Origin of the sequence: Alcaligenes sp. SMD-FA (genome assembly GCF_025960365.1) — a bacterium.
Classification (GTDB): domain Bacteria; phylum Pseudomonadota; class Gammaproteobacteria; order Burkholderiales; family Burkholderiaceae_B; genus Alcaligenes; species Alcaligenes aquatilis.
In genome coordinates, this window is sequence record NZ_CP110108.1 from 3545825 (window position 1) to 3603049 (window position 57225).

General features: G+C 56.2%; 56 protein-coding genes and 1 riboswitch (1 of these 57 running past the window's edge). Of the genes, 33 read left to right on the forward strand and 23 right to left on the reverse strand.

All coding sequences use genetic code 11. The features are described 5' to 3' along the window. The first annotated feature begins 40 nt into the window (after nt 1–40). Both OKX01_RS16355 and OKX01_RS16360 read left to right on the forward strand, forming a co-directional pair. On the forward strand, nt 41–2842 hold the full coding sequence (locus OKX01_RS16355; protein WP_264672076.1) for an autotransporter domain-containing protein: 2802 nt from the start codon (nt 41–43) through the stop codon (nt 2840–2842). Nucleotides 2843–3088: 246 nt separating this feature from the next. Further along, a complete protein-coding gene (locus OKX01_RS16360) occupies nt 3089–5899 on the forward strand; it encodes an autotransporter domain-containing protein (RefSeq protein WP_264672077.1) in 2811 nt (936 codons plus the stop codon). Nucleotides 5900–6043: 144 nt separating this feature from the next. Here the strand turns inward: OKX01_RS16360 and OKX01_RS16365 are convergent, their stop codons facing one another. The 7 genes from OKX01_RS16365 to OKX01_RS16395 all read right to left on the reverse strand — a co-directional run bounded on the left by OKX01_RS16365 (nt 6044) and on the right by OKX01_RS16395 (nt 13622). Then, a complete protein-coding gene (locus OKX01_RS16365) occupies nt 6044–6595 on the reverse strand; it encodes an adenine phosphoribosyltransferase (RefSeq protein WP_094197849.1) in 552 nt (183 codons plus the stop codon). A gap of 170 nt (nt 6596–6765) precedes the next feature. Then, a complete protein-coding gene (cydC, locus tag OKX01_RS16370) occupies nt 6766–8460 on the reverse strand; it encodes a thiol reductant ABC exporter subunit CydC (protein ID WP_264672078.1) in 1695 nt (564 codons plus the stop codon). Then, the gene (cydD, locus tag OKX01_RS16375; protein ID WP_264672079.1) at nt 8457–10157 is read right to left on the reverse strand and encodes a thiol reductant ABC exporter subunit CydD; all 1701 of its coding nucleotides are present in this window, start codon (nt 10155–10157) and stop codon (nt 8457–8459) included. Before cydD ends, cydC begins: the two co-directional genes overlap by 4 nt. Next, nucleotides 10158–10298, reverse strand: coding sequence for a cytochrome bd-I oxidase subunit CydX (cydX, locus tag OKX01_RS16380; protein WP_094197851.1), 141 nt, complete (start codon nt 10296–10298; stop codon nt 10158–10160). A gap of 14 nt (nt 10299–10312) precedes the next feature. Next, complete coding sequence (gene cydB, locus OKX01_RS16385; RefSeq protein WP_094197852.1) at nt 10313–11464, reverse strand: cytochrome d ubiquinol oxidase subunit II; 1152 nt, start codon at nt 11462–11464, stop codon at nt 10313–10315. Nucleotides 11465–11479: 15 nt separating this feature from the next. Next, entirely contained in the window at nt 11480–13063 is a 1584-nt protein-coding gene (locus OKX01_RS16390) for a cytochrome ubiquinol oxidase subunit I (protein ID WP_094197853.1), read from the reverse strand. Continuing rightward, nucleotides 13056–13622: a GbsR/MarR family transcriptional regulator gene (locus OKX01_RS16395; protein WP_108728490.1), complete on the reverse strand. Its 567-nt coding sequence runs from the start codon at nt 13620–13622 to the stop codon at nt 13056–13058. Before OKX01_RS16395 ends, OKX01_RS16390 begins: the two co-directional genes overlap by 8 nt. Before the next feature lie 157 nt (nt 13623–13779). Between OKX01_RS16395 and OKX01_RS16400 the strand changes: the two genes are divergently transcribed. From OKX01_RS16400 to OKX01_RS16445, 10 genes are all read left to right on the forward strand, one after another. After that, nucleotides 13780–14769: a KpsF/GutQ family sugar-phosphate isomerase gene (locus OKX01_RS16400; protein ID WP_108728489.1), complete on the forward strand. Its 990-nt coding sequence runs from the start codon at nt 13780–13782 to the stop codon at nt 14767–14769. Between the two features lie 2 nt (nt 14770–14771). After that, complete coding sequence (locus tag OKX01_RS16405) at nt 14772–15377, forward strand: KdsC family phosphatase (protein ID WP_094197856.1); 606 nt, start codon at nt 14772–14774, stop codon at nt 15375–15377. A 2-nt stretch (nt 15378–15379) separates the two neighbouring features. Further along, nucleotides 15380–16000, forward strand: a complete 621-nt coding sequence (gene lptC, locus OKX01_RS16410) for an LPS export ABC transporter periplasmic protein LptC (protein WP_094197857.1) — start codon at nt 15380–15382, stop codon at nt 15998–16000. Beyond that, entirely contained in the window at nt 15997–16647 is a 651-nt protein-coding gene (gene lptA, locus OKX01_RS16415; RefSeq protein ID WP_094197858.1) for a lipopolysaccharide transport periplasmic protein LptA, read from the forward strand. Before lptC ends, lptA begins: the two co-directional genes overlap by 4 nt. Nucleotides 16648–16665: 18 nt before the next feature. Beyond that, on the forward strand, nt 16666–17457 hold the full coding sequence (gene lptB, locus OKX01_RS16420) for an LPS export ABC transporter ATP-binding protein (RefSeq protein WP_125277971.1): 792 nt from the start codon (nt 16666–16668) through the stop codon (nt 17455–17457). Between the two features lie 189 nt (nt 17458–17646). Beyond that, entirely contained in the window at nt 17647–17973 is a 327-nt protein-coding gene (hpf, locus tag OKX01_RS16425; RefSeq protein ID WP_009458652.1) for a ribosome hibernation-promoting factor, HPF/YfiA family, read from the forward strand. A 151-nt stretch (nt 17974–18124) separates the two neighbouring features. Beyond that, nucleotides 18125–18625: a PTS sugar transporter subunit IIA gene (locus OKX01_RS16430; protein ID WP_162496918.1), complete on the forward strand. Its 501-nt coding sequence runs from the start codon at nt 18125–18127 to the stop codon at nt 18623–18625. Further along, nucleotides 18597–19523 (forward strand): HPr(Ser) kinase/phosphatase, encoded by a 927-nt coding sequence (gene hprK / locus OKX01_RS16435; RefSeq protein ID WP_094197861.1) that lies wholly within the window; start codon nt 18597–18599, stop codon nt 19521–19523. Before OKX01_RS16430 ends, hprK begins: the two co-directional genes overlap by 29 nt. A 98-nt stretch (nt 19524–19621) precedes the next feature. Beyond that, a complete protein-coding gene (rapZ, locus tag OKX01_RS16440; protein ID WP_094197862.1) occupies nt 19622–20497 on the forward strand; it encodes an RNase adapter RapZ in 876 nt (291 codons plus the stop codon). Beyond that, nucleotides 20494–21579, forward strand: a complete 1086-nt coding sequence (locus tag OKX01_RS16445; RefSeq protein ID WP_108728488.1) for a septal ring lytic transglycosylase RlpA family protein — start codon at nt 20494–20496, stop codon at nt 21577–21579. The genes rapZ and OKX01_RS16445 overlap by 4 nt, the downstream gene beginning before the upstream one ends. A 168-nt stretch (nt 21580–21747) precedes the next feature. Here the strand turns inward: OKX01_RS16445 and rsmI are convergent, their stop codons facing one another. Continuing rightward, nucleotides 21748–22686, reverse strand: coding sequence for a 16S rRNA (cytidine(1402)-2'-O)-methyltransferase (gene rsmI / locus OKX01_RS16450; RefSeq protein ID WP_094197864.1), 939 nt, complete (start codon nt 22684–22686; stop codon nt 21748–21750). 34 nt (nt 22687–22720) lie between these two features. Between rsmI and OKX01_RS16455 the strand changes: the two genes are divergently transcribed. The 6 genes from OKX01_RS16455 to OKX01_RS16480 all read left to right on the forward strand — a co-directional run bounded on the left by OKX01_RS16455 (nt 22721) and on the right by OKX01_RS16480 (nt 26849). Next, nucleotides 22721–23179, forward strand: coding sequence for a YraN family protein (locus OKX01_RS16455; protein WP_094197865.1), 459 nt, complete (start codon nt 22721–22723; stop codon nt 23177–23179). 188 nt (nt 23180–23367) lie between these two features. After that, on the forward strand, nt 23368–23961 hold the full coding sequence (locus OKX01_RS16460) for a phosphoheptose isomerase (protein ID WP_162496917.1): 594 nt from the start codon (nt 23368–23370) through the stop codon (nt 23959–23961). After that, nucleotides 23958–24647, forward strand: a complete 690-nt coding sequence (locus OKX01_RS16465; RefSeq protein WP_264672080.1) for a BON domain-containing protein — start codon at nt 23958–23960, stop codon at nt 24645–24647. Before OKX01_RS16460 ends, OKX01_RS16465 begins: the two co-directional genes overlap by 4 nt. Next, nucleotides 24644–25147 (forward strand): peroxiredoxin family protein, encoded by a 504-nt coding sequence (locus OKX01_RS16470; protein ID WP_264672081.1) that lies wholly within the window; start codon nt 24644–24646, stop codon nt 25145–25147. The genes OKX01_RS16465 and OKX01_RS16470 overlap by 4 nt, the downstream gene beginning before the upstream one ends. A gap of 76 nt (nt 25148–25223) precedes the next feature. Then, complete coding sequence (argB, locus tag OKX01_RS16475) at nt 25224–26120, forward strand: acetylglutamate kinase (protein WP_009458643.1); 897 nt, start codon at nt 25224–25226, stop codon at nt 26118–26120. Nucleotides 26121–26123: 3 nt separating this feature from the next. Beyond that, nucleotides 26124–26849, forward strand: a complete 726-nt coding sequence (locus OKX01_RS16480; protein ID WP_108728487.1) for a pyrimidine 5'-nucleotidase — start codon at nt 26124–26126, stop codon at nt 26847–26849. Between the two features lie 6 nt (nt 26850–26855). Here the strand turns inward: OKX01_RS16480 and OKX01_RS16485 are convergent, their stop codons facing one another. Continuing rightward, nucleotides 26856–28310 carry an aldehyde dehydrogenase family protein gene (locus OKX01_RS16485; RefSeq protein WP_108728486.1) on the reverse strand — a complete coding sequence of 485 codons (1455 nt, stop codon included), beginning with the start codon at nt 28308–28310 and terminating at the stop codon, nt 26856–26858. A 195-nt stretch (nt 28311–28505) separates the two neighbouring features. Here OKX01_RS16485 and OKX01_RS16490 point away from each other — a divergent pair, with 195 nt between their 5' ends. Further along, nucleotides 28506–29435 (forward strand): AraC family transcriptional regulator, encoded by a 930-nt coding sequence (locus OKX01_RS16490; RefSeq protein WP_108728485.1) that lies wholly within the window; start codon nt 28506–28508, stop codon nt 29433–29435. 19 nt (nt 29436–29454) lie between these two features. Here OKX01_RS16490 and OKX01_RS16495 read toward each other — a convergent pair whose 3' ends face one another. The 4 genes from OKX01_RS16495 to gpmA form a co-directional block, all read right to left on the reverse strand. Continuing rightward, the gene (locus tag OKX01_RS16495; protein WP_094197870.1) at nt 29455–30228 is read right to left on the reverse strand and encodes a HesA/MoeB/ThiF family protein; all 774 of its coding nucleotides are present in this window, start codon (nt 30226–30228) and stop codon (nt 29455–29457) included. Nucleotides 30229–30243: 15 nt separating this feature from the next. Then, nucleotides 30244–31755 (reverse strand): S41 family peptidase, encoded by a 1512-nt coding sequence (locus OKX01_RS16500; RefSeq protein ID WP_264672082.1) that lies wholly within the window; start codon nt 31753–31755, stop codon nt 30244–30246. Between the two features lie 164 nt (nt 31756–31919). Continuing rightward, nucleotides 31920–33488 (reverse strand): murein hydrolase activator EnvC family protein, encoded by a 1569-nt coding sequence (locus OKX01_RS16505; RefSeq protein ID WP_108728482.1) that lies wholly within the window; start codon nt 33486–33488, stop codon nt 31920–31922. A gap of 3 nt (nt 33489–33491) precedes the next feature. After that, nucleotides 33492–34238 (reverse strand): 2,3-diphosphoglycerate-dependent phosphoglycerate mutase, encoded by a 747-nt coding sequence (gpmA, locus tag OKX01_RS16510; RefSeq protein WP_094198442.1) that lies wholly within the window; start codon nt 34236–34238, stop codon nt 33492–33494. A 161-nt stretch (nt 34239–34399) separates the two neighbouring features. Here gpmA and OKX01_RS16515 point away from each other — a divergent pair, with 161 nt between their 5' ends. The 5 genes from OKX01_RS16515 to OKX01_RS16535 all read left to right on the forward strand — a co-directional run bounded on the left by OKX01_RS16515 (nt 34400) and on the right by OKX01_RS16535 (nt 37692). After that, nucleotides 34400–34747: a rhodanese-like domain-containing protein gene (locus OKX01_RS16515; RefSeq protein ID WP_257504856.1), complete on the forward strand. Its 348-nt coding sequence runs from the start codon at nt 34400–34402 to the stop codon at nt 34745–34747. 23 nt (nt 34748–34770) lie between these two features. Further along, a complete protein-coding gene (grxC, locus tag OKX01_RS16520) occupies nt 34771–35028 on the forward strand; it encodes a glutaredoxin 3 (RefSeq protein WP_009458616.1) in 258 nt (85 codons plus the stop codon). 39 nt (nt 35029–35067) lie between these two features. After that, nucleotides 35068–35562, forward strand: coding sequence for a protein-export chaperone SecB (gene secB, locus OKX01_RS16525; RefSeq protein ID WP_026483747.1), 495 nt, complete (start codon nt 35068–35070; stop codon nt 35560–35562). Then, complete coding sequence (locus tag OKX01_RS16530) at nt 35562–36614, forward strand: NAD(P)H-dependent glycerol-3-phosphate dehydrogenase (protein ID WP_230019319.1); 1053 nt, start codon at nt 35562–35564, stop codon at nt 36612–36614. Before secB ends, OKX01_RS16530 begins: the two co-directional genes overlap by 1 nt. Nucleotides 36615–36693: 79 nt before the next feature. Continuing rightward, entirely contained in the window at nt 36694–37692 is a 999-nt protein-coding gene (locus OKX01_RS16535; RefSeq protein WP_094197873.1) for a Bug family tripartite tricarboxylate transporter substrate binding protein, read from the forward strand. 128 nt (nt 37693–37820) lie between these two features. On the opposite strand, the gene OKX01_RS16540 is transcribed toward OKX01_RS16535, so the two are convergent. Both OKX01_RS16540 and OKX01_RS16545 read right to left on the reverse strand, forming a co-directional pair. After that, nucleotides 37821–38291, reverse strand: a complete 471-nt coding sequence (locus tag OKX01_RS16540) for a tRNA (cytidine(34)-2'-O)-methyltransferase (protein WP_108728478.1) — start codon at nt 38289–38291, stop codon at nt 37821–37823. 66 nt (nt 38292–38357) lie between these two features. Next, nucleotides 38358–39107, reverse strand: a complete 750-nt coding sequence (locus OKX01_RS16545) for a ComF family protein (protein ID WP_094197875.1) — start codon at nt 39105–39107, stop codon at nt 38358–38360. 81 nt (nt 39108–39188) lie between these two features. On the opposite strand from OKX01_RS16545, the gene OKX01_RS16550 reads away from it, so the two are divergent. Beyond that, nucleotides 39189–40103: a methyltransferase domain-containing protein gene (locus OKX01_RS16550; protein WP_230019320.1), complete on the forward strand. Its 915-nt coding sequence runs from the start codon at nt 39189–39191 to the stop codon at nt 40101–40103. A 104-nt stretch (nt 40104–40207) separates the two neighbouring features. Next, nucleotides 40208–40350: riboswitch (FMN riboswitch) on the forward strand. 98 nt (nt 40351–40448) lie between these two features. Further along, nucleotides 40449–40940, forward strand: a complete 492-nt coding sequence (locus OKX01_RS16555) for a 6,7-dimethyl-8-ribityllumazine synthase (protein ID WP_094197877.1) — start codon at nt 40449–40451, stop codon at nt 40938–40940. Between the two features lie 112 nt (nt 40941–41052). Here the strand turns inward: OKX01_RS16555 and OKX01_RS16560 are convergent, their stop codons facing one another. The 4 genes from OKX01_RS16560 to rsmB are packed head-to-tail and all read right to left on the reverse strand — an operon-like array spanning nt 41053 to nt 46043. Then, nucleotides 41053–41748 carry a response regulator gene (locus tag OKX01_RS16560; RefSeq protein ID WP_108728476.1) on the reverse strand — a complete coding sequence of 232 codons (696 nt, stop codon included), beginning with the start codon at nt 41746–41748 and terminating at the stop codon, nt 41053–41055. A 21-nt stretch (nt 41749–41769) separates the two neighbouring features. After that, the gene (locus OKX01_RS16565; RefSeq protein ID WP_199827936.1) at nt 41770–44106 is read right to left on the reverse strand and encodes a sensor histidine kinase; all 2337 of its coding nucleotides are present in this window, start codon (nt 44104–44106) and stop codon (nt 41770–41772) included. Further along, nucleotides 44106–44690: a DUF4390 domain-containing protein gene (locus tag OKX01_RS16570; protein WP_108728474.1), complete on the reverse strand. Its 585-nt coding sequence runs from the start codon at nt 44688–44690 to the stop codon at nt 44106–44108. The genes OKX01_RS16565 and OKX01_RS16570 overlap by 1 nt, the downstream gene beginning before the upstream one ends. Nucleotides 44691–44738: 48 nt before the next feature. Next, complete coding sequence (gene rsmB, locus OKX01_RS16575) at nt 44739–46043, reverse strand: 16S rRNA (cytosine(967)-C(5))-methyltransferase RsmB (RefSeq protein ID WP_230019463.1); 1305 nt, start codon at nt 46041–46043, stop codon at nt 44739–44741. Nucleotides 46044–46247: 204 nt separating this feature from the next. Between rsmB and rimO the strand changes: the two genes are divergently transcribed. The 5 genes from rimO to OKX01_RS16600 all read left to right on the forward strand — a co-directional run bounded on the left by rimO (nt 46248) and on the right by OKX01_RS16600 (nt 52037). Further along, the gene (rimO, locus tag OKX01_RS16580; RefSeq protein ID WP_264672083.1) at nt 46248–47567 is read left to right on the forward strand and encodes a 30S ribosomal protein S12 methylthiotransferase RimO; all 1320 of its coding nucleotides are present in this window, start codon (nt 46248–46250) and stop codon (nt 47565–47567) included. Between the two features lie 65 nt (nt 47568–47632). Beyond that, complete coding sequence (locus tag OKX01_RS16585; protein ID WP_264672084.1) at nt 47633–49306, forward strand: sulfatase-like hydrolase/transferase; 1674 nt, start codon at nt 47633–47635, stop codon at nt 49304–49306. Between the two features lie 15 nt (nt 49307–49321). Further along, a complete protein-coding gene (locus tag OKX01_RS16590; RefSeq protein WP_230019323.1) occupies nt 49322–49846 on the forward strand; it encodes a gamma carbonic anhydrase family protein in 525 nt (174 codons plus the stop codon). 242 nt (nt 49847–50088) lie between these two features. After that, nucleotides 50089–50850, forward strand: a complete 762-nt coding sequence (locus OKX01_RS16595) for an aspartate/glutamate racemase family protein (RefSeq protein WP_042486802.1) — start codon at nt 50089–50091, stop codon at nt 50848–50850. A gap of 299 nt (nt 50851–51149) precedes the next feature. Next, nucleotides 51150–52037, forward strand: a complete 888-nt coding sequence (locus tag OKX01_RS16600) for a LysR substrate-binding domain-containing protein (RefSeq protein WP_230019324.1) — start codon at nt 51150–51152, stop codon at nt 52035–52037. A gap of 106 nt (nt 52038–52143) precedes the next feature. Here the strand turns inward: OKX01_RS16600 and hpaI are convergent, their stop codons facing one another. The 4 genes from hpaI to OKX01_RS16620 all read right to left on the reverse strand — a co-directional run bounded on the left by hpaI (nt 52144) and on the right by OKX01_RS16620 (nt 55691). Continuing rightward, nucleotides 52144–52950, reverse strand: a complete 807-nt coding sequence (gene hpaI, locus OKX01_RS16605) for a 4-hydroxy-2-oxoheptanedioate aldolase (protein WP_264672085.1) — start codon at nt 52948–52950, stop codon at nt 52144–52146. Between the two features lie 181 nt (nt 52951–53131). Then, nucleotides 53132–53875, reverse strand: a complete 744-nt coding sequence (locus OKX01_RS16610; RefSeq protein WP_264672086.1) for an ABC transporter ATP-binding protein — start codon at nt 53873–53875, stop codon at nt 53132–53134. Further along, nucleotides 53851–54678, reverse strand: a complete 828-nt coding sequence (locus OKX01_RS16615; protein ID WP_203226725.1) for an ABC transporter permease — start codon at nt 54676–54678, stop codon at nt 53851–53853. Before OKX01_RS16615 ends, OKX01_RS16610 begins: the two co-directional genes overlap by 25 nt. Beyond that, the gene (locus OKX01_RS16620) at nt 54678–55691 is read right to left on the reverse strand and encodes an ABC transporter substrate-binding protein (RefSeq protein ID WP_249460294.1); all 1014 of its coding nucleotides are present in this window, start codon (nt 55689–55691) and stop codon (nt 54678–54680) included. Before OKX01_RS16620 ends, OKX01_RS16615 begins: the two co-directional genes overlap by 1 nt. A gap of 229 nt (nt 55692–55920) precedes the next feature. Here OKX01_RS16620 and OKX01_RS16625 point away from each other — a divergent pair, with 229 nt between their 5' ends. Continuing rightward, nucleotides 55921–57024 carry a Wzz/FepE/Etk N-terminal domain-containing protein gene (locus OKX01_RS16625; protein WP_264672087.1) on the forward strand — a complete coding sequence of 368 codons (1104 nt, stop codon included), beginning with the start codon at nt 55921–55923 and terminating at the stop codon, nt 57022–57024. 15 nt (nt 57025–57039) lie between these two features. Further along, on the forward strand, nt 57040–57225 hold the 5' end (the start) of the coding sequence (locus tag OKX01_RS16630) for an EpsG family protein (protein WP_264672088.1). 891 nt of this gene lie beyond the right edge of the window; the window shows 186 of its 1077 coding nt (coding positions 1–186); it begins with the start codon at nt 57040–57042; the stop codon falls past the right edge of the window.

Consider the following 57225-nt stretch of genomic DNA (forward strand, 5'->3'; position numbering starts at 1 on the left):
GTTGCCGCCACGCATAGAAAAACACCCTGGAGAGGAAGAGATGTCGAACAAGAGACGCAGCACCTATGTGCTGGTGCAAATGGCCTTATTGAGCCTGGTTTTGCCTGGCACCGCCCACGCGGAACCAGATAGCTCGCTGCAACAATGGCGGACTAAGGAATACAAACGTCAGCCTGGCCTGGACATGGTCAATGCCGCCAAAGCCTATTCGCTGGGCTTTACCGGCAAGGGCGTCACGGTCGGCTATCTGGACTCAGGCATTGAGGCCAAGCACCCTGAGTTTGCTCACGCTATTGCGGGGGGCTTTGACTTCAACACGAATACCGCCTACACCAACGGCCAAGGCATCGACTCCAACCCTCCGTCAGGCCACGGCAGCCACGTTGCAGGCATTATCGGCGCACGTCGTGACGGCGTTGGCATGCATGGTGTCGCGTTCAACAGTCAGCTTTTTTCCGTCGCTTACGACGGCACGGATGAGGACGACGACATGCTTGGCAATGATCCTTATGAACCAGACCCACGTGAAGCGGCCGCCGCCTTTGATCGCGTTGCCTCACAAGGCTGGAACTATTTGGCGCAGTTCAAGTTGCCCATCATCAACAGCAGCTTGGGAGTCAATGGCTGCAATAATGTCAGTTCCCCACCTCCGTGCAATGTCGTGGATTATGGCTCACCCGAAGGTGTGCTGGATTGGCAGCCGCTGGCTATCGAGGCTTTTCACAACAGCGTAGATGCAGGCTCCCTGATGGTATTTGCCACCGGCAATGAATCGCAGGACCACCCCGACCTGCTGGCTGGCTCCCCCTACTGGTTTCCTGAACTAAAAGATAACTGGCTGGCGGTTACGGCCCTGGGTGAGGATGGATCTTTAGCCTCCTATGCGAACAAATGCGGCGTGGCAGCCGAGTGGTGTCTGGCCGCCCCAGGGGGTGACGACAAGCCCGGAATCAATTCGGTCAATTCCTCGGGTGGCTATATCGCTTTTAGCGGCACCTCCATGGCCTCCCCGCATGTCGCGGGTGGAGCGGCTTTGGTGAAGGAGGCTTTCCCTTATTTCACCGCTTACCATTTGCAGCAAACCCTGCTGACTACCGCCACCGACATGGGCGACCCCAGCATTTACGGCTGGGGTTTAATGAACGTGGGTAAGGCCGTGCAAGGCCCCGCACAATTCACCCGTCTGTTCGATGTGGACACGCTGGGCTACCACTCCACCTTCGCCAATGACATCAGCGGTATCGGAGGGTTGCACAAGCGCGGTTACGGCTCTCTGGAGCTGAGCGGTAACAACAGCTATACCGGCGACACCACCGTCAGCGGAGGTCGTCTGGCCGTCAATGGCACGCTGGCCTCTGCCGTAACCGTCGAGCGTGAGGGAACGCTGGGTGGTTCCGGTACGGTCTCCAAGGTTGATAACTACGGCACCCTGGCTCCAGGCAACTCAGTTGGCACCCTGACCGTCAGCGGCGACTATACCGCCCATGCCGGTTCGGTGCATGAACTGGAAGTCGGCCCCGCAGGTGCGACCGATCGTCTGGTGGTTGGCGGTGCAGCCCATATAGACGGCACCCTGAAACTGGCTGGTGGCCCCTTCCGCCAGAACGTGGCCTATTCCTTCATGGACGCAGCCAATGGGGTGACAGGTCAGTACAGCCACATTACGTACGACATGGCCTTCTTGTCGCCAACGCTGCTCTACGGCCCCAGCCTGTCCTTGATGATCAAACGCAATGACACGCCGTTCGCTGCGTTTGCCAATACAAGTAACCAGAAAGCCGTGGCCAATGCCTTGGATACCGGCTCGGACCAACCGCCAGCCGCTATGGCTGAACTGTATGACACGGTGCTCAATGCACAATCCGGCAGCGTGGCAGGCTACATGGAGCAGCTACAAGGTCAGATCCATGCCGGCACCACCTCGGCGCTGCTCAGCAATGGCGACCTGCTGCCGCGCACCTTGGGCAAACAAGCCTCAAGCGCACGTAATACAACCGGCAAAGAGACCGTCCTGTGGGCTGAAGTGATCCATCAACAACGAGATCTGGACGGTGACGACAACAGCCAGGATGTACGCCACAAAGTGGGCGGTCTATTCCTAGGCGGGGATACGGCTATCGGCGAGCAAGGCTGGCGTATAGGTGCCTCCTTGGGCTATCTGGAAAACCGCATCAAGCTGGATGATCGCCGTCAGACCTCGCGCAGCAATAGCTACAGCGCAGCCCTGTACGGGACGCAGGCTTGGGAGCTAGGTTCAGGTAGCCTGAATGTGCTGGCTGGTGGTGCTTACACACGCCACAGCCTGGACAGCGAACGCTCCATCTCCGTTCATCAATACGAAACGCTGAAGGCTGACTACAAGGCGCACAGCATTCAGGCCTTTGCCCAACTGGGTTACCGCATGCCAGTCAGCCCACGCGCCAGCGTAGAGCCTTATGCCAGCGTCAATTGGCACCAACTACGCCACGGCTCCTTCAGTGAATCGGGTGGCCAAGCCGCCTTGCGTGGCGACTCGCAACGCCAGAACCTGAGTACCGTCACATTGGGTCTGCGCGGCACCACGGAACTGGACCTGTCCAAAACCACCTTGTCCCTGAGCGCCGGTTTGGGCTGGCGTCATGCCCTGGGTGACACCACACCCGAGCGTGAACTGGCCTTTGCGGCTTTGCCCGGCAGCAGCTTCCGCGTAAGCGGCGCGCCTATCGCCAAGAATGCTGCTGTCGCCGAGCTGGGCGCCGAGCTGAAAGCCGGCAAAAGCACCTCCTTCGGTCTGAACTACCAGGGACAGTTTGGTCGTAATCAGGATCATGCGGGCTCTCTGTTCATGAAGGTGCGTTTCTGATTTAAGGCCCCGAGGCGGGGTTGGCGTTCCGCCGATCCCGCGGCAGGCATAACAGACCGCCATCAAGAATCCCTGCGATGCGCGTGCATGACAGGGGCCCCACAAGAACACGATCTCGACAATACAGCAGCCCATAACTGCCGGATTAAACGGCTATGCCGTTAAATGACAGATGCCTTGAGAACCTCCACGGCAGGTTTTCACAACGAGTGGCCACCCTCCTTAGAAAATCCAAGTAGATAAGACATGTCGAACAAGAAACGCAACACCTCTATGTTGGTGCAGTTGGCTTTGTTAAGCCTGACTTTACCTGGCATCGTCCATGCCGATTCTGAGAGCTCACTGGAACAATGGCGCACTAAAGAATACAAGCGTCAACCCGGCCTGGACATGATCAATGCAGCCAAAGCCTATTCGCTGGGCTTTACCGGCAAAGGCGTCACGGTCGGTTATCTGGACTCGGGCATTCAGGCAGATCACCCTGAGTTTGCCGGCGCCATTGCTGGGGGCTTTGACTTTGCCAACAATACCCCCTACGCCAATGGCCAAGGAGTCGATACTCAGCCTCCTGCCGGACACGGGAGCCATGTTGCCGGAATCATTGGTGCGAGACGCGACGAAGCAGGCATGCACGGCGTCGCCTTCAATAGCCAGCTTTTTGCTGTTGCCTACGGCATCAATGCTGAGGACGATAACGACGATGATGATGCTGGTGGTGATGATGACGCTACCCCGACTCCAGACGATATAAGGGCCTTTCAAGATCGAATGCTCTCTAATGGCTGGAACTATCTCGCCCAGTTCAAGCTGCCTATTATTAATAGCAGTCTGGGGCTCAATGACTGCCGCGACTCATATGCCCCACCCTGCCATGTACTGGACTACGGCTCAGCTCAAGGCGCTCTAGATACGCAGCCTCTGATTATCCAGTCCTTTAAGAACAGCGTACAGGCCGGCTCCCTGATGGTATTTGCTACCGGCAATGAGTCTCAAGACCACCCTGATTTTCTGGCCGGCTCTCCCTACTGGTTTCCCGAACTGAAAGACAACTGGCTGGCCGTAACGGCAGTCGGGGAAGATGGTTCTTTGGCCGTCTACGCTAATAAATGTGGTGTTTCCGCCGAGTGGTGTTTGACCGCGCCAGGGGGAGAGTGGGCCCCTGGCATTAACTCCGTCAACTCGGATGGAGGCTATATTTATAAAAGCGGCACCTCCATGGCATCGCCACACGTGGCCGGAGCCGCAGCGTTAGTTAAAGAAGCCTACCCCTACTTCACCGCCTATCATCTGCAACAAACCCTGCTGACCACCGCAACCCCTCTGGGCGACCCCAGCACGTACGGCTGGGGTTTAATGAACGTGGGTAAGGCCGTGCAAGGCCCCGCACAATTTACCCGTCTGTTCGATGTGGACACGCTGGGCTACCACTCCACCTTCGCCAATGACATCAGCGGTATCGGAGGCTTGCACAAGCGCGGTTCCGGCTCTTTGGAGCTGACGGGCAATAACAGCTATACCGGTGACACCACCGTCAGCGGAGGTCGTCTGGCCGTCAATGGCACGCTGGCCTCTGCCGTAACCGTCGAGCGTGAGGGAACGCTGGGTGGTTCCGGTACGGTCTCCAAGGTTGATAACTACGGCACCCTGGCTCCAGGCAACTCAGTTGGCACCCTGACCGTCAACGGCGACTACACCGCCCATGCCGGTTCGGTGCATGAACTGGAAGTTGGTCCTGCTGGTGCGACCGATCGTCTGGTGGTTGGCGGTGCAGCCCATATAGACGGCACCCTGAAACTGGCCGGTGGCCCCTTCCGCCAGAACGTGGCCTATTCCTTTCTGGATGCGGCTAATGGTGTGACGGGTCAATACAGCCACATCACTTATGACATGGCTTTCCTGTCGCCCACACTACTTTACGGCACCAGCCTGTCCTTGATGATCAAACGCAATGACACGCCGTTCGCTGCGTTTGCCAATACAAGTAACCAGAAAGCCGTGGCCAATGCCTTGGATACCGGCTCGGACCAACCGCCAGCCGCTATGGCTGAACTGTATGACACGGTGCTCAATGCACAATCCGGCAGCGTGGCAGGCTACATGGAGCAGCTACAAGGTCAGATCCATGCCGGCACCACCTCGGCGCTGCTCAGCAATGGCGACCTGCTGCCGCGCACCTTGGGCAAACAAGCCTCAAGCGCACGTAATACAACCGGCAAAGAGACCGTCCTGTGGGCTGAAGTGATCCATCAACAACGAGATCTGGACGGTGACGACAACAGCCAGGATGTACGCCACAAAGTGGGCGGTCTATTCCTAGGCGGGGATACGGCTATCGGCGAGCAAGGCTGGCGTATAGGTGCCTCCTTGGGCTATCTGGAAAACCGCATCAAGCTGGATGATCGCCGTCAGACCTCGCGCAGCAATAGCTACAGCGCAGCCCTGTACGGGACGCAGGCTTGGGAGCTAGGTTCAGGTAGCCTGAATGTGCTGGCTGGTGGTGCTTACACACGCCACAGCCTGGACAGCGAACGCTCCATCTCCGTTCATCAATACGAAACGCTGAAGGCTGACTACAAGGCGCACAGCATTCAGGCCTTTGCCCAACTGGGTTACCGCATGCCAGTCAGCCCACGCGCCAGCGTAGAGCCTTATGCCAGCGTCAATTGGCACCAACTGCGTCACGGCTCCTTTAGCGAATCAGGCGGTCAGGCAGCATTGCAAGGTGACTCCCAGCGTCAGAACCTGAGCACGGTCACACTGGGGCTGAGGGGTACCACGGAACTGGATCTGTCCAAAACGACACTCTCCTTAAGTGCGGGCTTAGGCTGGCGTCATGCCCTGGGTGACACCACCCCCGAACGTGAACTGGCCTTTGCGGCTTTGCCCGGCAGCAGCTTCCGCGTAAGCGGCGCGCCTATCGCCAAGAATGCTGCTGTTGCCGAATTGGGCGCCGAGCTGAAAGCCGGCAAAAGCACCTCCTTCGGTCTGAACTACCAGGGTCAGTTTGGCCGCAATCAAGACCACGCAGGCTCCTTGTTCATGAAGGTCCGTTTCTAAATAACGCAGCAAAGCACGGGGCTGGCAGTATGTCAGCCCCGTACCCTATCAAGCAGACAGACATGAAAAACCCCTGCGATGCTCAAAAGGCATGGCAGGGACTCAGGCTAAAAAACCAAACCGGCACACGCCGGTTAATAGTAATTAGCGGTCAGATTCGTTAAAGCTACAGACGGTGTATACCGACAGGCCAGAATCCTTAACGGCTTGAGAACCACCCAACTCGGGCAGATCAATAATCGCAGCAGCTTCCACCACATTGGCACCTAGGCGCTGCAGCAAACGAGCCGCAGCCAGCAAAGTACCACCGGTTGCGATCAGGTCGTCGATCAGCAAGACACGCTGACCAGGGCGCACGGAGTCGGTGTGCATCTCGACGCTGGCATTGCCATATTCCAGGGAATACTCTTCGGCCACGGTATTGAAAGGCAGCTTGCCCTTTTTACGCACTGGCACAAAACCCAGGTTCAGCTCATAGGCCAGAACCGAACCCACGATAAAGCCGCGTGCATCCACACCCGCCACCAGATCCAGTTTTTGTCCCATGTAGCGATAGACAAATAAGTCAATCAACACCCGAAAGGAACGCGGGTCTTGCAAAACCGGGGTGATATCGCGGAAAGTCACCCCTGGCTTAGGCCAGTCCGGCACATTGCGAATGATTTGACGGATGTACTGGGTGGGATCAATTTGCATGTCAAAGCTTCTACAACAAAAAATCCGGACGCGAAGGGCGCTCTTGGATACGTTGCAAGTGTACACAATTGGGCAGCAGCAACAAGGGCTTGCCCGGCTTGTGCCCGTCAGTTGTACTAATACGACGTGATTGGGAAAAAATCCCTGCAGACTTGACCCGAAGCGGCCTTTTAGTTTGGCTCTAAAGTATTTATTGGCGTGCCGGATTGTCGCTGCAGACGACCCGCTTCAAACTGATAAACGCTATCGACCAAAGGCAGCAAACGGGTGTCATGCGTAGCCATAATCACGGTTTTTCCACGCGCCGCGGCCAGAATATCCTGCATCAAAGCCTGACTGGTGGGGCCATCCAGACTGGCCGTAGGCTCGTCCAGAAACCAGATATGGGCGGGTGACAAAAGCACCCGTGCCAGACACAGGCGACGCTGTTGTCCCAAGGACAATTGCTGTCCCCCTTCACCCAACCAGGTATCCAGCCCTTGCGGCAAATCGCGAACCACACTGTCCAGCTGGGCATCGTGAAGAACCTGCCAGATTTGTTGCTCTGAAGCGGTCGGCTCAGCCAGCAAAAGGTTATCGCGTACCGAGCCAAGAAACAGCGGCGAGTCCTGCGCCAGCAAAGCGCAATGATCAAACCAGCTGGCGCGACTCCAGTTCTGGGCCGCTTTACCCTCTACCAGATACTGCTGGCCCGAGACAGGCAACAAGCGCATCAGCACACCCAGCAAAGTGGACTTGCCCGAACCGCTAGGCCCAAAAATGGCAATATGCTCACCGGGCTTAACCTGCAGCGACAAATGATCCAGCACCGGCTGTGAGCCATAGGCAAAGCTCAGGTCCGTGATTTCCAGAGAGGCTGGCTTATCCAGCGCAATCGTCTGCCCTTGCTCCTGATCGGTCTCTTCAGGCTCGTCCAGAATCGTCAGCAAACGATTGCTGGCCGCCTGCACCTCTCCCAGGCGAGATGCGCCGCGCATCATGGGGGCCATGATCTCAAACAAACCTAACAGAGCCAAAACCAGGCCTACCCATAAGGGGCCGCTCATCGCTTCCAAATTGACTTGCTGTGCTCCTACCAGCAGGCAGATCATCAGGGCAACACCCATCAAGACCTGCTGGGAAAACTGCCCGACAATGCCCCAGCCATTGCTGCGCAAACGGGCTTGCCCCAGCTCCTGGCCAAGCTTGTCCACTTGTTCCTGCACGGCATCCGCAGCAGCAAACACCTGAATATCGGCATAGGCGCGGATGGCCTGATGCACCAGAACACGCTGGCGGTTCTCCAGTTGATGCACCTGCTGGGCTGCACGGCTGGCACCTCGGGCACAGATATACGGAATCAGACAAGCAGCAATTAGCAAGCAGGCCAAAATCAACCACGCCCACCAGGACAGCCAGGTTTGCAGCACCGCGCTAAATACCAGAGCTGCCACGACAGCAGTAGTCAGCGGCACCAAAATCAGCAGAAGGACCAGATCCAGCACAGCAACGTCGGAAGTCAAGCTTGAAGCCAGTTCCCCATCCCGGAACTGGGCCAGGCGCGACTGACTGAACCGGCTCAATCGTCCAAAAACCAGGCTACGAATACGTACCTGCAGATCCAGGGTCAGGGCATGTCCAACCACTCGCTCCAAATAGCGTGAGGCGATACGCCAGAAAGACAGGCCACGAATCATGGCCGAAGGACCAAACAGGTTGAATACGATACCCATAGCTGCCAGGAAGGCGCTGCTCAGGAACCAGCCCGCTACTCCCAGAAGGCCCACACCCGCCGCTACTGTGCTGATCGCCAACAGAACTGTAAACAATACGGCACCACGTCGTGCGCGCAGGCTGGAGCCTAAAAGACGAAACCACGCTTTCATGCCGTCAGAACTCCTTGGGCTATGTGTAGCTGGTTCGAGCACATTGCCGCCAGCTCCTGGTCATGCGTGGCTACGACCAAACAGCGTCCCTGACAAAAACGCAGAATATTGCGCATAACGCGATCCCGCGTCGCCGCATCCAGACGGGAGCTGGGTTCGTCCAGCAAAACCACATGCGGGTCCGTCAAAAACAGGCGGGCCAGTGCCAAGCGCTGAATCTGGCCACCGGAAAGACCAAACCCGCCTTCACCCAGCGCCGTCTGCAAACCATCAGGCAAAGCACGTACAAACTCGGCCGCACAGGCTTGTTCCAAGGCTTGCCACAATTGCTCATCACTGGCTTGTGGGGCTGCCAAACGCAGGCCGTCAGCAATCGTACCCATGGCTAAAAAAGCCTGCTGGGAAATCAGCACAACCCCATCATGGCGCGTCAGCAGGCGCCCGGCCGTATCACTGTTACGCAGCAGAATTTCGCCCTGTACCAAAGGGCGCAAACCAATCAGGCTTTCCAGCAAACTGGTCTTGCCCGAACCACTGGCCCCCAGCACCGCATAAGACTGATTGATATAGAGTTGCAAACTGGGCACTTCCAGCAAGGTCCCCTGCCCGCCAAGCTGTGGCAAATGCAGATGCCGCAACACCAAGACCGGCAGGTTCGGAAAAACAGCTTCAATGTCTGCACTAGTGGGAGCTGCTGGAATCAAGTCTTGACCCAGATTCGCCCACAGTCTGTCGACCTCTACCGCAGCGGCACGTGCTGCTGCCCGGTCGTGATAATTGGCGGCTAATTGGCGCAAGGGCTGGTAAGCCTCTGGAGCCAGGAGCAAACAGAACAAACCCTGCTGCAAGCTGACACCAGCAAAGGATTCACCCAGATAGCCCAGATAACCCAAACCAATGTAAACAGCGATCCCAGCCACACCCAATGCCGCAAAGAACTCCAGCACAGCCGATGACAAGAACGCGATGCGTAGCACTTTCATGGTGCGTGTGCGTAACTCCTGACTGGCCAGCTCCACACGCTGCAACTCGTCCTGTCCGCGCCCCATCAGGCTTAAGGTAAAAATTCCGCGCAGACGATCTGCAAAAAAACCAGACAGGCGCAAAGTTGTTTGTTGTTGCTCCCGGCTGGCGGCCTCCGCGCCCCAACCCACCAGGGCCATGAACAAAGGAATCAGAGGCGTGCTCAACAAAAGAATCAAGGAGACAATGCCATCGACCGGCAAGACCGCCAGCACCAGCGCCAAAGGCACCAGGGCTGCTGCCGCCATGCAAGGGATGTAGCGCGTCACAAAGCCATCCAGGGCTTCGATTTGCGTGATCAAACTGGTAGAAAGTTCGCCGCTATTGCTGGCCCGCAGACGCGGCATCGTACTGCGGAACAGTCGCGCAAACAGCTCGGAGCGTAGCCCTTGTTTCAGCTGTTCTGAAACCTTTTGCGCACGACGCTCGCCCAAAGCGGAAATGGCAGCCCGCAGCAGCAAGAGTGCGGCCACCATCACTATAGAGGAGAGCTGCCCTGTCCAGGGCAGACCATCGACCACAATTGCCTGCACAATCTTTGCCAGCAACCAGGCCTGAGGAATCAGTAATGCGCCGGCCAGCACAGGGGCCAGCATGGAAGCCCGCAAAGCCGTGCGGGCGCGGCTGGAGAATTGCCCCAGCCATTGTTGCGCCGTTGGACTTTGCGGGGTCAATCAGGCCTCGATATCTGCTTTAGCCTTGGACGCTGCCGCCGTCTGCAAGGCAGTGTTCTCGCGCAGCTCGAACCACATTGCATTCAGGATGGAGAATGCACAGGCCAGACCCAAACCTAGAACCCAAGAGAAGTACCACATATGTGCTGGCCTCCTTAGTAAGAATGAGAAGAGTCTTTCATGCTGGCAACCGACACCTTGCCACGCATTACGCTATACACCCAGGAGGTATACAGCACAATGATGGGCAGGAACACCAGTGTCACCAGCAGCATGATCCACAAGGTCAGATGACTGGCCGAAGCATCAAACAAGGTCAGGCTGGAACCGGGTGTCAAGGACGAAGGCAGCAAGAATGGGAAGACGGCAAAACCAAAAGTCAGAATAATGCCAGCCAGTGCCAGGGACGAGAACAACAAGGCCAGCAAGCCCCGGCCACGACCTGCCAACAAGGCGCCCAGCAACAAGCCTGCAAAGCCGACAATGGGCGCCGCCCACAAGGCAGGCCAGGTCCGGTAGTTGGCCAGCCAGGCGCCTTCCACCATTTCAACCGTCTTGCCAATGGGGTTGGACATGGCATGGGCCACTTCGGGCCAAGGCATGCTGTAGCCATTCATGGCGCTAATCCACCAGCCACCGACCGCAAAAGCCACGATAGACAGCAAGCCCAAAGGCTTGGCCCAGGCACGCGCACGGCGAGCCACATGATCACTACCCTTCCAAGCCACCACAACCGCCCCTTGAAATGCCAACATCAAGACGCTGAGCAATCCGCACAGGATGGCGAAAGGCTGGAACAGACCGAAGAAATTGCCTTCGTACATCGGGCGCAACGTTGTCTCATCAAAGCCGAACGGCACGCCCAGCATGACATTACCAATCGCCACACCAAACACCAGAGCACAAACCAGACCGGAAGCGGTCCAGACCGCGTCCCAGTTACGCCGCCAGCGTGACGAGCTAAGCTTGCTGCGGTACTTGATGGCAACCGGGCGCACAATCAAAGCCACCAAAAGCAGCATCATGGCCAAGTAAAAGCCCGAGAAAGCCATGGCATACAGCAAGGGCCAGGCCGCAAAGGCCACACCACCGGCCACGATCAACCAGACCTGGTTACCTTCCCAGACCGGGCCAATCACGTTATACAGCGTGCGCCGCTCATCATCGCTGCGAGCAACCAGTGGCAGCACCATCGCCACCCCAAGGTCAGCCCCGTCCATGATGGCAAAGGCAGCCAGCAAAACGCCCAGCAGCAACCACCAGATGATGCGCAAGGTGTCGTAATCGAGAAGAATCAAATTATCCATGATGGTTCCCCCTCCTTAACCGCGCAGCAACGGAGCGTTGCGCGAACCATAAGACAAAGCGGAAGGTGTGGCGGCCTCGCCAGCCTCGTCCGGACCTTTGCGAATTGAATGCAGCATGACCTTGATACCAATCACCGCCAAGGTGCCGTAGAGCAACAGGAAGATCGTCATACTGATCATCAGGTCTACAAAGGACAGGCCAGAAGCTGCGTAGTAAGTCGGCAAGACACCTTCAATCGCCCAGGGCTGACGTCCGAACTCGGCCACAAACCAGCCACACTCGATCGCAATCCAAGGCAGGGGAATGCTCCAGACCGCTGCTTTAAGCAGGCGCGGGTGACGTTGCAGACGGTCACGCGATGCCAGCACAAAAGCCACGCCAAAGAACAGGATGAAGTACAGCCCCAGCGCCACCATCACACGGAAGCTCCAGAACAGGGGCGCAACCTGTGGCACCGTATCCCAGGCAGCCTGGGCAATGGTGTCGGTATCGGCTTTGGTGATGTCGTCCGTATAGCGCTTGAGCAACAAGGCGTAGCCCAGGTCTTTCCAGTTATTGTCAAAGACGCGGCGAGCCTCGATATTGCCCGCATCAGCACGAACTAACTGCAGAGCCTCATAAGCGCGCAAGCCATTGGCAATACGGATCTTGGCATGCTCGACCAGCTCATTGATACCCAGCATAGGAGTGCTGACTGAGCGCGTCCCGATCAAACCCATCACCCACGGAATTTCCACGGCAAAGCGGTTCTCACGGGCTTCCTGATCAGGCCAGGCCAGGAGATTGAAACTGGCCGGCGCTTCCTCGGTTTCCCACATGGACTCCATGGCCGCAATCTTCATTTGCTGGTGTTCAGTGGTGAGATAACCGCTTTCATCACCCAGTACCACCACGGACAGGGACGCCGCCAAGCCAAAACTGGCCGCTACCGTCATCGAGCGCTTGGCCAGATCTATATGGCGACCACGCAGCAGGTACCAGGCACTGATGCCCATGACGAACATGGCACCGAGCACATAACCGGCACTGACGGTATGAACAACTTTGGCTTGTGCGACAGGATTGAGAATGACCTCGGCAAAGTCGGTCATTTCCATACGCATCGTGTGGGGGTTGAAGATGGCGCCGACCGGGTTCTGCATCCAGCCATTGGCGACCAGAATCCACAAGGCCGACAGATTGGTGCCGATAGCAACGAGCCAGGTAACGATCAAGTGTCCAAGTTTGGAGAGACGATCCCAGCCGAAAAAGAACAGGCCGACAAAGGTTGCTTCCAAGAAAAAAGCCATCAATCCTTCAATGGCAAGTGGCGCTCCAAAAATATCGCCTACATAGTGACTGTAATAAGCCCAGTTCATGCCGAACTGAAATTCCATCACAATCCCGGTGGCCACACCCAGGGCAAAGTTAATGCCAAAGAGCACGCCCCAGAATTTGGTCATGCGGCGCCAGATGGCTTTGCCCGTCATGACATAGACGCTTTCCATAATGGCCAGCAAAAAAGATAGGCCCAGCGTCAAGGGAACAAATAAAAAGTGAAACATCGCGGTGGAAGCAAACTGCAACCGCGATAAGGTAACAACATCCAGATCAATCATGACGATCCCCAGTTTGATCAGCTTTGCGAATCTTTCCGGCGAAACCCAGCACTTTCTGAACTTTGCTACCTAAACGCATCAGATTTTGCAGGGTCTCGGGCGGTAAGTGATGAACCTCGTCAAACCAACCACAAGCCAACTCGATCAATTCCAGCATTTCATTAATGCGTTGCTGCCCATATGCTTCTTCGTCATTGACGGGAGCTTCCATAAGGATACTTCGCAATAAGGTCAATGTGGGATCAATCTCGCGCTTGCGCTTTTCTTCCACCAGAGTACGAAAAATATCCCAAACATCATTGGGAGATTCAAAGTATTCACGGCGCTCGCCGATCTTGTGCGTCATATTGACCAGTCGCCAGGACTGCAATTCGCGCAAGCTCATGCTGACATTGGAACGGGAGATGCCGAGCGTTTCAGCGATCTCGTCGGCGTGAAGGGCTTCAGGGGCAATGAACAGCAAGGCATAGATCTGGCCTACCGTCCGGTTGACCCCCCAGCGCCCGCCCATCTCCCCGAAGTGCAGAATAAAACGCTCTGCCTGTGGTCCTAAATTCATGGCTTCCTGAATTTTCAGTAATTACTGAAATTACAATACAAGACGTATCTTAACCCTAAACTAATCTGTCTGCCACTGGTCAAAGGGCATCTGGCCTTACAATTTGCCTCCTGCAAATCTGCATGCCAAGCACACACTTCACGTTTACAATTTCGCCATGAATACATCGGCACTTTTAGATCCTGCACATATCCTGTCTTCAGCACAACGCACCTTCGCCATTGAGGTTGACGCGTTACAAGCGCTGGGCGGACGTCTGGACCAAAGTTTTGTAGAAGCCACCAAGCTGCTGGTGCACTGCCAGGGTCGCGTGGTGGTGACGGGCATCGGCAAGTCCGGCCATGTGGCACGCAAGATCGCCGCTACGCTGGCCTCAACCGGCACCCCCGCTTTTTTCATGCACGCTGCCGAAGCCCTGCACGGTGATTTGGGCATGATTACCAAGCAGGATGTAGTGATTGCCATCTCCTACTCCGGCCAAGCCCAGGAGCTGGTCACGGTGCTGACTGTGCTGCGTCGCATGGGAGCCAAGCTGATTGCCATTACCGGCAACGCCCAATCCGAACTGGCGCAAAATGCTGACCTGCATCTGGACGCACATGTGGAGCACGAAGCCTGCCCACTCAACCTGGCCCCTACGGCCAGCACCACGGCCGCTTTAGTATTAGGCGATGCACTGGCCGTTGCCTGTCTGGAAGCACGTGGCTTTAGCCGTGAAGACTTCGCTCGCTCCCACCCCGGTGGCGCGCTGGGTCGTCAATTACTGACGTTTGTGCGCGACATCATGCGCAGCGGCGAACAATTGCCCATTGTTTCCCCCGAGACCCTGGTTCCCGATGCCCTGATAGAAATGTCCAGCAAAGGCATGGGCATGACCATTGTCACTGACTCGCAAGGCCATCCCGTGGGGATGTTCACTGATGGCGACTTGCGCCGCCTGATTGCACGCGCGGGCGACATACGCAAGCTGCCCGTGTCCGAAGGCATGTCACGCGAACCGCGCAGCATTGCTGCCGACGCCCTGGCCATTGAAGCGGCCGAGCAAATGGATGCCTTGCGTATCAGCCAAATGCTGGTATTGGACACAAACGGGCTACTATTGGGAGCTCTGCACATGCACGACCTGTTGGCTGCAAAGGTAATCTGATCATGATGAATACGCCCACCATCCCGCTCCACCCCGCTGAAGCTCAAATCCTGGCCAAGTTGCCCGAGAACATACGCAGCCAATTACGTCAGCTGCGCATGATGGTATTTGACGTGGACGGTGTGCTGACCGACGGACGCCTGTGGTACAGCGCTAACGGCGAGGAATTCAAGAGCTTTCACGCTCTGGACGGCCACGGTTTGCGCATGCTGGGGGAAAGTGGCATTCATGTAGCCCTGATTACCGGACGCGAAAGCGGTATCGTGTCACGTCGCGCTGCCGAGCTGGGCATTCCTTTTGTCCATCAGGGCGTACGTGACAAGATTGCTATCCTGACCCAACTGGCCCAGGAAAACGGCTTATCGTTAAGCGAAATGGGTTATATGGGCGACGATTTGATCGATTTGCCGGCCATGCAACGCGTGGGATTTTCCGCCAGTGTGCCCGAAGCCCCTTTCTACATTAGCCAAATTGCCAGCTGGGTGGCCACGCAGCCTGCCGGCCACGGTGCCGTGCGTGAATGTTGTGATGCCATCCTGGCCTCCCAGGGCCGCCTTGCCGCCTTTATTACAGGTGGCCCCTTAAAGACGACAGGAGTCATTCAGTAATCATGCGTGACCGTCTGCCTACCGTCATTTCCCTGCTGTTGCTGGCCATGCTGGTGCTGGCAACATTGTGGGCGGTCGACTACACCCAACGCTCGGTTGCCATTGATCCGCCGCGCCGTGTGACCCACGAGCCCGACTCCTGGGCCCGCAACTTCACCATGATCAGCTCTGACCAAACCGGGATGGCCATCAGCAGGCTGGACGGAAAGATTGCTTACCATTACCCGGATGACGACTCGCACGACATTACCTCCCCGCGTGCAGTCAGTAACCGAGCGAACTCGCCGCTGACCATTGCCACCTCCGACACCGCACATATGAATGCAGGTGGTGATGTGATCACGATGAAAGGCAATGCCCACATCCACCGTCTGGCCACACCCGAGGACGAGGCCATGGATGTGCGCAGCGAAGTACTGATCATCCTGCCTGAAGAGGATGTGGTCTACACCAACGAACCTGCATTGGTCGTCAACGGCCAGTCCACCATGCGCGGTACCGGGATGCGTTACGATAATCGCGTTCGTCAATTGAACGTCATGTCGGAATCCGACGTTAAAATCTCGGGCCAACAAACACAAAAAGCGCGTTCTTCCAATAGCTCTAAGGATTCCCCTCCATGACCACGCCTGACAGCGCCCGCCTGAGCCACAAGCCCATGCTCTCTTTTAGCCTTTTGCGTGGTGCTTTGGCCCTGTGCCTGAGCACTGTAACCCTGGCTTTGCTGCCCACGGCCCCGGCTCTGGCACAAGCAGCGGCCTCTGCTGCTGCCGAACCAGACACCTCCGTGCTGTCCGACACCCTGACTTACGACGATATTGCCAAGCAGACGATCTACAAAGGCAATATCATCCTGACCCGTGGCGCCATGACCTTAATGGCAGACCAATTGGCCATCGAGCAAGATGCGGAAGGATTCCAGCATGGCACGGCCACGGTCAGCGAGCGCGCCCGCGTCACCATTCGACAGGAAGACCCGGCCAAATTTGAATTGATGGTCGCCGAAGGTGTCCGAGCTATTTACAACGGTAAAACCGAAGAGGTCGAACTGATTGGCAAGGCTGTCGTCAACCGTTATGTTTGCGGCAAGTTGCAAGACTCCGTCCAGGGTCAACGCATTATCTATCGCCAAAAAGATGGCACGTACCAAGCCTTTGGTGGCTCGGACTCCGCCACCCGGGATGGCCGGGTTCGCTCCGTGGCCCGCCCACGCGCCAATGCCGACGCTGCTCTGGCCGAATGCCAACGCAAGTCTTCCCCCCGCAAATAGTCCGGACACCTCTGAATTATGGTTGCTCCTAACAACCCGTCTACCCCTACCCGCGCCAGCCACTCAACCAAAGGCAGCCTGATTGCACAGGGCCTGCGCAAGACCTACGGCAAACGTACGGTCGTGCAGGATGTTTCTCTGAACGTGGAAAGTGGTGAAGTCGTCGGCCTGCTAGGCCCGAACGGGGCTGGCAAAACCACCAGCTTCTATATGATTGTGGGCATTGTGCCCGCCGATGCAGGTCGCATTGAAATTGATGGCACGCCCATTACCGCCATGCCCATGCACAAGCGGGCACGTCTGGGCCTGTCCTATCTGCCTCAGGATGCCTCCGTATTTCGCCGCCTGACGGTGGAAGAAAACATCCGCGCCGTGCTGGAGCTGCAACTGGACGATAACGGTCGCCGCATCAGCAAGAACGATATCAACGAGCGCCTGGAAACCCTGATTAGCGAACTGCAAATTGCACACATCCGACAAAATACCGCCCTATCCCTGTCTGGTGGCGAGCGCCGCCGAGTAGAAATTGCCCGCGCACTAGCCAGCAACCCCCGTTTTATTCTGCTGGACGAACCCTTTGCTGGGGTGGACCCGATCGCCGTGATCGAAATTCAGCGCATTGTGCAGTTTCTAAAAGGTCGCAATATCGGCGTGCTGATTACCGACCATAACGTGCGCGAAACCTTGGGCATCTGCGACCGCGCCTACATCATCAGCGAAGGCACGGTACTGACAAGCGGGCACCCATCCGAGATCATCGACAACGAAGCCGTGCGCAAGGTTTATCTGGGATCGAACTTCCGAATGTAAGCCGATTTTTGGCCCTGTAACGGGGCCAATCAAAACAAGGGTTATCCAGCACATCGCAGATTGATTCAGGTCATGTTATCTGACCCACATATAGGTATACTGGAATATCCAGGATCAGTAGTAAGGAGGCTAAAGACGATCAACCTTCCCCTTCTTGAACACGTTGTTTGACTACTACGGAGAGCCTATATGAGCCTTAATATCACTGGCCGTAATCTTGACATAACTCCTGCCATTCGCGACTACGTCAAAAGCAAAATTGGTCGAATTGAAAAACATTTCGATAACGTAGTTGACTCGCAGGTTATGCTTTCCATTGAACGTCTGAAGCACAATGCCGAAGTAACCGTCCGCGTTCCCGGCAAAGATATACACTGCGCCTCTTCAGACGAAAACTTGTATGCTGCTATCGATCTGCTGGCCGATAAAATTGACCGCCAGATTCTGAAATACAAGGAAAAGGCAAACAGCCATGCGCATGAGCCCGCCAAGCGGCTCGAAGTTCCGGCAGCCTGATCTGGCCGAACTGTTACAGCAGGGATAACCTGCCAACAAACCCCGTACTTTCAAAAGTTCGGGGTTTTGTGTTTCTTGGCACAGTGTCCGCCTGTTGTTAGCCATCCAAAAAAAGTTTAGCTAAAAAACATTCCCCCCTATAATGGCCGTCATGAATCTCTTGTCGCGTATTTTGCCTTTGTCCAACGTGGTTCTGGATCTTGCTGTTACCAGCAAGAAGCGCGCTTTTGAACAAGCCGGATTGATTTTCGAGAACCATCACGGCATTGCTCGGACAGCCGTTTTCCATAGCCTGATCGCGCGTGAGCGTCTGGGCTCCACAGCGCTTGGCCACGATGTCGCCGTCCCGCATGGTCGCATCAAGGACCTGAAAGAGCCTTGTGCCGTTTTCATGCGCTTGGCCGAGCCGGTACGCTTTGACGCCAGCGACGGCCGTACCGCCAGCCTGCTATTCTTTTTGCTGGTTCCCGAAACGGCGACTCAAATCCACTTGGACCTGCTGGCCGAGATCGCCCGTTTGATGGCCGATCAGGACATCCGCCAGGCGCTTGCTCAGGAAACGGACCCTGTTCAAATTCATCAGATCCTGACCCAGACCCCTGATCTCAACGCGGAACATCCCGATGCTGACAGTTCAAGAACTGGTCAATGACAATAACGACAAGCTCGAGGTAAGCTGGGCAGCCGGAAAACACGCTGCTCAACGCCCTATCCCCGATCTTGGCGCCTCTGCGGCAGACCTGGTCGGTCACTTGAACTTGATCCACCCTGGCCGCATTCAGGTTTTCGGCCCTGAAGAACTCTCTTTCTACCACCGCTTTGATATCAAGCGTCGCCTGCATCATCTGGATGATCTCAGGCAAGGTGGGGTTCCCGCCCTGTTCATTGCCAACGATGCCGTTGCACCCGATGACTTGATCCAGTTTTGTGAAGATCAAGGGATCCCGCTACTCTACACCCCTATCGATGCGGCGCAGCTGATTGATCTGCTACGCATCTATCTAGGCAAACGTCTGGCCCCCAAAATCACCATGCACGGCGTGTTCATGGATGTCCTGGGTCTGGGGGTACTGATCACTGGCGAGTCCGGTCTGGGCAAAAGCGAATTAGCGCTAGAGCTGATCTCCCGCGGCCACGGGCTGGTCGCAGACGATGCGGTTGAGCTCTCACGCACCGCACCCAACATGATCGACGGACAATGCCCACCCCTGCTGCAAAACCTGCTAGAGGTACGTGGCTTGGGTTTGCTGGACATTCGCACCATTTTCGGCGAAACCTCCGTTCGTCGTAGAATGAAGCTTAAACTAATTGTGCACCTGGTTCGTTCCAACCCCGACAGCTTCGAGCGTCTGCCTACTCAAGACCAGACCCAGGAAGTACTAGGGGTCGATATCAAACGCGTCATGCTTCAAGTGGCCGCCGGCCGAAATCTGGCCGTGCTGGTAGAGGCCGCCGTGCGCAACACCATCCTCGCCTTCCGCGGCATTGATACCATGGGTGACTTCATCGAACGCCAGGCATTGGCTATCATGAATAGTCGCGAAGACTAGGCACCTAAGGGTCTGTTAGCATTAAACGGCCCTGACGGCTTTGTCCTGTTTCACCTAACCGTTGCTCCTCGGACAACGACTCGGAGTCCTTTGCCACGATGCTGAAAGTTGTATTGATTACCGGCATATCCGGTTCGGGAAAATCAGTTGCCTTGCGCCTGCTGGAAGATACCGGCTATCTGTGCATCGACAACTTGCCACCCCGATTTCTGGCCGAATTTGTCGAACGCTCTGCTGAGCAAGGGCTCGAGCGACTTGCCGTTGCCATTGACGTGCGCGGCGCTGGTGATCTGGACATCCTTCCCGGCGTTATCAGCAAACTGAACGAAGAGGGCTACGCCCTGCGCGTGCTGTTTTTGAACGCCAACGATCACACCCTGATGCAGCGGTACTCAGAGTCGCGCCGCCGCCACCCACTGACAGACCGTTTACGTCAGGATGGCCGCTCGCCTTCCTTGCAGGAGTGCATTGAAGCCGAACGTGAAATGACCGCCCCTTTGCGTGAACTGGGCCACATTATCGACACCTCCGACCTGACCCCGGGTCAGTTGCGTGCCTGGATACGCGATCTGGTACAGGCTGATCGCGCCAGTGTCGTGTTGACTTTCGAATCCTTTGCCTACAAGCGTGGCGTACCGGGCGATGCAGACCTGGTTTTCGACGTGCGCTGCCTGCCAAACCCCCACTACGACCCGGAACTGCGCCCCATGACGGGCCGCGATGAGCCAGTTGCAAAATGGCTGGCCCAGTTCGGCTCTGTAGAAACCATGGTGGATGATATTGCGGGCTTTGTACGCCGCTGGTTGCCTTTGTATATGCAAGACACCCGCAATTACCTGACGGTCGCCATAGGCTGCACGGGCGGGCAACATCGCTCCGTGTACGTTACTGAACAACTGGCACTGCGCTTTGCTGATTACGCCCCTTTGCTGGTACGCCATCGCAATCAACCTCCCATCAATCCCGTGCCATGAGCCATCCGACCTTACTGAAATTAGGTGCAGCCTTGGGCATCTTGGCCCTATTGGCTGGATGCACCTCCAGCCCAAAGCGCGCCAAAACCAAACCAGGGGCTACGGTTTCAGCACCGCGCGGAGGGGGGTATTACAAAGATGACGGCCCCCACGATCGAATACCCGTCAATCTGCAGGCCACCCCCGACGCCGTTCCCCGAATAGAACCTATCGCCCGCAGCAATACCCGTCCCTACACCGTGCTCGGCAAAAGCTTTGTTCCACACAAATCACACAAAGCCTTTACCCAGACCGGCACAGCTTCTTGGTACGGGCGCAAGTTCCACGGCAAGAAAACCGCCAATGGCGAAACCTACGATATGTACGCCATGACAGCGGCACATCCCACCTTGCCTATTCCCAGCTACGCCCGTGTCACCCGCCCTAAAACCGGCAAATCGGTGATTGTGCGCATTAACGACCGCGGGCCCTTCCACAGCTCCCGCATCATCGACTTATCCTATGTTGCCGCCGCCAAGCTGGATCTAATTGCGCCCGGCAGTGGCACCGTGATGGTGGAATCCATCACTCAGGAAGAAATTCGTAGTGGCAGTTTTAGTCGTGAACAGGTCAATGTCGTTGAAGCCCCCGCTGCCCGCACGGCGCCGGCTCCCGCAGCACCCAAATCCAGTCTGACCATCACCGAAACACTGGAACCCACCCCTGACGCCCTGGCTGCTCTGCCCCCGGAAGAATTGACTGTTGAGCTGGACGATACACCCAGCTGGAGCAGCGATGCGAACGATCAGCAACTGATCGTGCAATCTTCACCCACAACTGCCAGCAAACCCCTGGCCCCGTCTGGTCAGAACCGGGTCTATCTGCAATTCGGTGCGTTCTCCGCACGCGAAAACGCCGCCGCATTGGCGCAGCAACTGAACCGCCAGATTTCGCAAGTGGAGTACCGAGACGCCCAAGTTCAGATGCACAACGATTTGTACCGCGTGCAAATTGGTCCGTATCAAAACCGGACCGAGGCTATCAATGCCGCTTACCGCATCCAACAAAAAACCGGCTTGAGCCCCTCGGTCGCCGTCCGCTAAGCCACACCCAGCTCACCACAACATCCCCTTCATGAACGGCAGCCCCAAAGTTGGACATTGATCCACGCTTTGGGGTGTTTTTCATGGCGAAATACGATAGCCAGTTCAAGCTGTCCGTTGTTCATCGTGATCTATCGGAGCAGCATGAAGGCCTGAAACCCAATCATCCTAGTCCTTGGGCGAATTGGCCAAACCCCAGGCATACAGAACATCACGAGCAATTCCGGTCGCCTGGCTGGCGATCCGGGCAGCGTCACGCAGCGAGACCTGTTCCAGCAACGCCTTCATCCAACGCTCTGTAGTGGCATCCAGCGCAGGCGCATCCTCGTCCACTTCTCGCACCGCATCATGCAAAATAAGAACAAACTCGCCCTGCTCTCGATGGCTGTCTTCATCTAGCCAGGCCAAGGCCTGCCCCAAAGGCACGGTATGAATCTGCTCGAAGCGCTTGCTCAGTTCACGTGCAAACGTCAGCTCACGCTCCGGCCCACACACCTCTTGCATATCACGCAAACTGGCTCGCAAACGGTGAGGGGACTCAAACATCAATACCGGCATACCCAGGCTGGACCAATGCTGTAGCCACTTGCGACGCGCCACCGTTTTAGGCGGCATGAAACCGGCGAAGGCAAAAGCGGGGTTCTCATCGCTGGTCGCGCCACTGCCCATCAAGGCGGTAATAACAGCCGATGCTCCGGGCAGCGGTACTACCTGAAAACCTGCCTCACGCACCGAGCGCACTACGCGGGCGCCAGGATCGCTGACAGCGGGCGCGCCTGCATCCGACACCAAAGCCACTCGTTGCCCTTGCTCCAGACGCTCGATAATGGCTTGAGCCGCCTGCGCCTCGTTATGACGATGTGCAGCCATCAAGGGTGTTTGTATGCCCCAGGCCTGCAAAAAAGGACGCGTAGCCCGCGTATCCTCTGCCGCAATAATGTCGCACAGTTCCAGCGCCTGCCAGCCGCGCAGGCTAAGGTCTCCCATATTGCCAATGGGCGTGGCCACTACGTACAGGCAAGACTGCGGCCAGACCTGGCCTTGCACCTTGTCCATCATGCTTTGCCAGACGCCGGCATTCCCTGTTCGGTTTTCGGTATCGCTCATGCTCGATCCTGCTTGTTCATCTTCATGTGTTCCTATGAATCCCTTTGAATACGCTCGCCAGGCTCAAAACCGGCAATTGCGGCGCAGGCGGCGTAGTCGTCCTGCCGCCAGAAAGGAAAAACCACTGCGTTCGTCCAGCCAGGAAAGCGGCGATCAGGCCGAACAACGAGCCTGCGATCATGTCACCGCCCACGGCGCCCGCGTTCTGGCTCGTCAACTGGGTACTCGCTTTGGGGAAATTGACCTGGTTCTGTGGCACCAGAATCATCTTGTCTTTCTGGAAGTGCGCCAACGCAATCACAAGGGCTACGGAGGGGCGCTTGCCAGTGTAAACCGGGACAAGCAACGGCGCTTGATCCTGACAGCACAACAATGGCTGCCAACGCTATGCCAGCGCTATTTCCAGGGCAAGCTGCCCGCTTGCCGTTTTGACGTCATTGCCATTGAAGACGACACCCTGACCTGGATTCACAATGCCTTTGAGCAAAGCTAAGTCACGGGACAGCGGCCTGGCCTTCGTGAAACTCTCCGGCAGGCACACAGTCTCATACAGAAAAACACCAACTACAGCCTCCTGATTCGGCCTGCTTACAGCATCTGGTTTCAATACCGTGGCGTTTTTTTCAACATGACACGATCTGCCTGCCCCACAGGGAAATTCTCCGTGCGATAATGCGCGCTATGGACCTTATCGCCTTAATGACTTCGCATTTCGACGATTCCGTCGATACTCTCAAAGCCAGCACACGCGAACTGGCCGAACCTTTGGCCGCCGCTGTAGAGCTGTTGTTTGCCACCTTGGCCAACGACGGCAAGATTCTGGCTTGCGGAAACGGCGGATCAGCAGCCGATGCCCAGCACTTTATTGCAGAGCTGGTGGGCCGCTTTGAGCGCGACCGTTTGCCCTTGGCTGGCATTGCCTTGAATACCGACACCTCTATCATGACGGCAGTGGGTAATGACTATGGCTTTGACAGTATCTTTGAACGCCAGGTCAGCGCCTTGGGCCAGACTGGCGATATTCTGGTCGCCATCTCAACCAGCGGCAATTCGCCAAACGTCATCCGTGCCATTGAGGCAGCTCGCGAACGCGATATGGTCATTATTGCCTTGACCGGTAAAGGCGGCGGACAAATCGCTGAGTTGCTCTCGGATACCGACATCCATCTGTGCGTACCGCACGATCGAACCATGCGCATTCAGGAAGTACATATTGTTCTGTTGCACGCCATGTGCGATGGCATTGATGCGCTGCTGCTCGGAGATCCACTATGAAACACCGTTTGATTCTGGCCGCCTTACTGGCCAGCACCACCCTGACCGGTTGCGGTCTGCTGGTAGTGGGCGGCGCCGCTGCCACAACCGCCGTTGTCGCTACCGACCGCCGTACCACGGGCGAACAAGTCGAAGACAAAGCTATTGTCATGAAAGCGGGCGCAGAAACACGCCGCCTGCTGGAAAACAAGGAAGGCCGCATCAACACAACGTCTTACGCCGGAGTGGTCCTGCTGACCGGTGATGTCCCCACCCAGGCGGACAAGGAAGAAGCCGCCCGTCTGGTGTCCAAAGTCGATAAAGTGACACGCGTGGTCAACGAACTGCGTGTCGGCGAACCAACCCCGCTGAGCGTACGCTCGAACGACTCGTGGATCACCACCCGCGTCAGCACGGCTTTACTGAACGCCAAAGACGTACCCAGTCGCACGATTTCCACCACCACCGAGCGCGGCGTGGTCTACCTGCTGGGCCGTGTCACACGCGAAGAAGGTGAGCGTGCTGCGATTGCCGCCTCCAGCGTGCCTGGCGTGAACAAAGTCGCCAAGCTCTTCGATTACATTAGCGCTGAAAGCCTGGCGCAGCCCTTGAGCACCAATACGCAGCCGAGCACCAGCTCTGGCACAGAGGCCTCTGAAACGGCCCCTGCACCCGCCTCTTCTGTAGAAGTTATGCCCGTCCAATGAAAAAAGTAGTCATCATTGCCTTTGTTGTGGCCATCGCCGTGGGTCTGGGCGTCTGGACCATGTCCGGTAGCAGCTCCAAGGCCAGCGCTCCCGATGTCGCCTTTACCGACCTGAATGGCAAGCACTTTGAAACCAAAGACTTGCAGGGCAAAGTCGTCCTGGTGAAATTCTGGGCCACGGACTGCACCACCTGTGTGGCGCAAATGCCCGACAACATCGAGAACTTCAATGCCTTGTCCAGTAAAGGCTTTGATATTGTGGCTGTGGCCATGAGGCACGACCCCATTAATTACGTGCGCAACTTCACCCAATCCCGCCAACTGCCGTTCACGGTTGTCCATGACGACAAGGGCGAAATCGCCAAGGCTTTTGGGGATGTCCGTTTGACTCCTACTGCCTTTTTACTCGACAAACAGGGCCACATCATCAAGCGCTACCTGGGTAACTACGACAAGCAGGAATTCATTGCCACCGTCGAAAAAGCCCTGGCCAGCAGCTAAAAACCTGTTTCTGCCCCCAGCCACATAACCCCGGGTACCAGCAGTGGACCCGGGTTTTCTTCAAGTGAGCGCATCAATGAGCACCACAGATTCGCAGAATTACTCCTCGACCGTCAAAGCAGAAGTTTTGTCCGAGGCCCTGCCTTATATTCGTCGTTTCCACGGCAAGACCGTTGTCATCAAATACGGTGGCAATGCCATGACAGAAGAAGCGTTGCAGCGCAGCTTTGCCCATGACGTCGTCTTGCTCAAGCTGGTTGGCCTGAACCCCGTTGTGGTGCACGGTGGCGGTCCCCAGATCAATGACGCTCTCAAGCGGGTGGGCAAAGAAGGTACCTTCATTCAAGGCATGCGCGTCACCGATGCAGAAACCATGGAAGTGGTGGAGTGGGTGCTAGGCGGGCAAGTACAGCAAGACATCGTGATGATGATCAATGAAGCCGGTGGCAAGGCCGTAGGTCTGACCGGTAAAGACGGCGGTATGATTCGCGTCACCAAGAAAATGCTGCCTGATGCCGAGCATCCTGGCGAGCTGCTGGACATTGGCTTTGTGGGCGATATTGAAAGCATCCAGCCTGAAGTAGTCAAAGCATTGCAGGACGATCAGTTCATCCCTGTGATCTCATCCATTGGTTACGGCGAGGACGGCCAAGCCTACAACATCAATGCCGACGTGGTGGCCGGCAAGATGGCTGAAGTGCTTAGCGCTGAAAAACTGGTCATGCTGACCAACACCCCCGGTGTGTTGGACAAGGCTGGTCAACTGTTGCGCCGTCTGTCGGCCCAGACCATTGATGAACTGTTTGCTGATGGCACGATCTCCGGCGGCATGCTGCCCAAAATCTCTTCGGCCCTGGATGCGGCGCGCAATGGCGTCAACTCCGTACATGTCATCGACGGCCGTGTCCCCCACTGCCTGTTGCTGGAAATCCTGACTGACCGTGGTGTTGGCACCATGATCAGCTCGCACTAATCCGTGCGCGCTCCTATCCGTGCCCATTCCTGGGCACGACCTTTGTCAGCCTGCCAGCCAGATGAAACCATCTGGCTGTTTGATCTGGATAACACCCTGCACAATGCCTCCAAAGGCATTTTCCAGGCGATTGATGGGCGCATGCGCATCGGCGTGGCGCAAACGCTGGGTGTGAATATGGACGAGGCCGACCGCTTGCGTCTGGAATACTGGAAGCGGTACGGCGCCACCATGATTGGTCTGCAACGTCATCATGGAGCAGATCCGGCCACTTTCCTGAAACACGCTCACGACTTTGATGTACCGTCTCTGATCAGTGCTGAACCCGGTCTGGCCCATCAATTGCGTCGTCTACCGGGCTATAAGCTGCTGCTGACCAACGCACCGCTGGAGTACGCACAGCGTGTCTTGAAAGCCTTGAATCTACTGCCCGTTTTTGATGGGTTGTGGGCTATTGAGCATATGCAGCTACAAGGCCGCTATCGACCCAAGCCCTCCCAGGCGCTGATGAAACAGGCGCTGGCCGTGCTGAAATCCCAGGCCCGTGACATCGTGTTGGTCGAAGATACGCTACGCAATCTGAAAAGTGCCCGCCAGCTAGGGATGCAAACCATCCATATCTATAACGCGGGCACCCCGTTCAGCGCTCTGTATCATGGACGCAGCCCATATGTAGACCATCGCATCAACCGCATCGCGCAACTGGTCAAGAACTGGCCACGCCTCTGAGGTGACTTAGAACGCCAGTTGGCGCTCCCCTTGCTGGATAGTGACCCACTTCAGTTCCGTCATGTCCGCAATCGAGTAGCGGCCATTTTCCTTACCGTAGCCACTGTCCCTGAAGCCACCAAAAGGCGCGTTCGGATCATCATCAAAGGAATTGTCATTGATGTGAACCGAACCTGCCTCGATGCGTTCGGCAAAATCCATGGCCTTTTGCAGATCATTGGTCAGAATTGCGGAAGACAGGCCATAGGAAGTGTCATTGGCCATTTCCAGGGCATGCTCGTAGTCACGAGCCTTGTAGATGGCAGCCACAGGGCCAAAGGTCTCTTCGTAGTACAGGTTCATGTCGGGAGTGACATCGCACAAGGCGGTAGGCTGAATCACATTGCCTTCCCGGCCACCACCTGCCAGCAAAGTTGCGCCCTTGGAGACGGCATCCTGAATATGAGCCTGCACAAAATCGGCCTGTTCAGAACTGATCAACGGGCCAACGGCCGTTTTCGGCAAAGCGGGATCACCAGTAGGAATGCGGGCAACCTGCTTGGCAAAGGCTTCGCAGAACGCATCGTAAATGCCCTGCTCCACAATAATGCGCGAGTTCGCCATGCACACCTGGCCCTGGTTGAAATAAATGCCGAAAGCGGCGGAACGCACGGCGTAGTCCAGCGTGGCGTCGTCCAGCACCACCACCGGGCTTTTACCGCCCAACTCCAGCACAATACGCTTTTGATGACGGCCAGCCAGATCTGCCAGGATACGGCCCACACGAGCCGAACCCGTGAAGGTCACCAGCTTGACGCGCGGATCGGAGAACAAGGTATCACCCAAGGCTTCGTCCGTAGTCAGCAGCACAGTCAACACACCTGGGGGCAGGCCCGCTTCTTCCAGAATCTCTGCAAACATCAGCGCAGCCATAGGCGTGTGCGGCGAAGGCTTCAGAATGAAACTGTTGCCCGCAGCCAGTGCAGGAGCCAGTTTCTTGCCATTGAGCAACAGAGGTGCATTAAAAGGACCAATCCCGGCAACCACCCCCAAGGGGCGACGAATGCTCATGGAAATACGGCCAGGCAGGTCCGAAGGCATGGTTTCACCCCGAATATCGCGAGTCTGACCTGCGGCAATACGGAAGGTACTGACGATGTAATCGCACTCGAACATGGCCTTACCAAAGACGTTACCGCCCTCCTCAATCAGCACACGCACGATGTCGTCGCGGCGGCGTTCCACAATGTCGGCCGCACGGCACAAGATGGCTTCACGTTCACGGGCCAGCATCTTGCCCCAGACACGCTGTGCACGTTCTGCACTGGCCAGCGCTTCTTCAATATCCTGCTTGGTCGCAAGGAAAACACGTGCCAGCGCTTTGCCCGTGTAAGGATTCACCAGATCCTTATGCAACTGACCTTCTGATTGCCAGGCCTGTCCGTTGATGTAGGGGTAGATCTGCTTTAGCTGCTCTGTCATGACTGCTCCTTTCCTGTATTGTCTCCAGGTGCGCTTTGGGCACCCTTCATGGTTAAACCCGATAGCCACCGAGGTGCGCCATAGCTCACCATGCAGTACTGTCTTAGATACTATTCTTGAGCCGATTGCCTCTCTGTGTCGTGGACTGGGGCGCAGCCCAATCTGGACAATGACGCAGAAGACGGAAAAAACCGCATGAGCACGAACTATCACTGGGACACGCAGGCTTTGCCTCCCGGACAAAGCGCCAAGCTCTGGACCCAAGCCATTTCGCAGTCTTTCCAGCACGTGCAAACACAGTGTTACGGACAGAACTTTCGTGGCACCTTGCGCTCGCAACGCCTGGGGGAAGTGGCGATCAACCGGCTGACCGCGCAACCTTATCGGGTCAGCACGGGCAGGCCGCAAACGGACCAGCCCTGGTTGTTCTTGAATGTGCATCAGCAAGGCCACTGCCGCCTGATTCAGAACGGGCGCGAACAGTGGTTGCCGGCGGGCAGCTTAAGCTTGAATGTGGGCAACAGCCCCTTCACACTGGATTTTGTGGACGAGGTCACCATGACTACGCTGCGCTTGCCACTGGATGGGCTGCTGCCCTATACCGGCCCTTTGAATGATGTGGTCGCCCAGCCATTGGCCCCTGGCGCCAGCCTGCACTTGCTGGAGCACTATCTACAAGGCTTTTTGCTATCTGCCGACAGTTTGCGGGCAAATCAGCATAATCAGGCCTGGCGTTGCCTGCGCGACTTGCTGGTCATGAGCATTAACGAAAGACGCTCGGCCCCGCTTGATCCAAGCACGGCACGGTACGAAGATGCGCTGGCCTACCTGTCTGACCGACTGAGCGATTCCACCTTGAATATTGCGGCCTTGTCCGAACACCTTGGCATGGCGCCGCGCACCACCCAGGCGCTGTTCAAAGCCAAGGGGACCACTTTTACCGCCCAATTGATGCAACTGCGGCTGGAAGCAGCCGCACAACTGCTGCGCCAGACACCATCCAGCACGGTGGCGCAAGTAGCATATTCAGTGGGTTTTTCGGATCTGTCCTACTTTCACCGCCAGTTTCGACGACGCTTTGATATCACGCCAGGCCATTTTTATGGTCATGGCCTGGAGTCGTGAAGCAGCGATCAAAAACAGATCAGGCGTGATCAGTGTGCTCAATGGCCGCTGAAGCGCATACCGGGCATGCCGGGTCTTTGCGGAAACGTACGGTATGCCAATTCATATTGAAAGCATCCACACTTAACAAACGCCCCACCAAGGGCTCTCCGAAGCCACCTAACAACTTCAAGGCTTCCACCGCCTGTGCGCTACCCACCATGCCCAACAAAGGCGACAGAACGCCTGTGGTGGCGCAGCGCAGTTCCTCGACATCATCGGCTTCGGGAAACAGACAGTGGTAGCAAGGAGCCTCGGGCTGACGCAAGTCATAGGTACTGACTTGGCCCGAAAAACGAATCGCCGCACCGGACACCAAAGGTTTACGCAGTGCCACGCAGGCACGGTTGATGGCATGGCGAGTGGCGAAGTTGTCGCAGCAATCCAGCACCAGGTCCACTTGCTGAACCCAATGCATCAAGCCCGCTTCGTCCAGACGTTGAACAACGGGTGTCACCTTCACTTCGGGATTGAGCTGCTCGATATGCAGCTTGGCGGACTCAACCTTGTCCCAGCCCAGGCGATCCGTGGTGTGAGCAATCTGACGCTGCAGATTGCTCAGTTCCACCTGGTCATCGTCCACCAGAATGATGGAGCCCACACCCGAAGCAGCCAAATAAGCCACCACGGGGGAACCCAGCCCCCCGGCTCCAACAACCAGGATGCGGGAAGCCAGAATCCGCTCCTGCGCTTCTACCCCGAATTCATCGAGCAGAATATGCCGCGCATAGCGCAGTAATTGCTGATCTTCCACGTCAAGAACCTGTGTTTACGGGTTTACCGGTTCGAGCCCCTTGGGGGTGATTCGGAACCGCTCAACGCTGGGTTGCTGATTCAGGGGACTTTTTTTTTCTGGCGACTCGGACTCTACTTCCTTTTCACGCTTGGCAGCCGCTTCCTTGGCCGCAGCTACTTTCGCTGGATCATTTTTGATCACAGGACGGCCAGCCAAATGATTCAGTGCCTGTTGCAACTGGAAGTCGTCGTCACCGCCAAATTCAAACATTTTGAACTCTGGGCTCATACCCAGATCAGGCTGATCTGCTTCGGCGCTTTCGTCCACCTTGCTGTTGAGCAGGTGGCGCTTCAAGTCCACTTCACGCGGCAGCCGGAACAAATTACCCTGAGCGGTATCGTCCACCACCACATCTGGCTGTACGCCCGTTACCTGAATGGACGTGCCGTTAGGCGTGTAGTACAGGGCAGTCGTCAGTTTCAGGCCCGACTCCTCGGACAGAGGAACAACACTTTGCACCGAGCCCTTGCCAAAGGTGCGGTTACCAATAATGGTGGCGCGTTTGTGGTCTTGCAACGCCCCGGCCACAATTTCCGATGCCGAGGCCGAACCTACGTTCACCAGAACCACAATCGGCACGTTCTTGAGCCAATCCAGCTTCTTCAGAACATCGGCGTCCGTATCCAGCTCGCCCAGTACAGATTGCATGGATTTAACGTAATACTCGCGATTGGACGAAGGAATGCGACCCTTGGTCGACACCACCAGGTCTCCCGAGTCCAGGAAGGCGGAAGACACGCCAATGGCGCTTTCCAGCAAACCACCGGGGTCGTTACGCAGATCAATTACCAAGCCTTTCGGTGCGCCCGGGCCTTTGTGGACTTCGGACAATTGCTTGATCAGATCCGCAGCCGTGCGTTCCTGGAACTGGGCAATGCGCACGTAGGCTACGTCATCAGCCAACATCTTGGAGCGCACGCTGCGCACCTTGATGACATCGCGCACCAGGTTGAATTCCAATGGCTTGTCGCGGCCAGCACGGCGTATCGTCAGCTTGATCGATGTTTTCGGCTCACCACGCATCTGTTTGACGGCATCGTTCAGGCTCAAATCCTTGGTGGGTTTGCCATTGATGTGCGTAATGATGTCGCCCGCCAGAATACCGGCGCGCGCGGCAGGCGTATCCTCAATAGGCGAGATGACTTTGGGCATCCCGTCCTCGCTGCCAATCTCAATGCCCAGGCCGCCAAAGCCGCCTTGAGTCATGGCTTCCATTTCCTTGAAAGCATCGGCATCCAGATAGGCCGAGTGGGGATCCAGATCGGTAAACAAACCTTTGATTGCGTTATTGACCAAGGTCTGATCCGTCAAAGGCTCCACATACGTGTTCTTGATGGCAGCGAACACATTGGCGAACTGCTGCAGTTCGCGCAAAGGCAATGGCTCGCCGCGTTGAGCGACCGCAGTAATGCCCAGGCTGATCAAAATACCGCCCACAGCACCTGCTGCCACTAGACCAATGCTGCCAATCCTTCGAGTGCTCATGCACATTCCCATTATTTTCAGATTCAAGACGGGGCCACCTCCCGGAGCTGACCCGACCATGCATTATAAGAGTAGCGTAAAGTGGCGACCAGCGTGAACTGGGCTGGAGTCGCTACCCGGCGCAACAAATGCGAGCAAAAGTAAACGCCAGAAACAAAAGCGGCTCAGGAACCCAGCCAAACCTGCGGATTAATGGGCTTGCCTTGATGGCGCAACTCAAAGTACAGGCCGGGTTCAACCTGCCCGCCAGTGGCTCCCACCCGCGCAACAGGCTCTCCACGTCCCACAATATCGCCTACTTGCTTAAGCGTGCTCTGGTTATAGGCATAGACGCTTAAGTAATCACGACCATGATCGATAATCAGCAAATTACCAAAGCCGGTCATCCAGTTGGCAAAGACTACACGGCCCGGGGCCACCGCACGAACGGTGGTGCCTGCCTGTGCGCGCAACACAACGCCGCGCCAAACGCCACCATCGGGGCGCTCTGCCCCGAACTTGCCTTGCATTTCACCACGTACCGGATAAGGCAAACCACGTTTCAGACCCTGGAAGCCACCTTCTGGTTCCAAGGCTGGGGCAGAAACCTGCTCGGCAGGCTCTTCAACGACCTGAACTTCACGCACTTTTGGGGCGACCGGTTTGCTGATCGGTTCACTAGGCTCGGACGAAGCATCCAGACTATCTGACCATAAACGCTCGTTCGCGGTTGGCGGCGTATAGGTCAGCGGTGGCCGCGGAATGACGGGTTCTGGCTGTTGTGGCTCGGCAGGTTCCGGTTTGCTGCGTGGCAAGGCCGCAGGCAGAGGCGGTTGCGTGGCCCGAGCCCGCTCCAACAACTCCCGCTCGCGTTCCAGGCGCGCCTGTTCACGGTCAGCCTGCTCTTGCTGGGCTTTGCGCTGCAACTCTTGCTGACGTGCCAGCTCGGCTTTACGCGCTTGTTCTGCACGGCGCGCGGCTTCACGTCGGCGTTGCTCTTCAGCGCGACGGGCCAACTCAGCCTGTCGCGCAATTTCAGTTTCCAGACCGGAGATCAAATCCCCCAGCCGTTTGTCATTACTTTGCAGATTCGCAGCCTGACCACGCTGCCGTTCCAGTTCAGCGCTGATATCAGCCACCACCTTGGCCCGTTTTTCTTTCTGCTCTTCTAGGGCCACCTTTTGGGCAGCGGCTTCTGTGGCCAGCTTTTCCTGCTCTTTTTCACGCGCCGCAACCTGGGTCTGCAAGCGGTCCAGGCGCTCTACGGTGCGGCGTACCTTATGAACCTGTTCAGTCTGCTGACGCGAGACATAACCCAGATAATGCAGTTCGCGGTTAATGGCGTTGGGATCATCGCCCGACAGCAGGGCGGACCAGGGCGAGACGCCGTTGGCATATTGCGCGCGCAATTGCTCGGCCAGCTCCTGCTGACGTTGCTCTTTGATCACTTGCTGTTCGCTGATTTGTTTGCCCAGTGTGCCCAGTTGCTGGTGCAATTGCTCTTGCCGCTGCTCGATCTGAGCCAACGTGCGGTCGATATCGGAAATAGCCTGCTCGGATTCGCGCAAGGCATTGGCAGCATCACGACGCGAGCTTTCGCGGGTGTCGATCGACTTACGCAGCGATTCAATTTTCTGGCGCAGCTCTGCCTGCTGCTTTTGCGCCTGGGCCTGACGGGCAGCCAAGTCCGGATCCGCAGCCAGGGCCGGTAAGGCCCAGGCTGCCAGCAACAGGCAGACGCTGTAGCGCCACATTATTTACTGCGCCTTGCCCTGATTGGCAACGGCTTGCATCTGAGCCGCAATCGCTTCCTGGTCGCCCAGGTAGTAATGACGGATAGGACGCAAGTTTTCATCCAGCTCGTACACCAGAGGTTGGCCGGTAGGAATGTTCAGATGAACGATATCCTCGTCGGAGATTCCATCCAGATGCTTGATCAGCGCGCGCAGGCTGTTGCCGTGAGCCGTGACCAAAACGCGCCGGCCGGAGCGAATAGCAGGAGCGATGGACTCCTCCCAGAAAGGAACGACGCGGGCCACGGTGTCTTGCAGACACTCGGTGCGCGGCAGTTGATCGGCGGGTACACGGGCGTAGCGGGCATCAAAACGCGGGTTGCGTGGATCGTCCTCAGCCACTGGATCAGGAGCAATCGCGTAAGCACGACGCCAGACCAAGACTTGATCCTCTCCGTACTTTTGTGCGGTTTCGGCTTTATTTAAGCCTTGTAAAGCACCATAATGGCGTTCGTTCAGGCGCCAGCTCAAACCCACGGGGGTGTGCATGGCGTCCATCGAATCCAGGGCGATCCACAAGGTACGGATAGCGCGCTTGAGGACCGAAGCGAAAGCCAGGTCGAACTCAAAACCGTTTTCTTTAAGCAGTTCACCGGCCTGCTTTGCCTGTTGACGCCCGGTTTCGGTAAGATCGACATCGGTCCAGCCAGTAAACCGGTTCTCCAGGTTCCACTGGCTTTCGCCGTGCCGCATCAGTACAAGTTTATACATGGTAAAAACAGCCTCGAGGTTGAAAAATTGGCGCCACTCTATAATCGTGTGATCTTGCCCTTTTTTCTTGCTTTTCTTGGTAATCAACAGGATTTAACGTGGACTTCATCTTAAGTCAGAACAATCTTCTAATTTTAGCAATTGCGGTGCTTGCCGGCATTATGCTGTTAATACCCAGCTTTTTCAAAGGCCGTGCGGGACGCGCAGTTTCAAGCTCGGAAGCGGTACAAATGGTAAACCAGAAAGACGCCATTTTGATTGATCTGCGCAGTGCCGATCAGTTCAAGGCCGGGGCAATTGCACAATCTCGCAACATTCCTGCGGCTGACCTTGACGCCAAGGCCAGCACGCTGCCCAAAGACAAGCCCGTCATTCTGGTGTGCGATACCGGGCGCAGCGCCCCGCGCAGCGTGGCCGTCCTGCGCAAGCACGGCATCACCGAAGCCTACACACTGCAAGGCGGCATCCAAGGCTGGCTGCAGTCCAGTCTGCCCGTCAAAAAATCGTAAGCTCCCCCTTCTACGAGGCTCTCATGGCAAAAGTCACGATGTACTCCACAATGGTGTGCCCTTATTGTGTGCGCGCTGAAATGCTGCTCAAACAACGCGGCGTCACTGAAATCAATAAAATCATGATTGATCGTGAACCCGAACAGCGCGCTCTCATGATGGAGCGCACCGGTCGGCGTACCGTTCCCCAAATCTACATTGGCGACACCCATGTAGGTGGCTACGATGATCTGGCCGCTTTGGACCGCGAAGGTGGCCTGCTGCCTCTGCTGGCTGCCTGATTTTTTTTCTAACAATTTTTTTACCCCATAGGATCACCCATGGCCGACCAGAACACCCCAGCCGCTGAACAAGAAGCTCAACAACCCAGCTTCAGCCTGCAGCGCACCTACATCAAAGACCTGTCCATCGAAATGCCCAATGCGCCCCAGATCTTTCTGGAGCAAGAGGCCCCTTCCGTGGAAGTGTCCATCAATGTGGGTGGCCAACGTCTGGCTGACACAGTCTACGAAAGCACCGTCACCGCTACGGTGACCACTCGCATTGGCGACAAGGTCATGTACCTGGTGGAAGCCACCCAAGCCGGTATCTTCGAAGCTGCCAACATTCCTGAAGAACAGCTCGAACCCTTGCTGGGCATTGTGTGCCCCACCATGCTGTACCCCTACTTGCGCGCTGCCGTGGCTGACGCCATCAACCGCACTTCCCTGCCTGCCCTGCACCTGACTGAAGTGAACTTCCAGTCCCTGTACGAGCAGCGCCTGGCGCAGCAACAAGGTGCCGACCAAGCTGACGGCCAGCCTTTGCAGGCCTGATGATGTCAAGCGCGCACACTCCTGTTCGTGTCGCAGTCCTGGGCGCCGGCAGTTGGGGAACGGCACTGGCCGCCCTGGCCAGCACCCAGGCTCCCACGATGGTGTGGGCGCGCAAGGCAGCAACAGCACAAGCTATCGGGCAGGAGCATCGTAACCCTGCCTACCTGCCTGATGTCGTGCTGCCCGACTCGTTGCAGGCTAGCGACAGCCTGCAGCAAGTCATGGAGTTTGCCCTGGCTGATGACACCGGCCCTGCCCTGCTGATTCTGGGCGTGCCTGTACGTGGTCTGGCGCAAACCTGTGTGGATTTGGCGCAGTACCTGCCTGCCACACGCCGCCACCCCGTCTTGCTGGTCTGGACGTGTAAAGGTTTCCATCAGGAAAGCGGCTTGTTACCCCACCAGATTGTGCGTGAAAACCTGCCCGACTATCCTTGGTTAGGCCGTGCCGTCCTCTCTGGCCCCTCGTTCGCCCTGGAAGTGGCCAAAGGCCTGCCTGTTGCCCTGACACTGGCTTGCGAACCTGCTGATATGGCTGGCATTGCCCTGGAGGCCTTGCATGGCAAACAAGCGCGTCTTTACACCAGCACCGACATGATCGGCGTCGAAGTGGGCGGCGCTGTCAAAAACATCATGGCCATTGCCTGTGGCATTGCCGACGCACTGGGCCTGGGCCACAACGCCCGTGCAGCCCTGATTACCCGAGGTCTGGCTGAAATGCAGCGCCTGGGTGTTGCGCTGGGCGGACAAGCAGAGACTTTTTCCGGGCTGGCAGGTCTGGGAGATCTGGTCCTGACAGCCACGGGCGAATTGTCCCGCAACCGCCAGGTGGGACTGGCGCTAGGTGCCGGTCAAAGCCTGGACAGCATCCTGGCCACCGGCATCACCGCTGAAGGAGTGCGCTGTGCTCGTTCGGTTCTGGAAATGGGCCGGGCGCACAAGATTGAACTGCCGATTACCTCAGCGGTCTGTCAAATCCTGTTTGAGCAGTTGCCTCCAAGCGAAGCGGTCCACGCCTTGTTAACCCGCGAGGCCAAGCCAGAAGGCCACTGATACCGTCCGCCTGCCGATCTGGCATCCTACCCACGCGGTCAGACCTGCGGTCAACCGTCTCTTACTCAAAATCAAAACAATGTCATTGCTTGCTCGTTCTCGTGATCTTCTAATCCGCTCCGTTCTGGGGCTGGCCTGCACTGGTTTGCTGGCACCCTCGGCTCAGGCCCAATCCAGTTGGCCCGAGCGTCCCATTCAAATGGTAGTGCCCTTCCCAGCCGGCTCCTCGCCTGACGCGCTGGCCCGTGCCATTTCCGAGCCCCTGTCTCAAGCATTGGGCCAAACAGTCATTGTGGATAACCGTCCTGGTGCAGGTGGCAATATCGGCACTCGTTTTGTGGCACATGCCAAGCCCGACGGCTACACCCTGCTGCTAACCATCAATGGTCCCATGGTGACGGCCCCCACCCTGTACAAGAGTTCGCTGGGTTACGACCCGCTGAAAGACTTGCAGGCTATCTCCATGATTGGCACCAGCCCGAACGTACTGATCGTTCCTGCTGACTCACCCGCCAACACAGTAGAAGAATTCATCGCCCTGGCGAAATCTCAGCCCGGCGAATTGAACTACGGTTCGGTGGGCCCCGGGAGCTCAGCCCACCTGGCTATGGCCATGCTGGAACATGCTGTTGACATCAAGCTGGAACAAATCCCCTACTCGGGCTTCCCACAAATCCTGACCGCCATTATTGGTGGTGACATTGACGCTGCCTTCATGGTGCCGGGCATTGCCATGCCCCAGGTTGAGGCCGGCAAAGTGAAAGCCCTGGCCGTGACATCCCTGCAACCCAGCGAACTGTTACCCGGTCTGAAGACCATGACACAAGCCGGTTTGGAAAACTTCGAGGCTATCTCGTGGGATGCTTTCTTCGTCCCCCACAACACCTCGGATGATGTGGTCAAACGCCTGAACCAGGAAATTACAACGATCTTGCAACGCGAGGATATCAAGGCCAAATTGAACGCCTTTTACTTCTCATCCGAGCCCTCCACACCGCAAGCGCTGACGGACAAAATCATTGCCGACAAAGCCCGTTGGGATGAAGTGATTGAACGTCTGAATCTATCGTTGGAATAACACTGGTAACGGGATTCAAAAAAAAACGGCCCTGCGAACTCATCGTTTGCAGGGCCGTTTGCTTTGAAACTTTCAACGGAAAACCGATACGCATAAATCAGCGTTTTTCGTGACAAGCATCCGCTTGTTTAAACACCACCTTCATAACCCGCTTGCCGCCAGGCCTCAAAAACGCAAATCGCCACGGCATTGGACAAGTTCAAGCTGCGTTGCCCCGTCAACATGGGCAGACGAATTCGTTGTTCGTTGGGAAACAGCTCTAGTTGTTCTGCAGACAAGCCTGCAGTTTCACGGCCAAACACAAACACATCACCTGGCTGAAAGCATTGCTCGGCCAGCAAATGGCTGCCGCGTGTGGTCAGGGCAAACGCACGATCAGGCGCAGAGCCCGTGGCCTGCAAGGCTTCTTCCAGGCTGTCATGTACCTTCACCTGCGCCCACTCGTGATAATCCAGCCCGGCACGACGCAGTTTGCTGTCTTCCAGCTCAAAACCCAAGGGCCGCACCAAATGCAGGACACAACCCGTATTAGCCGCCAGTCGAATGACGTTACCCGTGTTGGGGGGGATCTCGGGCGAAACCAGGACGATATGAAACATGAAAAACCTAAAAAGTGCAGAAAAGAATGCCGAAAAAGCCGCGCATCAGCGGCGCAGTATACAGGGCTAGGGGAGCTTCAATTTCCAGGGGGCACGGGCAGCAACCAAGGCATAAACTGACCGTGCACCAGCCACCCGGCAAGCTCGCGCCAGCGCATCCAAGGTCGCTCCGGTGGTGAGCACATCATCCACCAGCAGCACGTCCCCCCCTTGCAGCGGCTCCAGCACCCTAAAAGCGCCTCGCATGGCCTGCCTGCGAGCCTGTCGTCCCAAAAACTTCTGGGCTTGTTCAAGCCGTGGCTGCGCCACGACAATATGCAAACGGGCTGACAAGCCCAAAGCATGCGCCACACGCTTGGCCAACACAGCGGCAGGATTGAAACCACGACGGCGCAAAGCACGACGTTGCGAGGGCACTGGAATTACCCGACAATCCGGCCCCAGCCCAGGACCGTAACGGTGCCATTGCTGCACCATCAGCTCAGCCAGTACCGCCGCCATTTCCAGCCGACGGGAAATTTTAAACGCATGTATCAACATATCGCCAGGATGTTCATAGTCAAATCCGGCAACCGTCGCTTGCAGGGACAATTGCCCTGCTCCGCAATCCGGACAGGCCAACAAGGCCAAGGGTGGCAACGCCAAGGCGCAACGCGGACAGCGTAAATCCTGGGCAGGTGTTGCCAGCGCATGTCGGCAAAAACGGCACAGCGCGCCGCTTTGTGAACGTAATCCACACAACACACACGGTCGTGCCAGCAATGGAATCCCTACAAGGCGATGGGGCGACTCGCGCCGAAACAGGGGATGCGCCATAATAGATCATTACCTTTGAGAGTCAGGCTGATCCGATCACAGCACATCCCGCTGAGCCAGGCCAGCAACGTCCGCGCAACTATGTCCCAGTTACCATCTTTACCAATCAACTCCGCCCACGTAGAGCAGCAATTCAATCGCCGCGCTCCTCTGGATCACGCTCAGTTTCTTTATGGTGAAGTCGCGCAACGGATGTTGTCACGGCTGGCCCTGGTACGCTTGCAACCCACTCATATTCTGGATGCTGGCTGTGGCGCCAGCCACGCACTGGAGCCCCTGCGCTCTCGCTACCCGGACATGAGCTATACCGGTCTGGATCGCAGCGCCAAGCTACTAGAGGTCGCCCGGGAGCGTTACCAATCCAAACCCAGCCTGTGGCAAAAACTGCGTAATCAGCCCACACCGGCAGCTAACTGGGTTCAGGCCGATATGGCCCATAGTGGCCTGCCCGCAGAAAGCCAGGAGCTGGTCTGGTCAAATATGGCGTTGCACTGGCACCCGGAACCGCATCGGGTTCTGGCCGAATGGAACCGTCTGCTAAAACCCGAAACGCTGGTCATGTTCTCCTGCCTGGGCCCCGGCTCTTTTGCCGAGCTGCGCAGCGCCATGGAACAAGCCGATTTAGACACCAAAACGCTGGAATTCGTGGACATGCACGACTTTGGCGACCTGCTTCTGGAAAACGGCTTTGCTGACCCTGTGATGGATCAAGAAGTCGTGACCCTGACCTATCGCAGCGCTGAAAAACTGCTGGATGATTTGCGTCTGTTGGGCGGCAATCCACACCCTCAACGTAAGGCCAGCCTGAGCACGCTGCCCTGGCGTCAACGCCTGCTCAATGCGCTGGAAAAACAGCGCCATATGGATGGCACCTTGCATCTAAGCCTGGAAATTGCCTACGGACACGCCTGGCGCGCCCGCAGCCGTCGCAGCACCTTGGGCGAGGTCAGCGTGCCAATCTCCACAATCAGCCGCCGCCCCAAACCCCAGGAATAAATTCCGCTACCAGGCATATTCCAGTAGCACCCCATCTATTTCAGACCTTCTCTGACAAAGAAAAGGTTTAGGGGTACACTTTTGCGGTTGGCCAAGCTGGCTAACTATGTTCTCAGGGCGGGGTGCAAGTCCCCACCGGCGGTAATGGCACTAGCCTAGCCCGCGAGCGCCTGACCTGTGGTCAGGGACAGCAGACCCGGTGTGATTCCGGGGCCGACGGTATAGTCCGGATAAAGAGAGAACGGGATATCCTCAACGACCTGTACAGGACTCATCCTGCGATGGGGTTGAGCTATCCTGCTTCCTGCATGCCCTGTTTTTGTTGTCATAAAACAGGAAACCAACATGAACAGCATTACCCCAGCCAATCTTCTGGCTCCCCGTATCGCCTTTATTCAAGCTTGCTGGCACAAGGACATTGTGGATCAGGCCCGCCTGGGTTTTATCGACGAAGTCAAAGCCATGGGCCACGACAGCAGCTTGGTCGACTTCTTTGAAGTGGGCGGCGCCTTTGAAATCCCGCTGCATGCACAACGCCTGGCCCAATCAGGTCAGTATGCTGCTGTTGTGGCAGCGGGTCTGGTGGTTGATGGCGGTATCTATCGTCACGACTTTGTGGCTACCGCTGTGATCCAAGGCTTGATGCAAGTCCAGCTCAGCACCAACGTGCCTGTGTTTTCAGTCGTGCTGACTCCGCACCATTTCCATGATGGCAAAGAGCACCACGATTACTTCCATCGTCACTTTGTGATCAAGGGCCAGGAAGCAGCCCGTACGTGCCTGGATACCGTGAGCAAGTTGCAGGTGCTGCCTGCGGCATCCGTCGCCGCTGTCTAAACGGCAAGGCGGCCTGAAGAGGCCGCCTCAATCCCTAACCCCTTGGGCTGCTTTACCCGCAGCGCCAAGGCTGGCCAGAAGCTTGCTGGCCATGCATTTGGTAACTACTGTATCAAGACTGGTTACGCTTGCGCGACGAGTCTATCCCCAACTGTTTAAGCTTGCGGTATAAGTGGGTACGCTCCAGCCCGGTACGCTCCGATACCCGCGTCATGCTGTGATTCTCGCGGCGCAGATGATATTCAAAATAAATGCGCTCGAATTCGTCACGCGCTTCGCGCAATGGCAAATCCAAGGAGATGCTGCCTAGCTGGGACTCGTCCTGTTCTACTTCAGGCACGGCCATGGCAGGCGCCATGCCAGGAACCATTGTCGTGGCCTCTGGGCGACGATCACCACCTTGAACCACCGGGCGGGCCGCGGCAGCCAGCGCTTTGGGAGCCACAGTACGCTCCAGACCCGAAGCTACGGTCTTGAGCAAGCGCTGCATGGTGATGGGTTTTTCCAGGAAGTCCACTGCACCAATGCGGGTTGCTTCCACTGCGGTATCCACCGTGGCGTGGCCGCTCATCATGACCACAGGCATATCCAGCAAGCCTTGAGATGCCCACTCCTTGAGCAGGCTGACACCGTCAGTGTCTGGCATCCAGATATCCAGCAAGACCAGATCGGGACGGCCCCGCAAGCGTGCCTCGCGAGCCTGGGCGGCATTTTCTGCCAATTGCACGGTGTGCCCTTCGTCGTAAAGAATTTCCGACAAAAGTTCCCGAATGCCGATTTCGTCATCAACTACCAGAATTCTGGCCATAAAACGTCACCTACGTGATTTTTACGCATTATCGTTTGCTCGCCGCCCAGAGTCCAGACGAATATGCTGGCCAGCAAGCCGGGTAAAGAGGATGGAAATGCGAGCCCCCCCCTCACGACGATTGGAAACATCGATTCTGCCGCCGTGCTCCTCGATGATTTTCTTAACTATAGCAAGTCCCAGACCCGTGCCGGTGGGCTTGGTGGTTACGTATGGCTCAAAAACGCGCACCAGCATCTGAGGATCAAAACCAGGCCCGTTATCTGACACCACAAAACTGACCGCACCAGAAGAATCGGAACCTTCTACGCCCGCAATCATGGTTTTAACAAATACATGCGCCTGGTCAAGTGATTGATCCTGGGCTGCCGCTTCACGCGCATTGGCCAGCAGATTATGAATAACCTGACGCAGCTGCGTGGGATCTCCTTGCACCATCGGCAAATCAGGATCCAGCTCCACATCAATCGCCACACTATAACCATCGTCCCGGACCATGCCTTCCTCCGGGTCCCAACCATATAAGGTCAGCACTTCGGTAATCAGCTCGTTCAGATTCAGCGCTTGCATCTGGGTAGCGGGTTTACGGGCATACTCACGGAAATCTTCCACCATCTTTTTCAGCGAACTGACCTGGTTGACGATGGTATTGGTATAGCGCAGCAACATGGCAGCATGGACTTCGTCCAACTGCGACTCCAGTTTCATGGCCAGACGTTCGGCAGACAACTGAATCGGTGTTAAGGGGTTCTTGATCTCGTGTGCCAGACGTCGAGCCACCTCGCTCCAGGCCACCAGACGGCTGGCGGAAATCACGTCGGTAATATCGTCAAACACCACCAGATATCCGGTTGGCTGACCATCTACACGCAACAAAGTACCACGAGCCAAAACGGTGACGATAGTATCACGCGCTTCATTACCTTCTTTCATTTCCAATTCAAACTGCTGCTGCCAGTAAGGATGGTCTGAACCCATCGCCTGATGCGTGGAAAAAGCCTCACGAATCACGGAAGCAAAAGTCAGCGCCCCTTCCAGCGTTTCCAGCGGACGACCTTTAATAGAGCGCAAGTCCACCTGCAAAATGCGCTGCGCCCCCTGGTTGAACATGGTGACGCGGAACATCTCATCAAAAGCCAGCACACCACTGGACAGGTTGCTGAGCACCGACTCCAGGTACATATTGGAGCGCTCCAGCTGCAGACGATTTTTCTCGACCATGCGGCGCGCCTCAGCCAATTGCCGGGTCATGGCATTGAAAGAGCGGGTCAGTTGGCCAACCTCATCCTTGGCAGGTGGCTCTGGCAACGCCCGGTAGTCCCCTACCCCCACCGCTTGCGTCCCGGCGGCCAACGTCAACAGTGGACGGGTAAGGCGACGCGACAAAGCCAAGGCCGCTGCCACAGCCGTAAACACCGCCAGAATCAAGGCCAGCGTCAGCGTAATACCGTAGAGCTTGCGCAAGCCCTGACGAGACAAGGCCAGCTCCTGATAGTCCCGAAACCCTTGCTGTACCTGATTGGCATTGCGTGCAATCTTGTCCGGTACAGGCTGAATCACCTGCAGCCAGCGCGAGTCAGCCGTACCGCTCAAGGTTGCTGCAAAACGGTTGGGATCGGCTAGCGGCAAAACCGTACGCAAACGCAAACCGGTCGATTCTGCCGGCACTCCACCCTCATCCAGACCATTGTCACGCACTGGAGCATCATCATCCACCTCGGCTGCAGAGTAACGACCCGAAATACGCAACTGATTCATGACGCTGGACGGCGGCATATCCGGCAGCAAGGTGTCATAACGAGCCGACGAAAAGGCAATCAAACGGCCATTGCCGGAGAACACCATCGCCTCAGTGACACCACTGTTCTCGCGCAAGGAAATCAGCAGGCTGCTGTACTGCGCGCTATCTGCCTTGTTCAGCGCCGACACCATTTCATTGGCACGGCCTTCCAGCTCATTGAGCTGTGAATCCAAGGCGGCACGGCCCAGGCTCAAACCCGACTCCAGCGCCGTATCCACCCGCACGTTGAACCAGGACTCGATCGAGCGCGACATGAACTGCACCGAGAGCAGATAAATCAAGGCACCCGGAATAATGCCGATCAAGGTGAAGTAAAAGGCAAAACGCGCCGTCATGCGGGCACCAAACTGACGTCGACGTATTTGCCTGAACAGACGAATCGTCAGTAACAGCACCCAGGAAATCAGGGTGGCGGCCAATACGCCATTGAGCACCAGCAGCAAGTCATACTGCTGCGCGTAGCGCGAAGCATTGCCGGTAGACCAGACAAGAAGTGAAAACAGCGCCAACGCACTGACACCCGCTCCAAACAGAGCGGTGCGCAAGATCCAGCGGATCAAGGTTGGGGCTCGTCGACGGAGACGGAAAAGGAAAAGGTTTTCCATGGGGTAGCCAGTGTCCAGGCAGAACTATTGATGGCATCCACTTGAAACGGACGAGCCAGCAAAGAGGTATCCAGGCGCAGACGCACACGACCTTGATATTCCTGGTCGCGGTCCAGATCCGCCACATACGCCACGGCCCAGCCGCGGATATGCCGCAGCATGGCTAATGCGTCATTCATGGAGGATTCGGGTAAAGACAGGTCACCAGTGCCCACGCGCCACTGACGGGTCAGGGCGTTGTACACAACCCGCCAAGTCTGTTGTTCTTTAACAACGTTTTTATCAAACCAATACCAGCGGGGTTGGGCCAGCTCCACTTCAGCCGTGAAATACAGCGGCACCCCTTTCTCGGCAGCAGTGCGCAATTCCTGGCTGAGCTCAAACTCGATATCAGCATCGATATACAGTTTTTCGTCCCGGATATGAGGCTCGACCTTGACGACCCGCTCTCCCGACGTAGCGACCGGCACCATGGTATTGGCCGAGCTTAGTGCGCAGTTGAAAATCAGCAGAAAAGACAGAAAAACGCGCCACATCGTGATTAACCGCAAAAAGGACAAAGTCAGAGCCCTAATTGTGACAAGTCAAACCGGGCGCGTAAACAAGGCGTAGAAAAAACCGTCGCCATCTGCCAGCGATCGTCCCGCAACACCGGGCAAAATCTGGCCGGGAGAATCCAAAAGCTGCGCCTCAGGGTGACGGGCCAAAAACGCCTCCACCTGCTGCTCCCCTTCTGCCGGGAAAATCGAGCAGGTCGAATACAGAAAATGCCCGCCGGGCCGCAATGTGGACCACAAGGCATCCAGTATAGAGCTTTGCAAACGCGCGGTATCGGCAATATCCGACTCGCGGCGCAACCAGCGAATATCGGGGTGACGACGCACAATACCTGAAGCGGTACAAGGCACATCCGCCAAAATGGCATCAAAGGGCTGACCATCCCACCACTGCGCAGGACGGGCAGCATCACCCCGTTTGAGCTGAACCTTATCGCTTTCCAGGCCTAGACGACGCAGGTTGTGGCCGACACGCTCCAGACGCTCGCCATCGGAGTCCAGAGCCAGCAAGGACACGTCCGCCTGTTCCAGCAAATGAGCGGTCTTGCCACCTGGGGCCGCGCACGCATCCAGCACGCGCATGCCATCTTTGACCGGCAAGAGCAAACCCGCTTGCTGAGCCGACCAATCCTGCACCGACCACCAGCCCAGATCAAAACCAGGAATCGCTTGAACCGGCATGGCCTTGTCCAAGGTAACGGCTCCCGCACCTGGGCTGCTGGACGCAATACCTGCTTCGGTCAGCACCGCCTGCAAACGCTCCACCGAGCAACGACGCTGATTCACGCGTAAGGTCAAAGGACCAGGGCGATTCGCAGCTTGTAGCAACGCTTCCCAGTCACGCGGGTAAGCGCGACGCAATTCCTTGACCCACCAGCCAGGATGATTCCAGCGTGCTTCGGGTCGGCTCTCTACCTGAGACAAGATCATCTTGCGCTCACGCGTAAAGCGACGCAGCACCCCGTTCACCAAACCCTTGGACAAACGCAGTGCGGCCTGACTGTCCGCCGCCCGCACGGCCTGATCCACCACCGTATGCACGGCATAGACCGGCACATCCGGGCGCTCTTCAAAGGCCGTGGCATCCTCTTGAACACGCATGGCCGTATCCAGCAAGGCCAGCGACACCATTAACAAGGCGTCCAGCCAGGTATTGCTGGGTTGCCGAGGCACCAGCGTGATACGAATCTGACGGGCATGACCCAGACGGCGCAAAACATGAAAGCTGATCGATTGCACGGCTCCACGGGCAGAAGCTGGCGTGGCCGCCAGACTTTCAGTCAGGGACTTACCTGCCAGCACGCCTTCAATATTGCGCGCGCTCAGCAGCATGACTTCGGACAGGGGCAAAGAGGGGGAAAGAGGGGTGTCGGACACAGAACAACCGCTAGAAAAGAAAAATATGACTGCGACTGTAGCACTATTTACCGCATAAACCGGGCTCAAACGCACAAGATCCGCACGCATCCGGGCATGGGACGGTAAAATCAAGCCTATTTCCCAATTTCGAGCCCTCAAGCTCCAGAAGGACCCTCTATGAGCGCCCCCAAAGTCGGATTCGTGAGCCTGGGTTGTCCCAAGGCCCTGGTCGATTCCGAACGAATTCTTACCCAGCTGCGTACCGACGGCTATCAGATCACCCCCAGCTACGACAATGCGGATGTGGTGGTGGTCAATACCTGTGGCTTTATCGACAGCGCCAAGGCCGAATCGCTGGAAGCGATCGGCGAGGCACTGGCTGAGAATGGCCGCGTCATTGTCACCGGCTGCATGGGTGTGGACGAAGGCCTGATTCGTGATGTGCACCCTTCCGTGCTGTCCGTCAGCGGCCCCCAGCAATACGAGCAGGTACTACGCGCCGTGCGTGAAGCCGCGCCGCCCTCGCTGGATCACAATCCCTATATTGATCTGGTGCCCCCGCAAGGCATTAAGCTGACCCCGCGTCACTACGCTTACTTGAAGATTTCCGAAGGCTGTAACCACAGCTGCAGCTTCTGTATTATTCCGTCCATGCGCGGCAAGCTCGTCAGCCGTCCTGTCGGTGATGTCCTGGGCGAGGCCGAGCGCCTGGTCAAGGCCGGCGTCAAAGAACTGTTGGTGATCTCGCAGGACACCAGCGCCTACGGCGTGGACATCCGCCAGCGTACCGGCTTCTGGAATGGCCGCCCCGTCAAGAGCAGCATGCTGGACTTGAGCGCGGCCCTGTCCGAACTAGGTGCCTGGGTACGCCTGCATTACGTCTACCCGTACCCTCATGTGGACAATATCATTCCGCTGATGGCCGAAGGCAAAGTGCTGCCTTACCTGGATATTCCGTTCCAGCACGCCAGCCCTTCCGTGTTGCGCGCCATGAAGCGCCCTGCTTTTGAAGACCGCACCCTGTCGCGCATCAAGCAATGGCGTCAAGACTGCCCGGATCTGACCATCCGCTCCACCTTCATCGTGGGTTTCCCCGGCGAGACCGAGGAAGACTTCCAATACCTGCTGGACTGGATGACCGAAGCCCAACTGGATCGCGTCGGCTGTTTCCAGTACTCCCCCGTGGAAGGCGCTTCCGCCAACAAGCTCGATGGCATCGTCCCTGATGAAGTCAAACAAGAGCGTTGGGAGCGTTTCATGGAGCATCAACAAGCCATCTCCACCGCTCGTCTGGCCGCCAAAGTGGGACGCGAAATGGACGTGCTGATTGATGAGATCGACGAAGACGGCGATGCCGTTGGCCGCTCCAGCGCCGACGCCCCCGAAATTGACGGCAACGTCTTCATCACCAGCGAACAAAAACTGGAACCCGGCCAAATGGTGCGCGTGCGCATTACGGATTCCAGTGAATATGACTTGTTTGGTGAAACAAGCTAAGCTCGAACGTCCCTTAGTTCATTTGACAACAGCCCGGCTCTAGAGCCGGGCTGTTCGCTTGCGACATGACAAGAACAAGACTCATCGATCTAGCTGTTGTTATCGCGCTGGGATATTTCCAGTACTACCTTTTGCACAACCATCTGGATTTCCTGTTTCTGGATGAGGCGGGCCAATATCGATGGCTTGCGCTGGTGCTTTCTTTGACCCCACTGTTTGCGCTCTACTTTCTGCTGCGGGTGATTTTACCCTGTACGGTGGCTGGGGTCCTGACTGCAGGGGCCTCTTTGTTACTGACAGAAATCAGCAATACCAAGCAAGCCCTGACTACCGAACCGCTTAGCTGGACGGATATCACTCGCACTGACAACCTGTCTGTTGTACCTCATTACATCAGCCAATCCCACATCATCTATGCCTTGCTGGTGGTCGCTGCAATTGTGCTGCTGATGCGCCTTGATCGAACCACACGCTTAAAAAAGACTGGGGTTCTACTAGCAGTCCTGTTCTCACTGCTGTCCCTCCACCCCTACTTAAACCGTATAGATACGCCGTTAAGTCACGTAGCGCAGTTTGAGCTGACTCGCCAAGATATCCACTACGTCGTCTGGGACTGGCCCAGGAATATCAGAAAAAATGGCCTGCTCACCCATTTAGTTCAAACAAGCCAACGCCGCATGCCCCCAAAGCCTTCCACAACAGAGCGGGAGCAGTTTGATATTTTGAAAGCATCCAGCATTGACACATCAGCTCAGCCTTCAAACATCATTGTGATTCTCTGTGAAGCATGCTGGCATGATGAACAGCATTTCAAAGAGGCGTTCAGCCCTTTAAAAAAAATTGGCTTTCAAGCCTTCCGTGCCATTGCTCCCGTATATGGAGGAGGAACAGTCAACTCAGCTTTTGAACTCCTGACTGGGCTGCCTGCCAATGGTGCCTTAAATGGAATTATTTACCAGGAATACACGAAGCTACTCTCCCCACAGGCGTGGAGCTGGCCCCGTAGCCTTGAAAACATAGGCTATGCCAGCGTTTCACTACACAATCACAACGCAGTCTTCTGGAACCGGCACATTATTAATCCAAAGCTTGGGTTTCGACGGTTCCTTGCCCTTGAGGACATGAATTACGACGGCCCGATCTGGGCCAACGATGAGATTCTTTTCAAAGCCGCAACTCAAGAACGGCAAAACAGTGACAGGCCAAACTTTCAATTCATCACAACTGTTTATACACACGGAGCCTACTACCCACGCGATGGAGACCACGGCGAGCAACATTATCAAGAAAAACTGACTCAAAGCCTGCGCGATGCGGCTGATTTTGCCGACCAACTCCTTGCCAGGCACCCCGACTCTCTCATCCTTCTTGTTGGCGACCACAAGCCAGCCTTGACCCATTTTTTCCATCAAGAAAATATTTTCTCAGATGACTTTTTCATACGAACGGGGGAAATGAACAGCGACTATATGTTCTCTCCCTCCGCCCCGAAAGAGATACTGGGTGACGTACCGGGCTATATTTATTATCGTGGTCAAGATCTGGCAGCCCGTTTGAACCATCAGCCCTTTTTCTGCCTTGGCCAGATCATTAATGACGTTTCCGCAGGCGCTATCTTGCCAGCGTTCCAATACGCCCGGCATTATGATCTTTGCTCTTCTACCCCAAATCTCACCTATACCCAGCGCAGTGAATCCTATCCAGGCTGGCTATATTCCGCCTCCCTTTTCGACTTCTGATTTTTGTACATTGTTATGCCTATCTATCAACTAGACGAACACAGCCCACAAATCGACAACAGCAGCTTTGTTGCCGCAGAGGCCACCCTGATTGGCAAGGTTGTATTGAAAGAACACACTAGCGTCTGGCCCGGCGCCGTTATCCGTGGTGATAACGAAACCATTACCGTAGGTGTAGGTTCGAACGTGCAAGAAGGTGCCGTACTGCACACCGACCCGGGCTACCCTCTGGATATTGGCGAGCACGTTACCATCGGCCACCAGGCCATGCTGCACGGCTGTACCATCGGTGAAGGCTCGTTGATCGGTATTCAGGCCGTGGTGCTGAATGGCGCCGTCATCGGTCGCGATAGCCTGGTCGGTGCTGGGGCACTGGTCACTGAAGGCAAAGTCTTCCCCGAGCGCAGCCTGATCATCGGATCACCCGCCAAAGCCGTGCGTACCCTGAGCGACGAAGACATTACCAAGCTGCGCCAAAACGCCAGTGTCTACGCCAAACGCGGTGGCCACTACAAAACGGCCTTGAAACGTATAGACTAAGAAAAAAAACGTACACCGGCCCTCTTTTGTAATGAGACATGCAATCATGCCGTCGCTTAAAAAGCGTCCAAAAAATGGGTATGGCCGGCTGGCACTAGTGACAATCCGGCCAGTCCTGATCTCTGCCAATCCTGCCATCGCCGTTGGCGATGGCACGTTGACAGATGATTGATTTGCAAGGAAGAAAACGGGTCCTAGAATGAAGGCGTCAATCTAAAAACCACCTTCAGAGACAGATTCCTATGAAAACCTACCGCATCGGCCAGATCGTTCCCAGCTCCAACACCACTATGGAAACCGAGATTCCTGCCATGTTGCAGGCTCGTTACGCCGAGTTTCCTGAAGAGCGCTTCACCTTCCACTCCTCGCGCATGCGCATGATGCACGTGAACCCCGAAGAGCTGAAAGCCATGGATATCGCCAGCGACCGCTGCGCGGTTGAACTGAGCGACGCCCGCATGAGCGTGATGGCCTACGCTTGCCTGGTTGCCATCATGGCCCAAGGCGACGGCTACCACCGCGTCTCGCAAGCCCGTCTGCAAAACACCGTTAAAGAAAACGGCGTGGAAATTCCTGTGCTGAGCTCGGCCGGTGCCCTGGTCGATACGCTGAAAGAATTCGGCTACAAGAAAGTCTCCATCATCACCCCTTACATGAAACCGCTGACCAAGCGCGTAGCCGACTACATCGAAGCTGAAGGCATCGAAGTTCAGGACTCCATTAGCCTGGAAGTGTCGGACAACCTGGAAGTGGGTCTGTTGAACCCGGAAAACCTGCTGGAGCACGTCAAGCGCCTGAACCACGACGGCGTGGACGCAGTCATTCTGTCCGCTTGCGTACAGATGCCTTCCCTGCCTGCTATCCAGCGCGCTCAAGACCAGATCGGCAAACCCGTTCTGTCTGCTGCTGTTTGCACCGTGTACCAAATGCTCAAGACCCTGGGTCTGGAAACCCGCGTTCCTAACGCTGGCCACATCCTGTCGGGTGCCAAGCCACAAGCCTAATCAAACCGACTTAGCAGTACACAGCCCTGCCAACCTTGCGTTGGCAGGGCTTTTTTATGCTTAGACGTCATCAAAGCGTGCGGTAAAAAATGCAGTTATGTCGAATCATAAACAAATGCCAAACCACAAATGGCTGTTCGTTATCGATACAGGCTGATAACACCCTTTGCCACGACATCCATATGGGCATAGATGTAGACGCGAAGTAGCCATATAGATATAGCCTAGGGCGATGATTCTCTATGCTGTCACAGTGACTTCATGTGCAGACCAGCAAAAAAAAACGATATGATGCCTGCATGAAACTGGACCTGCTGACCCTCAAACTGTTTGTCCGAATACTGGAAGAAGGCACGATCAGCCAAGCGGCAGAGCGTGAGCATATTGCTGCTGCCGCAGTCAGCCGCCGGATTGCGGATCTGGAACAATCTCTGAATACAACACTGCTGCTACGCACCAACAAAGGCGTCAGCCCGACCGCAGCAGGCCTGGAACTGCTGTACCGTTCACGTGCCTTGCTCAATAGCGCGCAAGAGATCGAAACACGTCTGCAAGCCTATTCACAGGGTCAACAAGGCCTGGTGCATATCCTGGCCAACACATCGGCTATCTCTCAGTTTCTGGCCGAGCCGCTAGGTGAGTTTGGCCGCCTGCACCCTGCTATCCCCCTGCAACTGGAAGAACAAACCAGCCTGGACATTATTCGAGCCCTTGCTGAAGGCAAAGCCGACCTGGGTGTCTTTACCCGCCTGCCCTACGCAGCCGACATCGAAGCCTACCCGTTTCGCAGTGACAAACTGGTGGTGCTGGTGCCTATCCAACACCCCTTGGCTCAGCATGAGAAAATCCGCTTCGAGCAAACGCTGGAGCATGAGCAAATCACGCTGCTGACCGGCACGCAGTTGCATTACCAGATCACCAAAATCGCCATGGAGGCCAACCGCTCCGTACGCATTCGCACCGAAGTGTCGGGCTACGACGCCATGTGTTTGTTGATTAATGCAGGCATGGGTATCGGCATCTTGCCGCGCAAGAGCGCCAGCATTTATCAGATCCCTAATACGCGCGTGATTGAACTGGACGAAGCATGGAGCCAGCGAGAAATTCTGATCGGTGTGCGCCGCCGCAGTGACCTGCAACCCAGCGCCGAAACCTTACTGAGTTTTCTACTGGAAAGCGCTGCTTAACGACAAACCTCGCTGCGACAGCCACAATCAACTACAAGGCAGGCATGCCAAGCGGTTCCCAAGCCAAAGACGTTTGGCATTTGGTTCTTGGCATGCCAGTTGCTACTCAATACGCCGCACCCGGCTGGGCCACAGGCACCGCTACCTCATCCTTGAACTGAGCCAGCAAAGCCGTTGCCGCCTGTCGCAACAACACCGCATCCACGCCTACGGCCACAAACAAGGCCCCCAAGGACAGATAGTGATGCGCTGCCTCGACATTCGCCTGCAAGATTCCGGGGGCCTTACCCGCCTTGCTGATACGCACAATCGCATCCTCGATCGCTGACAAGACTTCTGGATGTCCTGGTTCAGTCAAATACCCCATGCTGGCCGCCAAATCCGCCGGGCCGATAAACACACCGTCCACACCCTCCACCGCCAGGATGTCGTCCAGGTTATCCAGCGCCTCACGCGTTTCCACCTGGCAAATCACGCACATTTCCTGGTTAGCTCGCGCCACATAATCCGTGGTCGCCCCCCAACGAGCAGCACGAGCCAGAGCTGCACCTACCCCTCGAATACCCTGCGGAGGATAACGTGTCGCAGCAACAGCCGCTTTGGCCTGTTCAGCGTTTTGCACCATGGGAATCAACAGATTCTGAGCCCCCATATCCAGCAGCAGCTTGATCTGCACGGGGTCATTCCAACTAGGGCGAACAATCGGCGCGATGGGATGAGCCGAGACCGCCTGCAACTGCGCCAGCAAGGTCTGTACCGTATTGGGGACATGCTCGCCATCCAGCAAAATCCAGTCGTAGCCCAGGCCAGCACAGAGGTCCGCTACATAAGGGCTGGCCAAGCCATGCCACAAACCAATCTGGGACTTGCCCTGCCGCAAAGCCTGCTTGAACGCATTTACCGGGTGCTTCATGTCCTCTCCTTGTCACGTGCTTAGGCGTCAAGCAAGCAGTGTAAAGCGCACAAGACGGAAGTGAGCATGAGTGCTGACTATTTTGAACAAGCGCATCATCATGCATCGCCCTCAGGCACGAACAGGCAAAAGAAACGGCCCACTGCATGGGCCGTATGTCTTATTGCATTGGCTAACGAGCTCACAAGGCCTGGCCGACCTCTTTCACCAGCTCCCCAAAGCGGGGCGTAGTGCGATCTCGCGGGCGCGGCAGGTCTACTTCTATCCGGGCGCTGACACCGGCCGGGCTGCCACCCAGAACGATAATGGTATCGGCCAAAAAGACAGCCTCATCAATATCGTGCGTCACGAACAGAACCGCTGCCGCACTGCGCTGCCACACCTGAACCAGCTCGTCCTGCAAGGCCTGACGAGTCAGAGCATCCACCGCAGAAAAAGGCTCATCCATTAATAGCAAATCGGGTTGCACAGCCAAGGCACGGGCAATGCCAATACGCTGCACCTGACCACCCGAGAGCTGATGCGGCCAACGGTCTTTCAAATGCACCAAACCTACCTGATTCAAGGCTGCGTCAACGCGCTGATCGCGCTCTTCACGCGACAGGCCCAAACCTTCCAGACCATACGCCACATTCGAGGCAATACGCCGCCAAGGCAAGAGACGGCTGTCCTGAAAGACAAAAGCATTGGCTCGGCGACCAGGGCTATCGTGCAGATTGGAGCGCAAATGCCCAAAGCTGGGCCGACTCAAACCAGCAGCCGCGCGTAACAAAGTGCTTTTGCCGACACCGGAGCCACCCACAATCGCCACAAAGTGTCCTGCCTGAACGTCCAGATTCACATCGCGGATCACAGGAGCAGACGCACCGGGATACTGAAAACCAAACCCCTGGAACTGAATCAAGGCTGCCACTGAAGTACCCATTTATTGAAAGCCAGAAAAAGCATGTCGCACACGGTGTAGACCACCGAGATAATCAGCATGTAGACCACAACCGCATCGTAAGCCCCCACCCCTGCAGCGGCATTCATTTCCTGACCCATGCCAGGCACACCCAGCAACTCAGCCGCAATCAGCGTCATCCAGGCCTGGCCGATACCGGCACGCACACCGCTTAACAAGCCGGGGCTGATCGCTGGCAAAACCACCGTCCAGGCGCGAGCAAAATAGGAGTTATGCCCAAAAGCTGCAGCCAGCTCGTAATAGCGAGGATCGACCGAGCGCACCGCACTGTAAGTGGCAAAGTAATTCAGCCAGAACACACCGATTGCAATCACAAAGGCTGCGCCAGTATGGCTAACCTTGAACCAGGCAATGGCAAACACCACCCACGCCAAGGGCGGAATAGGACGCAGCAAACGAACCAAATAAGCTTGCAGCAAATCAAAGCGATGAATAGTTGCCGCCGCCAGCCCGAACGCAATGCCCAAGAAAGTGCCTACGCCCAAGCCCCAGAAATAGTGCACCAGACTGGACTGAGCAGCAGGCCAGAGACGACCGGATTCAATCTCCTGAAACAAGGCCGAGGGCAGACTCAAGGGATCAGGTAAGGTGCCGCGCGGAGCCCAGCCATAGACATAAGCCAGGCGCCACACCACGATGAACAAGGCCAAACCGGCGACCCCGTAGACAACCCGCTCCAGACCACGACGCCACAAAGCATCACCCCAGGCAAGCGCAGGTGCTGGTGTCGCGGCGGGCAAACTGGCTTGTTTTGCAACGCTCATTACGGTGCTGCCTTCTCATAAAAGCGAACGTCAAACAGGCTTTGAACATCATCCAGCTTGGTCGCCAGTGTGCCTAAAGAAACCTGGAAATCCTGCAGTTGAACCGTGCCGTCAATAATCTTGTGAGGGTCTGGCTGGAATTGATCGCGCGAACGCTCGATAGCGGCCTGCACAATGTCTTTAGGCAAGCGGCCACCGCCTACATACTTCTGAACATAAGGCGTTGCCTTGGCAGGTTCGTCGCGCAGCATGGCTGTGGCACGCAGGTGAGCATTCACCAAGTGCTGAACCAGATCAGGATGAGACTTGATCAAACCCTCACGCACCAACAGCACCGAGCCAGGCTCATTGGGAAACAACTGACTGCCGTGGGCCACGATTTTGGCATCAGGCTGACGCTGTAGAATCTGGCTAACCGTAGGCTCCAGGATGGCTGCGGCATCAACAGCATGATTGCTGAGCGCCTGCTGAATCTGGGCCTCACCTTGGTAAATAACCTCGACCACATCCGGGTCGACTTTCAGCATATTGCGCAGCCAATACTGCAACGCAGCCTCTGGCACCGCCCCTTTGGGATAACTGGCAACCTTGGGCTTGTGTCCCTTCTCCTGAGTGAACTTGGCCACCGCCGCTGCAAAATCCGGCTTGTCGGCATCCAGGTAAGCAGCCAAATCGCCAATAGCCACCACACTGACCTGCTCCACGATATTGGAGGCGACCACTTTGACGTCGGCCTCTTTAGCCCTGGCCACCAAAGCGGGGCCAATCCCCACATAGGCTACGTCCAACTGACCAGCGATCAGAGCTTGAGTCAGCGCAGGACCGCTTTGAAATTGGACCAGCTTGGGCTCCGGTTGTCCCTGCGGCAATAAGTCGCCAGATCCTAAGCCCACGAACAGTTGAGCCGCAGGCATGATAGGCAAATAGCCAATCTCCAGCGCTTGCTCGGCAGCCTGTGCGGAGAAGGAGACGGAAAGAGCAAGAAGGCTGGGGGCTAAATAACGGGAAAACATAAGGATCTCGTGAAACAGGCGAAAACTGAAGCTTAAACCTGTTGGAGAGACGCATCTTTATTTGTTTATAACTGCAGAAAATATAAGAACTCCAGCACATAGCTGTAGCTATTGGTAGATCGCACACGACCTAAACGATCTCTGCTCACATCCCGCTATACAATAGCGAACATACCAAGACCGAGCGCTTAAATTGGCGCATGGCTTTCCCCATCAGAGGAGCTTTCGCTTGACTAGTCCGTCTACTCCCCCCTCTTCAGTTGAACAAGGCCCTACGATCTTTGATGTTCTGGATGCATTACGCGATCACAAATTGCCTGTTGTCCTACTGTCGTTGGCAGGCATATTATGTGCGGCTGCTTATCTGTTCATAGCGGAACCGCGCTTTCGTGCACACTCTATTTTGACTCCCCCCACCCCCACTGATCTGGTCCATTTCAATACTGCCATTCGCACCCTGGGCCCTGAAACAGACGACATTCTTAATGAGCAGACCGGAGAAGCGAGCAAACATCATCTTTCCGAACTCACTCCGGAAGCTGCTTTTCAAATTTTCACCCGGCACCTGAACTCCCCAAAAACCCTCGACGAGTTTTTCGAAACCGTTTATCTCGCTCATCTGAACCACACGAATTTATCCGCCCAGGAAAGAGAAATACTACGAGAACAATTTTCACAAGACCTCAATATCTTGAACTCCAGCCTAAATGGTGTTCCGACAGCAGAGGTAACTCTAAGCAATCGAGACCCCCAGTTAGCCAAAACCTGGACTAACCAATTCGTTGCCATGGCCTTGCGAAACAGTCACGCTGAGGTTCTACAAACGGTACAAAGCACTGCTGATCTGGAGAAAAAAACAACTGACTCTCAGATCACTGCTTTGCGCTTATTTGCAGAAGCAGAGCGACAAGCGCAGATTTCCCGCATAAAGGAAGCCCATGAGATTGCCGTGAGTATTGAACTGGAACATCCCTCTTCTACAGGTAACCTCATTACCTCTTATTCAGGAGACAACCTGTACCTGCGCGGTGCACAAGCCTTGCAGGCACAACTTGATACGCTTCAAAAGCGCCAGAATAATGACCCTTATATCCCTACCCTGCCACTGCTAAAAGCTAAGTTGGACTTGTTAGGCAGCATCGATGTGGCTCAACTTTCAGGGCAAGTTGCGACCATAGACCAGCCCGCTATTGAGCCAAGTACGCCTTATAAACCACGTACATTAATAACTCTCGCTATAGGCCTATTTGGTGGCTTAGGGATTGCCTGTCTTTATATCTTGACCAGGCTGTCATATTTATTCAGGCAAAAAGCAACGGCCCCAGATCGGTAATCTCACACACTCACTGTGATCTACTATCTCTTTCTCTTTCTGGCACTGCTTTACCTCTATCTGCTTGGGGTCTCTCCACGACTCCAGGTTTTTTTGTCGCTGCTAATACTGTGCGTTTTTTCTGGCATACGCTTCAATGCGGGATATGACTATCCTGTTTATTATGAGCTTAGCCAAAAAGATGATTACGACTGGTTCGAG

Bases quoted from the DNA above. Each gene is read 5' to 3' on its own strand.
- OKX01_RS16490 (WP_108728485.1), top strand. From the start codon at position 28,506: ATGAGCACGAACTATCACTGGGACACGCAGGCTTTGCCTCCCGGACAA.
- OKX01_RS16505 (WP_108728482.1), bottom strand. From the start codon at position 33,488: ATGTGGCGCTACAGCGTCTGCCTGTTGCTGGCAGCCTGGGCCTTACCG.
- OKX01_RS16590 (WP_230019323.1), top strand. From the start codon at position 49,322: ATGCCTATCTATCAACTAGACGAACACAGCCCACAAATCGACAACAGC.
- OKX01_RS16365 (WP_094197849.1), bottom strand. From the start codon at position 6,595: ATGCAAATTGATCCCACCCAGTACATCCGTCAAATCATTCGCAATGTG.
- hprK (WP_094197861.1), top strand. From the start codon at position 18,597: ATGCTGACAGTTCAAGAACTGGTCAATGACAATAACGACAAGCTCGAG.
- gpmA (WP_094198442.1), bottom strand. From the start codon at position 34,238: ATGTATAAACTTGTACTGATGCGGCACGGCGAAAGCCAGTGGAACCTG.
- OKX01_RS16570 (WP_108728474.1), bottom strand. From the start codon at position 44,690: ATGTGGCGCGTTTTTCTGTCTTTTCTGCTGATTTTCAACTGCGCACTA.
- OKX01_RS16535 (WP_094197873.1), top strand. From the start codon at position 36,694: ATGTCATTGCTTGCTCGTTCTCGTGATCTTCTAATCCGCTCCGTTCTG.
- OKX01_RS16500 (WP_264672082.1), bottom strand. From the start codon at position 31,755: ATGAGCACTCGAAGGATTGGCAGCATTGGTCTAGTGGCAGCAGGTGCT.
- lptC (WP_094197857.1), top strand. From the start codon at position 15,380: ATGCGTGACCGTCTGCCTACCGTCATTTCCCTGCTGTTGCTGGCCATG.
- OKX01_RS16595 (WP_042486802.1), top strand. From the start codon at position 50,089: ATGAAAACCTACCGCATCGGCCAGATCGTTCCCAGCTCCAACACCACT.
- OKX01_RS16405 (WP_094197856.1), top strand. From the start codon at position 14,772: ATGATGAATACGCCCACCATCCCGCTCCACCCCGCTGAAGCTCAAATC.
- OKX01_RS16485 (WP_108728486.1), bottom strand. From the start codon at position 28,310: ATGACAGAGCAGCTAAAGCAGATCTACCCCTACATCAACGGACAGGCC.
- OKX01_RS16550 (WP_230019320.1), top strand. From the start codon at position 39,189: ATGTCCCAGTTACCATCTTTACCAATCAACTCCGCCCACGTAGAGCAG.
- cydB (WP_094197852.1), bottom strand. From the start codon at position 11,464: ATGGATAATTTGATTCTTCTCGATTACGACACCTTGCGCATCATCTGG.
- OKX01_RS16400 (WP_108728489.1), top strand. From the start codon at position 13,780: ATGAATACATCGGCACTTTTAGATCCTGCACATATCCTGTCTTCAGCA.
- OKX01_RS16360 (WP_264672077.1), top strand. From the start codon at position 3,089: ATGTCGAACAAGAAACGCAACACCTCTATGTTGGTGCAGTTGGCTTTG.
- OKX01_RS16445 (WP_108728488.1), top strand. From the start codon at position 20,494: ATGAGCCATCCGACCTTACTGAAATTAGGTGCAGCCTTGGGCATCTTG.
- OKX01_RS16470 (WP_264672081.1), top strand. From the start codon at position 24,644: ATGAAAAAAGTAGTCATCATTGCCTTTGTTGTGGCCATCGCCGTGGGT.
- OKX01_RS16455 (WP_094197865.1), top strand. From the start codon at position 22,721: ATGAATCCCTTTGAATACGCTCGCCAGGCTCAAAACCGGCAATTGCGG.
- OKX01_RS16465 (WP_264672080.1), top strand. From the start codon at position 23,958: ATGAAACACCGTTTGATTCTGGCCGCCTTACTGGCCAGCACCACCCTG.
- OKX01_RS16390 (WP_094197853.1), bottom strand. From the start codon at position 13,063: ATGATTGATCTGGATGTTGTTACCTTATCGCGGTTGCAGTTTGCTTCC.
- OKX01_RS16545 (WP_094197875.1), bottom strand. From the start codon at position 39,107: ATGGCGCATCCCCTGTTTCGGCGCGAGTCGCCCCATCGCCTTGTAGGG.
- rapZ (WP_094197862.1), top strand. From the start codon at position 19,622: ATGCTGAAAGTTGTATTGATTACCGGCATATCCGGTTCGGGAAAATCA.
- cydC (WP_264672078.1), bottom strand. From the start codon at position 8,460: ATGAAAGCGTGGTTTCGTCTTTTAGGCTCCAGCCTGCGCGCACGACGT.
- argB (WP_009458643.1), top strand. From the start codon at position 25,224: ATGAGCACCACAGATTCGCAGAATTACTCCTCGACCGTCAAAGCAGAA.
- OKX01_RS16560 (WP_108728476.1), bottom strand. From the start codon at position 41,748: ATGGCCAGAATTCTGGTAGTTGATGACGAAATCGGCATTCGGGAACTT.
- OKX01_RS16610 (WP_264672086.1), bottom strand. From the start codon at position 53,875: ATGGGTACTTCAGTGGCAGCCTTGATTCAGTTCCAGGGGTTTGGTTTT.
- OKX01_RS16530 (WP_230019319.1), top strand. From the start codon at position 35,562: ATGATGTCAAGCGCGCACACTCCTGTTCGTGTCGCAGTCCTGGGCGCC.
- OKX01_RS16395 (WP_108728490.1), bottom strand. From the start codon at position 13,622: ATGAATTTAGGACCACAGGCAGAGCGTTTTATTCTGCACTTCGGGGAG.
- secB (WP_026483747.1), top strand. From the start codon at position 35,068: ATGGCCGACCAGAACACCCCAGCCGCTGAACAAGAAGCTCAACAACCC.
- rsmB (WP_230019463.1), bottom strand. From the start codon at position 46,043: ATGCTGCTGAGCGCGCGCAATATTGAAGGCGTGCTGGCAGGTAAGTCC.
- rimO (WP_264672083.1), top strand. From the start codon at position 46,248: ATGAGCGCCCCCAAAGTCGGATTCGTGAGCCTGGGTTGTCCCAAGGCC.
- hpf (WP_009458652.1), top strand. From the start codon at position 17,647: ATGAGCCTTAATATCACTGGCCGTAATCTTGACATAACTCCTGCCATT.
- OKX01_RS16615 (WP_203226725.1), bottom strand. From the start codon at position 54,678: ATGAGCGTTGCAAAACAAGCCAGTTTGCCCGCCGCGACACCAGCACCT.
- OKX01_RS16355 (WP_264672076.1), top strand. From the start codon at position 41: ATGTCGAACAAGAGACGCAGCACCTATGTGCTGGTGCAAATGGCCTTA.
- lptA (WP_094197858.1), top strand. From the start codon at position 15,997: ATGACCACGCCTGACAGCGCCCGCCTGAGCCACAAGCCCATGCTCTCT.
- rsmI (WP_094197864.1), bottom strand. From the start codon at position 22,686: ATGAGCGATACCGAAAACCGAACAGGGAATGCCGGCGTCTGGCAAAGC.
- OKX01_RS16555 (WP_094197877.1), top strand. From the start codon at position 40,449: ATGAACAGCATTACCCCAGCCAATCTTCTGGCTCCCCGTATCGCCTTT.
- hpaI (WP_264672085.1), bottom strand. From the start codon at position 52,950: ATGAAGCACCCGGTAAATGCGTTCAAGCAGGCTTTGCGGCAGGGCAAG.
- OKX01_RS16600 (WP_230019324.1), top strand. From the start codon at position 51,150: ATGAAACTGGACCTGCTGACCCTCAAACTGTTTGTCCGAATACTGGAA.
- OKX01_RS16460 (WP_162496917.1), top strand. From the start codon at position 23,368: ATGGACCTTATCGCCTTAATGACTTCGCATTTCGACGATTCCGTCGAT.
- OKX01_RS16540 (WP_108728478.1), bottom strand. From the start codon at position 38,291: ATGTTTCATATCGTCCTGGTTTCGCCCGAGATCCCCCCCAACACGGGT.
- OKX01_RS16585 (WP_264672084.1), top strand. From the start codon at position 47,633: ATGACAAGAACAAGACTCATCGATCTAGCTGTTGTTATCGCGCTGGGA.
- cydX (WP_094197851.1), bottom strand. From the start codon at position 10,298: ATGTGGTACTTCTCTTGGGTTCTAGGTTTGGGTCTGGCCTGTGCATTC.
- OKX01_RS16515 (WP_257504856.1), top strand. From the start codon at position 34,400: ATGCTGTTAATACCCAGCTTTTTCAAAGGCCGTGCGGGACGCGCAGTT.
- lptB (WP_125277971.1), top strand. From the start codon at position 16,666: ATGGTTGCTCCTAACAACCCGTCTACCCCTACCCGCGCCAGCCACTCA.
- OKX01_RS16620 (WP_249460294.1), bottom strand. From the start codon at position 55,691: ATGTTTTCCCGTTATTTAGCCCCCAGCCTTCTTGCTCTTTCCGTCTCC.
- OKX01_RS16430 (WP_162496918.1), top strand. From the start codon at position 18,125: ATGAATCTCTTGTCGCGTATTTTGCCTTTGTCCAACGTGGTTCTGGAT.
- grxC (WP_009458616.1), top strand. From the start codon at position 34,771: ATGGCAAAAGTCACGATGTACTCCACAATGGTGTGCCCTTATTGTGTG.